We start from the raw sequence: 57,671 nt of genomic DNA on the forward strand, positions 1-57,671 counted from the left end.
CGGTGTTATCGGACGGTCTCGCCTTCTTCGAGCTACATTCATACCGTTCTTCAATCGTCTTCGCTCTGCAATAATGCCCTTTGATCTTTAACTGCTCTTCGATCTTCAACAGTCCTTTGATCTTTAATCGCTCTTCGATCTCCAACATGTTCTTTGATCTTTAATCACTCTTCGATCTTTCCCTTATTATCTAGGTTTTCAAAACCATTGCGAGTCTGTCCGATAACGTCTTTGTCTCTGTAATTCATTGATATACTTTCATCGTTTGTATCTCTGAATGTCGTTAATACACATGAACCCGCGTCTCTCCGCGCCCCTCCTCCACGCACCTCCAACTACCTTCATACTATTTTACTATATAATTCCATACTGGAGAAATCATTATCTTATCAATCACGCCCTCGGCTTCTCTCTGTGTTATCCCCATCTAGTAACGTACTACCATCTTGATGAGCAGCTAAAGCACGGTCTAGCGGGCTTTGGATGCGGCGGACGTCGCGGACGGTGACGTGGGTGTAGATTTGGGTTGTTTTGGGGCTGGCGTGGCCGAGCAGCTCTTGGATGTAGCGCAGGTCGGTGCCTTCTTCTAGTAGATGGGTGGCAAAAGAATGCCTCAACGTATGCAAAGTTGCCGAGGATCTGAGACCCAACTGATCCCGTGTACGCTCGAACACGTGCTGCATCGTGCGCTCGGTCAGATGTTTGGTTGGTTCGGCTCCTGGGAAGAGCCAGTGGACCGGCTTTTCCCGCACCATGTAGACTTTAAGTATCTCGTAAGCAGCTCCCGATAGAACCGTGTAGCGATCCTTGGCTCCTTTGGACTGTCGAATCTTGATTACTTTGCGTACTGGATCGATGTCCTGCGGCTTCAGTCGCACTGCCTCCCCGATTCGAAGGCCTGCGGAGTAAACGAGCGACAACAAGGTCCTGTGCTTCAGATTAGTGACCGTCCCGATCAACCGGAGCACTTCATCAGTTGATAGTACGTTTGGCAGTTTGCGCTGACGACGGGGCCGCTCCCATTTGTTCGGAAAATCCTTTCTCCCCTCAACCTCGCACAGCCAGAAGCGCAGCGCACTTATCGCCTGATTCACGTAAGCATGTGCTCTGCCCGCATCCATCAGCTTCAGCGTATAAGCTTTGATATGCTCATTATGAATGTCTTCCTCTCCTCCGCCATAGTCATTCAGGAAACGCTCGATATGTCCACGATACGCTTTTCGCGTCCGCACGCCATATCCACGTCTTCGCATATGCTCGTCAACCTTTGTGATAATGCCTCGAATATCCCGCTCCACATCATTTTTCAACATCCCTATCTCCATAAGCATCGCAAGCTGAGGAGTTCTGAACAGCAGATCGGGTGCAACTTCGCAGACAACAGATTTCCGCTTGCACATTGTGATCAATGCCTCGCGACTCATCGCGCTTGTCGGTATTGACCAAGCCAGCAAGTCCGGATGCCATGCCCGCCCTGGCAGCCGACGAATTTCATCCAGCAATATCGATTTATGCGCATATTCAAAAGCTAACAAAATCCGCTCCGGCAGTTGCTCAGAACTGAAAACCTTCAACATATTGTGCACCTCTCATTCTCTTTTTTGTAATCTTCATCCTGTCAAAATGTAATCCCCCAACGGGGCAAGCAACTCACACGCTCCCGAGTCCGTCACTCCACCAAACTTCCGGGGTCCAGGGATAAAGGTTTCCGTAAGGAAACCACATCGGAAGCATAACCTTAAACCCATGGGGTCCTCCCTAGCAGGGAGGATTTAGATGGGTAGAACCCAACAAAAAAGAGACCTCTCCCAAGAGAAGTCTCCGATGCTTTCGGACATATCCGCTGTATCCACTTATAATCGAAACTTTTCCACCGTATCCTGTCTGCCCAACTGCTCCAGTATCACCCGCTGCCTTGGCCCGATCAGGTCAAAATGCGGGAACTGCTCCCGCCGATGAATGTACTTCGGATCGAGGCCGTGCGTGCGGCACCAGTCCGCTAGTCGATCCAGGTCGATACATCCAACCTTCGTAATCGTCCGATTGTCTGGAAAACGTTCATCGTACCAGTAATGGGTCAGCAGAGCGATTTCGCCGCGCAGCACACGCTTTTTCCACTCCTGCAGCTCCTGTCTGCTTACGCCGAATGCCATGCCGTAATCACCTTCATTTTATCTAGACTATTAATGAAGCCACTAATCCGTTGTCTATCTGTGTTGGGCAATAGTATAGCATAGGCATCTTCGAAAGCAAACCCGATCATCCAGACTAGGAAAGGTGCACCAAAACGCGGTTACTGGTATACTGGATAGGATTAAGACGGTTATTGACAACCGTAACAAAGAGGAGTTTTTACGACAATGGCAACTACGTTCGCAACACTTGGCGTCTCGCAAGAGCTGACGAGTGTTCTCACATCATATGGGATTACGGTGCCTACGCCGGTTCAGACGAAAGCAATCCCGCTCGCGCTCAAAGGCGTGGACGTGATCGTACAAGCGCAGACCGGTACGGGCAAAACATTTGCGTTCGCGCTTCCGCTGCTTTCCCGCATCGACACGAGCAAGAACCAAACGCAAGCACTTGTGCTCACGCCAACGCGTGAGCTGGCGCTGCAGATTACAGCAGAGATGGCGAAGCTCGCCCCTGCTGCAGGTGCAAGCGTCCTCGCTGCCTACGGCGGGCAGGACGTGGAATCCCAAATCCGCAAGCTGGCTAACCGCCAGCCGCATATTATTGTAGCAACGCCTGGACGTCTGCTCGATCACCTGCGCCGTGAGACGGTATCGCTAGGCAAAGTCCGCATGCTCGTCCTCGACGAAGCGGATCAAATGCTGCACATGGGCTTCCTTACGGATGTTGAATCGATCATCTCGCAGATGCCTAGACAGAATCGTCAGACGATGCTGTTCTCCGCGACGATACCAGACCAGATCCGCAGGCTTGGTTCTGAATATATGAACAACCCGGAGGATGTACGCATCACGCCGGAACGTGTAACGGTTGATACGATCAAGCAGATCGCGATTGAGACGACGGATCGCCGCAAGGAAGATACGCTCATCGAGCTGATCGGACGCTACCGTCCGTACCTCGCGGTCGTATTCTGCCGGACGAAGGTTCGTGCAAAGAAGCTGAACGAAGCGCTGCAAGAACGTGGCATCGAGAGTGATGAATTGCATGGTGACCTGTCGCAGGCGAAGCGCGAGCAGGTTATGAAACGGTTCCGCGATGCTCGCCTCCAAGTCCTCGTTGCGACAGACGTTGCTGCGCGCGGTCTCGACGTCGAGGGCGTCACGCACGTATTCAACTACGATCTGCCGATGGATGCGGAATCGTATGTTCACCGTATTGGCCGGACGGGCCGTGCCGGCAACAACGGCATGTCCGTTACGCTTATGACGTCACGCGATGCAGCAGCTGTAGCTCACATCGAGCGCGCGCTCAACACAAGAATTGAACGCCGTGACGATTCGGCTGTTGCACGCGGCGATCTGCCGATTCGCGTTAAGCCCGACAAGCAAGGCCGCCGAGCTCAGGAAGAACGAGAATCGGCAAGCCGCGGCGGTCAATCCGGCGGTCCACGCGGCAGAGGCAGAGCGAACGGTGCAGACCAACGCTCCGGCGGTGCTGGCGGTCGTGGCGGTGCTGGCGGTCGTGGCGGCGCAGCAGGACGCGGCGAATCCGCGCCAGGTCGCGGTGGTCGTGGCGAATCCGCTAATGGCCGCGGTCGCGGCGCAGCGAAAGCCGGCTCTTGGAGCGCAGTACCCGCTAGTGGACGCGGCGGCGCTTCGCGCTCCGGCGGCTCAGCAGCTGGCGGCAAGCGCGGCTTCGACGCCGAGGCTTGGAACGAACCATCACCGACACTGGGCCGTGGCGGCTCCGCTCCGCGCGGCGGCAATGCGCCTGCAGGACGCGGTGGCGGTTCATCCGCACCACGCAGTGGTTCATACGCAGGTGGCAGTGTTCTTTCGAATAAGCGCGGTGCTGATGCGAATGCGAATCCATGGGAATCCGCTCCAGCGAGCGGCCGTGGCGGAGCAGGCGCAGCAGGCGGCAGGCGCGGCAATTCAGAGGGACGCGGCGGCAATGCCGGCGGTCGTGGACGTTCCGACGCACCACGCGGTGGCGGCGGTGGCCGCGGTCGTTCTGAAGGCGGCGGTCGCAGCGGCGGCCGATCCAATAACGGAGGCGGACGGCGCGGACGGTAATCGCCGGCTCCTGCCTTTCGTATAGCAGAACGCCAAGGCCCGATCGCGGATGCCTTGGCTTCTTCTGCTTTTGACCCTTATTCCATCATAATCGAACTTGTTCCAATACATCGAAGGAGTGCGTTACGTTGTCCGATACATCCGAACTACAATCCAACATTACGCTGCCAGATACTTACGTCCATCAGATGCGGGAGCTGCTCGGCGAGAAGGAAGCTGACGAGTTTCTCACCAGCTTCCACGCGCCGCGCGCATACGGCCTGCGTCTGAATCCGTTGAAACTGAGCAGCAGCGCAGATCAACCAGCCATTCAACATCTACAACAACAGTTCACGCTTCGGCCGATCCCTTGGTGCGAGACCGGCTACTACTATGATGAAGCGACACGTCCCGGCAAGCATCCTTACCATGCCGCAGGCATCTATTATATCCAGGAGCCTTCCGCTATGTCGGCTGCTCAGGCACTCGATCCACAGCCAGGCGAGACGATCCTTGATCTTGCAGCAGCACCCGGCGGCAAAACCACACAAATCGCCGGCCGTATGCAAGGCGAAGGCCTCCTGATCACCAATGAGATTCATCCAGCCCGTGCCCGCATCCTTAGCGAAAATGTCGAGCGCTGCGGCATTCGTAATGCCGTCGTCACCTGCGCATCGCCGGATGTGTTAACCGCACGTTTCCCGCTATTTTTCGATCGCATCATGCTTGATGCACCTTGCTCTGGCGAGGGGATGTTCCGCAAGGATCCTGATGCCATCGGCGAGTGGTCGCCGGATCATGTGCAAATGTGCGCGGATCGCCAGGCCGACATTCTCGAGCACGCGGCGATGATGCTGAAGCCCGGCGGGCGTCTCGTTTATTCAACCTGTACGTTCAATCGCTCGGAAAATGAAGACGCAATGGCAGCCTTCATCGCCGCACATCCCGAGTTCAGGTTAGAAATATCGGAACGGCTGTGGCCGCATCAATGCGAAGGCGAGGGGCATTTTGTAGCCGTGCTGACGAAGGATGCATCAATGGGTTACACCACCTTCGTCCCGATTGATCAAGCACGAAGCAGGGACAATCGAAACGCGCCACAGCGCAGCAAAGGCAAAACCAAACCCGGCAACAGCAGCTCGCTTGCTGTCGACATGGAATTGTTCAATGCATTCGCCGAAGAAGCATTGCCCGGCTTCAAGCTTGGTCCTGGTGAACCCGTTCGTTTCGGCGATGCGCTCTACTGGCTGCCTCACGACAAGGAAGGCCGATTCAACGCGTCTCTCATTGAAGGGCTAAAGGTCGTGCGGCCCGGCCTCCAGCTCGGTGAGCTCAAGACTAAGCGGATCGAGCCCGCTCATGCCCTTGCGCTCGCCGTTCGGGCTGAAGAGGCAGCTCGTATCGCCAGCTTCGAAGCGGATTCGCCTGAGACGGCAGCTTACCTTCGCGGCGAAGCCTTAACCGACATGAGCGGCAATCTTTCTGGCTGGACGATCGTCGCAACAGACAACTTCCCACTCGGCTGGGCCAAGGCAAGCGGCGGTCAGCTCAAGAACCATTTGCCTAAGGGCCTTCGCCGCCTGACATAATCATTGACGCATGTCCTAACCAACTGCCACAGCATCGGATAGCCGTCTCCGATGCTGCCGTCATGCACGGATGAACGTCCTTCATGTATCTGGCGCTTCGACTAGGTTCATCCCTTAGGTTTATGCCCAATCTTGCGGGATACAGGGCAAATGTCCAAACGTTACGGGCTGATCGACATATGATACTGTATACCGAGCAACGAGGAAGACGAAACAACAGACAAAGCAGCCTCGGGTGCCGGAATTTCGAGTCAGGGAGGAATATCGCATGTCCGGTGTATACGGCGGTGGAGGTTTCACGACGGCAGGTGTCATCCTGGTTCTGTTCATTCTGCTGGTAATTGTTACTCGCGGAATCTTGTACTAATCACCTGAGCATTGCGACACCAATACAGAAAACGCCAAGCAGCTTAGCTGCTTGGCGTTTTTTCCGTTCTAATCACCCTATACGTTTAACACGAACTTGTTCAGCGCGTGCATCACGCCGTCCTCTGCATTCGAGAGCGTCTGCTCGTCGGCTGCTTCCTTCACCTCTTCAGGCGAATTATCCATCGCAACGCCCAATCCTGCGAAATGCAGCATGCCGATGTCATTATAGTAGTTGCCGATCGCCATGACGCGCTCGCGCGGAATGTTTTGCTGCTTCGCATACTGCTCCAGCGCACTGCCTTTGTTAGCCGCAGGATGCTGAATATCGATGAAGTATTCCCCGCTCCGGATAATTTGCAGCTCCGTATCCCAATTGCGCCATTCGGCCTCGACCTTATCGAGCGTCTTGGGATCCGCGAATACCGTCATTTTGACCAGACCCGTTGGGATCTGATCCTTCGCAATGACGATTGGCACGATGCCGTACTTCGCATACATGTCGAGTCCCTCTTGATCAATCTGGTTGAACAGATACAGATCGAACGCCGTATTCAGGTCAAAATGGATTCCCTGCTCCCAGCAGTAGTTCATATAGCGAGTAGCCTGCTCCACTGTGAATTCATACTGATGGACAATGCGCTTGTCGTCGGCATCAATCGTAGCTGCGCCATTATGCGTAATAACGATCCCTTGCAGGCCAAGCTTGTCCATAATTTGAAAAGCACCGCCAGGACCTCGGCCCGTACATACCATAATCTCAGCACCGCGCAGGCCAGCCGCGCGTACCGCCTCGCGAGTGCCTTCCGTCAGCTCATGATCGTCCGTTAACAGCGTACCGTCTACATCCAATGCAATCAACTCGAATGGCAGCACTTCTCTTGTCACCATATTTCTCACTCTCCGCTCTTTGTTATTATGGTCGGTCACTATTCTTATGCGATCGCAGCAGCTCGACCTCTTCCTCGGTCAGCTCTCGATACGTACCAATAGGAAGCGTTTCGTCCAACACAAGCGGCCCCATCGATACCCGTTTCAAATAAACAACCTGCTTGCCAACCGCTTGGAACATCCGCTTGATCTGATGAAATTTGCCTTCATGGATCGTAATTGTAATCCAGCACTCATACATCTCGCCATGCAACTCGGCCGAGTCGACAACAAGCTGAGCGGGCAGCGTCACATAGCCGTCATCCAGCTCAACGCCCTCCTCGAACAACTTCTTATCATTGAGGCTCACCGGCTGGCTGCCATGAATCTTCGCGATATAAGTTTTGGGTACATGCTTTTTCGGCGACAACAGATCATGCGCGAGTTGACCATCATTCGTCAGCACCAGCAGTCCTTCTGTATCTTTATCCAATCGCCCTACAGGAAAAGGCGCCAGCACCCGATCATCCGGCTCCAGCAAGTCGATCACCGTCTCATCGCGCGTATCTTCCGTTGCCGAGACGACGCCCGGCGGCTTGTGCATCATGATATAGATAACGTCACGGTACACAACCGTTTCACCTGCATAAGCAACCTGCTGCTCGTTGGGCTGAATTTGCATGCCGCTGTCCTTGACGATTTTACCATCGACCGTGACGAGTCCCTGCTTCACTGCCCGCTTGATCTCGCTGCGCGTACCATAGCCCATATTCGACAGCAGCTTGTCCAGCCGAAGCCTTGCCCCTGCCGCTTTATCCTTTTTCGCCATCGTTACACCCATCTCCAACCCGCCGGCAGCTCGTTCTTGAGCATGCCTGACGCATATTTGCCCCATCCGATCGGATAGCCGTCGACACAGATTAACGTATACCCTTTAAGCGGTGTGTCATCACCGGTAATGGTCAGCTCCTCAGGCGCCAGATGAAGGGTTTCCCCTTTCAAAAATCGCACGATCGCCGCATCATCTGCTCCCGCACTCCATGACCGCTTGATCTCGCTTCGACGTAAGCCAAGGGCCAACGCCTGCGATGGCTCGAAGCGATGCGGCCCCGCATCGCCTAAGTACCAGCCTGCTCGAACTACTCGCAGCCCGTCCAGCAATGGCAGCCCTTCCGGCTGCCAATAAACGCGCGAGCCGAATGCGACGAGCCTGCCTGCCCATTCGTCCGCGCCGATCAAATGCTCTTCCGCGAAGCTGCGCCATGCTTCTGCTGAATCCACCACAGTTGCAGCCACACCACCGGCTTTACCGCCTTTCGCGGCGTGTTTGCCAGGCGCGCCTTTACCACTGCCGCCTCCGCGCGGCGAGCGATCGCCGCGTCCGCTGCGTCCTTCATCGCGGCGTTCAAGCCGATCGCGTTTCCCACGGCTCGCGGACTGCTCGCTAGCAGCGAGTGTCTCGCTACGACGGCTAACCGCGGCTGCCTCAGCCGCAGCATCCATATCGGCTTGTCCATCTATTGTACGCGGCTTCCGCCGTACAACGGCAACAAAGTGCCCTTCGCCGTCAAGCAAATGCGGCCACAAACGTGCCATGCCTGACTCCGCGACTCGATCTCCTGCATCAGTGCCTGCTTGACCAACATGCTTCTCCCCACTAGCATCCGCTTCTGTCTGAGCCGGTTGATCGTCTTGACTGTTGCCCTCTGGTGCATCACCCTCGGAACCAACTTCGCCAGCTTGTCCCCAATCCAGGCGACCCTCGACGAAGCCCGGCGCAAGCTGAATCGTCACCCGCTCCAGCTCAGGCTCGCCAGCGAGAAGCGCCGCAATTTGCACCTCGTTCTCCGCCGGAGAGAACGTGCAGGTCGAATAGACCAGAATGCCGCCCGGCGCCAGCATCTTCGCTGCATGACGTACAATATCTCGCTGCATGCCTGCGCATCGCTCGACCGAATGCCGCTCCCATGCGGCAATCATGGACTCGTCCTTACGGAACATGCCTTCGCCGGAGCATGGCGCATCGACGAGAATCCGATCGAACCAGCCTGCGAACACTGGCGCGAGCGACGAAGGCTCCTCATTCAACACGACAGCGTTGCGAACACCGGCGAGCTCTACATTTTTAGCCAAAGCTTTCGTTCGCTCTCCAGCGTTGTCATTCGTAACGAGTACGCCGCTGCCCTGCAGCTTCGCCGCAATTTGCGTCGATTTGCCGCCAGGCGCCGCGCACAGATCGAGCACGCGATGACCGGGCTGCACATCAAGGAGCTCAACAGGCGCCATCGCGCTTGGTTCTTGTATATAGTAGAGGCCCGCATGATAATACGGATGCTTGCCTGGTCGATCGTCGCCATCATAATAGCTGCCCGTCTCGCACCATGGGATCGGACGAAGCTGGAATGGCGACAGTTCCCGCCACTGCTTCGGATCAATCTTCAAGCTGTTGGAACGCAAGCCGTATAATCTTGGCGCATCGTAAGATGCCATAAAAGCATCGAATTGCTCGCCGAGCAGCGTTCTCATTCCTTCGACGAACGCTTCCGGCAACTGTTGTTTCATTGATTGTCCTCCTGAACAAATAGGGGGGCGCTGCCCCTATGACCCCGCTTATTTAAATAATATTCTTAAAGAGCTCTACCCACCTAGGGATTCTAACCACCTAAATCCTCAGGAGCTCTACCCACCTAAATCCTCAGGAGTTCTACCCACCTAAATCCTCCCTGCTAGGGAGGACCCCAGGGGACTCCCGTCCCCTGGACCCCGGAAGGAGAAACGTGGGATGAACAGAGGCGCGGATTCGTTACTGCGTGCTCGGAATCGCGTGCCCCGTTGGGGCAAGCTTACTTTTGTGCGGGATAGAATACTTTACAGTATCCTAACTGCCCGCCATTCATCGAACGTAGTGGATAGAGCACATAAATGTATTTTAACCATCCTCCAGCAGCTAGAAGAGTCGAATAGAGTACTTTTATGTATCCTAACTGCCTGCCATCTCCCGAATTCACTTCCATAATAGGCCTTTCACAAATGAAAAACCGGGCTCACCGCAAGGCCGGCCCGGTCTTCATGTGAATGGTGAAGGCTAATTGCCGCGCTTAGCTCGTACAATTGCCTGTTCAATATCGTCTGACAGCTGCTTCAAGCCGAATACATCCTCGTGCTCCCACAGCTCGTTGAACTTAAGCTGGAACTGCGCCGCTTCGCGGAAGCGGTTATAGAAGTACAGATGCTGAATGCCAGTCAGCACGCGCGATACAACGTTGGAGTTCTCCTCGAAATCGCGCTGTGCATCGATAATTTCCTGCCGGATGCTCGACATCTCCGTATCGAGCAGCGATGCGGCTTCCGCCGCTTTCTTCAGCCGCTCCTTGACCTCGTCCGGCAAGCTTTCCTTATATTTATAGTTCAGCGAATGCTCGATCGTCGCCCAGAAATTCATCGCGAGCGTCCGAATCTGAATCTCAGCCAGCACCTTCTTGAGACCGAGCGCCGTCTGAACCGGATACTCGATAATCATATGGTAGCTGCGATATCCGCTGTCCTTATAATTCGTTATATAGTCTTTCTCGTATACGAGCGCTAGATCGTGCCTCGAACGAATGAGTGACGCCACGCGATGAATATCATCGACGAATTGGCACATAATGCGGATGCCCGCAATATCTTCAATTCCTTGTTCCAGCTGATCGGGCGCAACGTTCAGCCTCTTCGCTTTCTCCAAGACACTTGATATTTTCTTAACCCTGCCGGTTACGAACTCGATCGGAGCGTATGCCTCACGCATCTTCAACTCGGCACGCATCGTCTTGAATTTGACTTTTAGCTCCTCTACCGTCTGTTCATAAGGTTGTAGAAATAATGTCCAGTTCCTTCCGTCCATCCGGCCGCCTCCTGATTCGATTAGTGGTGATTGGAGCCTACCGCTTCTTGGATCGATCGGAATCCGTCACGCTTCAGCCGTTCCTTCAATCCATCGGTCAGCTCGCGGAACAAATCCGGCCCTTTATAAATGAGAGCTGTATAAACCTCGACCAGACTCGCACCTGCGCAAATTTTATCGTATGCGTCATCAGCCGTAAAGATGCCTCCGGAGCCAATAATAGGCAGCTTGCCGCCCGTCTGGCGATAGACAGCCGATATGACTTCTGTCGAACGAGCACAGAGAAGCTTGCCGCTCATGCCGCCAGCTTCTTTCGCATTCGGATGCGTCAGTCCTTCGCGGGACAACGTCGTATTCGTCGCGATAATGCCAGACACGCCGCTAGAAGCAATCGTATCGACCGTATATTCGAGCTGCTCGTCTGTCATATCTGGCGCAATCTTCACCAGAATCGGCTTCACGGCTGCTTTACGCTTCGCCGCCTGCTTGCCCATCTCTTCGTTTACTGTGGACAGCAGGAGCTTCAGTTCATCGCCATGCTGCAAGGCGCGCAAATCCGGTGTATTCGGCGAGCTGATGTTGACGACGAAGAAATCGCCTTGATCGTACAACGTCTGAATGCAGCTCCGATAGTCCTCATGCGCAAGCTCGTTTGGCGTTACTTTGTTCTTGCCGATGTTAACCGCGAGCGGCACTTTGCGGCTGCGACGGCGCGACAGCTTGTCCGCCATTGCTTCGGCCCCTTTATTGTTGAAGCCCATTCGGTTGATCAGCGCCTCGTCAGATGGCAGACGGAACAACCGCGGCAGATCATTACCTGCCTGCCCCTTCGGCGTTACCGTACCTACCTCCATGAATGCAAGGCCGGTGTTTGAGAAGCCATCCGTCGCTTCGCCGTTCTTATCTAGACCGGCCGCCAAGCCGACAGGATGGTCAAAATGCAAGCCGAACAAATCAACCGCCAGCTCCGGTGAAGGTTTGACGCCGTACATCGCATTCAGAATCGACGTTGCGCCAGGTATACGTCCTGCGGCCGCCAAACTGTCGATTGTCAAATGATGCGCACGTTCAGCATCCAGCCGGAACATAAACGGCTTGAATATTTTGGAATACAGCACTGATGTGTTCACTCCGTTCTTTCCTCTATGTATGTCTCAATCCTCTACTCTTCAGTTTATCTGTTTCTAAACGAAAAGAAAAGGGCTGCAGCGTCAGATTGCAGCCCTTCAGTCATATGGAACAACACCATCGACAAGCCCAAGTATTGCAGCTATGGAAGTAAACGATTACAATAATAGCATTGGTAGATCATTACTTTGTTTCGATAGAAAGGGTGAAGTGCATGAGCGCACCGAAACGTAAAGCACCGGCGATGAAGGCCAAGCAACCTGAGTCCGTTAACAAAAAAATGTTAGTGTGGTGGGTTGCAATCTTTGGCGTAATTCTTATCGCCATGATTTTGCTGCTTATTTTCACCTAATTGAAATTCCATCAATTTAACCATGCATACGTACGACGGGGGTTTGTCTCGTCCTGCTTTGGCTCCAGGCGGAAACGTTCCGCCGGTACTGATACAGTGGCGGACAAGCCCCCTTGCTGTATCGTCACCTTCGTGCCCAATGGCACGAGATCGTACAGCTCCTCGAGATCCTCTTGGCTCATTCGGATACAGCCAAGCGAATCATCTACGCCAATGCTTTGCGGTTCATCCGTTCCATGGATCGCATACTTCGTATCCGACAGCGTCATTCCCCGGCTGCCATAAGGTCCGTCATCCCGGCCATTCGGGTTTTTCACCTTCTCGCTAATTAGGAACGATCCTTCCGGCGTCCGATCGCCTCCAAGCCCTACCTTGTAAGAACGGATTATAATATCGCCGCTAATAACGGCAAGTCGATGCGTCTTTTTGTCGACACGAATTTGAAGCGGTTCGTACATCCACGCTGCAGCGGCCTCTTGCGTCGCATCATCCTTTTGTCCCGCTCCCGCTTTCCCGTTTCCGACAGAGGCAGCCATCTGTGCGTCCTTCTCCTCTTTCGTACCCACAGCTCCCGACTCAACACTTTGCCCTTTACTCTTATCCTTCAGATCCGACAGCAGCGATTCGAACATCGCCTGCATTAGCGGTGTATCTCCAGCAATGTAGTTGTTCGGATAAGACTGGGCTAGATCGTCAACCGATGTCGGCCATTGACCTGTCCGGGTATAGTAATATCGAATCCCGCTTGCCAGCGTCCACCGCTGCTCCTGCTCTTGCGCCCACTGTCCATATGCGGCATACGACTTCGAAGCGTCAGCTGGCGAGCAGCTGCACAACCGCGACTCATACCAGCTGAGCTGCATGACACCACCTTGCGACTGCTGTTCAACGGCAAACAGCAGCTCTGTTGTGCCATTCCAGTTACGCCATTCTCCATCCTGCTGCAGTCGTGCCGCAATACCGAGCGCTGCACGGTCGTCTCCAACCATTAAACGCTGCATCGCTGTGCCAATCTCATCGGCAGTCGTTGCCTCGACGAGTTCTACACCAACTGCATTCCCCGAATACGGACCTGCCGCAGGCGCAGCTACATTATTAGTCTTCGATCGACTGAATGAGAATACGGCGATTAGCAGAAGTATCGCAGCCAGCACATATATGCCACGCCAACGAATTCGACGCAGCCGTTCTTTGCGCAGCCATTCCATCGCATGCTCCGCTTGGGCGCGCACCTGCTCCTGCGCCTCGGACAGTGGATCCGGCTTTTGCTCATAGGCTTCGTAAATATCACCTGCCTGGATGAAACAATAGTTAGCTTTCGCCGCTCTGCCCTGCTGCTCATATTGCTTGCCAAGCAAATACCAAGCCATTCGATTGTCAGGGTGCAGCTTCACATACTCCTTCAAATGCTCGGAATTCCGAATTGGCTCCATCTCTATCTCATCCCCCTCCGATCGCGTCACCTTTCCTCACTCTATATATCGGTCAGAAGGGCCGTTTCGTTGAACTTGTTTCGATACTTGAACGATCGGTGTTACTACCTATATAATAGGTACATTCTTCTGCATGGGGTGAAAGGGATATGTTCCAGAGCGTTCGAGGTAGCTAGTAGTCGGGCTGGGCACAACGCGTACCAGCTAACAAGGGGTTTTTCTGCCCTTTTGACCTGACTTCTTACCGCAAACCCTTCAATCTGGAACGAATCTCATGAGAGGATGAATGATATGAATCCAACGGAATACAAGCAATTCTATGAACAAGTAGGAAGACTGAACGGCTGGAATTTCAGCCATGTGAAATGCACAACGACGGGCGTACAGTGGAATTTTTACGAAGAGGTTGCTTCGCGATGCCGTCCATCTGACATTTTACTCGATATCGGAACTGGCGGCGGGGAAGCGCTGTTGTCGATCGCGGATGCAGCACTGCTGCTCATCGGCATTGATAATGCTTCCGGCATGCTGGAGACGGCAAACTTGAATATAACACGATCAGGAAAATCCAACGTGCGCATCCTGCCGATGGACGCTGACCAGCTGTTGAACTTTCCTGATTCGTTCTTCAACATCGTTTCGAACCGCCATTGCGGCTTCTTTGCTTCTGAAGTTTCGCGAGTATTGGCAGCCGGTGGCTTCTTCTTAACACAGCAGGTCAGTGAAGGCGACAAAATGAACCTAAAGCAGGCCTTCTCTCGTGGACAAGCCTTCGGCATTCCTGATGGCACCTTATTGAAGCAGTACCAGTCGGAGCTTCGCGAAGCAGGCTTTCGCTCAGTGCAATCATTCGAATACGATGCTGCGGAATACTACCACAGCGCCGAAGACTTGCTCTTCTTGCTCAAGCATACGCCGATCATTCCGAATTTCGGTCATGACGTGCATGATTTTGCCGTACTCGAGCAGTTCATCGCAGATAATCGGACGGAGCATGGAATAAGAACGAATGCCAAACGCTTCATGATCATCGCGACCAAATAAACTTTACGTTTGCGCCCGAATCCAGTCCAGGAACGAATACGATTCGTTGTTCTGCGGATGAAGGCGCACTCCATACTTCTTCTGCCTTCGACAACGGGCAGGTGACTGCATGCACTTGAAGCTTGCCATCCAGTATCGCTTCGATCAACGCTGGGAACTCAGCCAGATAACCCGCTGCCGTGACCGAGCCCTGCCCGCTGCCGAGCAGCTGGAAATTAGCAGAACGCAATGCGGCGGAAGGGATTGCAGCAGAAGCCCCTGCAACGGAGCCGATTTGAATCCAAGTTAATGACCGGCTGCGGTCCGATCGTTTCATCAGCATTGGAACCATCGCGAGCTCAGCCGGTTTTCCCCATAGATAGTCAATAACGACATCGACCTCTGCAGCCGCTTCACCTAATCGCGCAGCTGCTTCCCCAATATCGCCTGCCAGCGATACTAGAACATCAGCCCCTCGTGCACGTAACGATTCCAGCCGCTCCTGATCACGCCCAGCAGCAATAACCTCACTTGCTCCCATCAGCTTCGCAATCTGAACTGCCATTTGCCCCGAACTACCAGTTGCACCTAACACAAGCACCTTCTGCCCCTGTTCAAAATGAATGCGTCGTCGCAACGCCACCCAGGCGGACATCGCAGGGTTCATCGTTGCAGCGATACGAACAGCGTCTGCTCCTTCCGGCAGCGGCACGCTTCGGCGGAGGTCAATAACCGTCTTCTCTGCCATCGTCCCAAATGATGTGTCCGGAGCTACGAAATAGACCATTTTACCATCTGCCAGTCGACCGACGCCGTCGATGCCCGGAATTAACGGCAGTCCGCTGCTATCTTTGCTTGTATAATGCGAGCCATCAGCCTGTGCCCGTACATAATGGTGCAAGCCTGCGGCGAGCACTTCAACGACCGCTTCATGCGGCCCTTGCGGCTGCGGCTCCTCAACTTTCTCATATACCGGACCTTTATCGTATGAACGGACAACTACTGCATGCATCATCAGTCAAACCTCCATTGGAGCAACATCGCTCATTTAGTTTGTCACACAAACAATAATAGTTTGTGACGCGTACTAAGTCAATATGTTATATTCTGTGTTACAATAAGTGGATAACAATCTGTATGGAGTGATTGACCGTGACGAATCCCTTTACACCATCGCCGCATGAGCTTCCTCTTGTCGACAGCATGGTACAGTTCTCCTTCCTCATTCATAACGCTCTGAACAAAATCGGAGCCCAGCACGATCTATCGATCATTCAGATCAGGCTGCTTGGCATTCTTCGAGATCGTGAACCAAGCATGCAGCAGCTCGCTCAGCATCTGGGCTTGGACAAGTCGAGTATTACCGGACTCATCGATCGAGCCCAGCGTCGAGGTCTTGTTGAACGTGTCGCATCCCCTACCGACAAACGCGGCTTCAACGTTCGGTTGACGAGCGACGGCATGCGGCTGATTGAAGAAGGAGAGGCCATGATCGAGCAGCAACTAACGGATATGGCGGCCGTTCTAACCGAAGATCAGCGCAAGCAATTTGCCTCGCTTGCGACTGCGATGATATATGCCGCGCAGCCCTATTTGCGTTGAAGCATCCGCTCTTCGCAGTGAGACCGTCGGACATAATAAATAAGCCTTGCCCACGTAAATGGGCAAGGCTTATTGTTATCTCATATAAATTAAGCGTTGAATGGCACGTCTGCGATCTTGATGGAATCCGTCGGGCAGCCGTCAGCTGCATCTTGCAGATCGTCGTACAGATCTTCCGGAATTTCTTGGTTACCGGTGTTTCCGTCGCCATTATAGATCGTTTCAGCAAGACCTTCGTCGTCGTAATCATAAATGTCAGGAGCCGTTGCCCCGCAAGCGCCGCATGCGATGCAAGTATCTTTCTCGACCCACGTAAATTTGCCCATTTTGAACCCTCCTAAATTGATGCATTGACAAGCAGATATCTTATACAGATTAGAACGAATTCGCCATAATCCATGACTCTTACTCCTCACTATATAACATATGCTCGTCTGTTTGCAAGGATGTCCCCCTAATTCGTTTATTTCGAATTAAGGCTGACGGATCGTCGCCCAACATGCCCGCGGTAAGCACTGCAGCCTCTCCGAATTTGTCCCGAAGCGCGTCCATCACACGCGTCAGCGCCTCCTTCTTCGGCTGCTCCTCATAGCTGAACAGATCGAGCTGTACCGCCGTTTCTTCACGTGGCGACAGCTGTGCAAGCGTAATGCCAAGCAGCCGGACCGGCTCACCCTCCCGCCAATTCGCATCGAACAGCTTACACGCTTCCTTATAAAATAAATCCGCTGTCTCGCTCGGTACCTCGAGCGTCGCCGACCGCTGAATGGTCGACATATCTGGCCGCCGAATCGTCACCTGTACCGTCTTGGCCATCAGCTTCTGACGTCTAAGCCTTCGGCCCGTCTGATCCGCCAGGTTCAAGAGCACGCGGTGCGCATCCTCCCGCTTGATCACGTCCGCAGCCAGCGTCGTCGCATGGCCAATCGACTTATTCCGTTCTCGGCCTTCCTTCACCGGAGAATGGTCATGTCCATGTGCCGCTTCTTTCATCCAGTGGCCATAAACGCCGAAGTGACGAACGAGCAATGACTCCTCTGCTGCCGCCAGCTCGCCGATCGTCATAATGTTCAGCTTGCGAAGCTTCTCCGCTGACTTGCGCCCGACGCCAAACAACGTATCGCACGGCTTATTCCATAGCACCTCCGGCACATCCCGCAGCCGAAGCACGGTAAGACCGTTGGGTTTGTGCATATCAGAGGCCATCTTCGCCAGCAGCTTATTCGGCGCAACGCCAATTGAACATGGAAGCGACCATTCATTCCAGATCCGCTGCTGTATAGTACGCGCGATTTCGAGCGGTGTGCCGAATTGCTTCGATCCCGTAATATCGAGGTAACATTCATCGATTGATGTTGCCTCTACCTGCGGCGTATACTGCATCGCAATGTTCATGAAGCCACGCGAATATTTGCGATACATATCGAAGTCCGGCCGGATGAGGATAAGCTCCGGGCACAACCGCGTCGCCTGCCGAACCGTCATTCCCGTTCGAACGCCTTTGCGCCTTGCTGCATACGAGCAGGTAACGACTATGCCTTTGCGCAGTTCGACACTGCCAGCGACGGCAGTTGGCTTGTCCCGATACAGATGCGGTTCCTCCGCCTCATGCACAGAGCAGTAGAACGCATTCATGTCGAGATGCAGAATGACTCTGCCTTTCGTCGGGTAAAATCGATCTGTCTGCTCCATGCCTAACACCTCTTCGCACACGTTATTGTTACCCAAATAATAAGACGTTTCGACTCTCTTCCAGCATACAATCTTATGCCATATGGATCAATGCGAGGAGCTGAGCAAAAAAATAGCGCTTTCCTCTCTACTTTCGAACGTACAAGTGTTATAATAGGAAATTATGTTGACGAATCAATTCCCTAAAGCACGAGTGTTATAATGAGGGAAAGCACGAATGGTTTAAAATTATGACTTGCCGAACATTGTAGAAACAACGTAAACGGTTAATGAAGGAGGAGCGTCCTGACTATGACAAATGCCATCTCGATCTTTGACACGACGCTGCGTGACGGCACACAAGGTGAAGGGATCAGCTTGTCTGCGGAAGACAAAATCAAAATCGCCCTGAAACTCGACGCATTGGGCGTTCATTATATTGAAGGCGGCAATCCAGGCAGCAACGGGAAGGACATCGAGTTCTTCCAGCGTGCCAAATCCCTTGGACTGCGCGCCAAGCTGACTGCTTTCGGCAGCACACGTCGGAAGAACAGCCTTGCCGAGCAGGATTCAAGCCTCGTGCGCATTATTGAATCCGGTGTTCCTGCAGCGACGTTGGTCGGCAAATCGTGGGATTTCCACGTACATACCGCCCTGCAGACGACACTCGAAGAGAATCTTGCGATGATTTACGATTCGATTGGATTCTTGAAGCGTAACGGACTTGAAGCCATGTTCGACGCCGAGCATTTCTTCGATGGTTTCAAGAACAACCCCGAATACGCGCTGTCCGTATTGAAGAATGCTCATAACGCCGGCGCAGACTGGCTCGTTCTATGCGATACGAACGGCGGTACACTGCCAGGCGAGATCCATGACATCGTTACGCGCGTACGTCAAGAGATCAACGCACCGATCGGTATCCACACACACAATGACTGTGAGCTGGCAGTAGCCAACTCATTGGCAGCCGTACAAGCAGGTGCGCGTCAAGTTCAAGGTACGATTAATGGATATGGCGAGCGCTGCGGTAACGCGAACCTGTGCTCGATCATTCCGACGCTGCAGTTGAAAATGAACTACAACTGCGTAACGGATCAGCAGCTTCAGTCCCTTACAGGTACAGCTCGTTATGTAAGCGAAATTGCGAACGTGAATATGCCAGTGGGACAAGCCTACGTCGGCAACGCTGCGTTCGCGCATAAAGGCGGCATTCACGTCTCTGCGATCATGAAGGATTCGAAGACGTACGAGCACATCGCCCCTGAGCTCGTTGGCAACAAGCAGCGTATTCTCGTGTCCGAGCTTGCTGGCCAGAGCAACATTTTGTCCAAAGCACAAGAGCTTGGTCTTGATGTCAATGCGAACACGGAGAAGACGAAGGACATCATGAACCACATCAAAGACCTTGAGCATCAAGGCTACCAATTCGAAGGCGCTGACGCATCGCTTGAGCTGCTGCTCCGTGAAGCGTATGGCGAGACGACAGAACTGTTCAAAGTCGAGTCTTTCAAAATGCTCGTCGATAAAACGAATGGTCATATGGTATCCGAAGCAATCGTTAAGATTTCGGTCGATGGTCAAACGGTTTACACCGCTGCAGAAGGCAACGGCCCAGTAAACGCACTTGATAACGCACTCCGCAAAGCGCTTGTACAATTTTATCCAGAGATCGAGAACTTCCACCTATCGGACTACAAGGTTCGGGTTATCGATGAGAAGGATGCAACGGCTGCGAAAGTACGTGTACTCGTCGAGTCCTCCGACTTCAGCAGTACATGGAGCACGGTCGGCGTTTCAAGCAACGTCATTGAAGCAAGCTGGGAAGCACTCGTGGACAGCATTCGTTATGCGCTGCTCGGCATGTCGAAAATCGAGGTCATCAACGAATCGAAGGAACGCCTCGGGCTTGTGAATCACTAATCAACATACGACAAACCTCCAATCCCATCGCGGGTTGGAGGTTTTTTGATAACTGCTATTCGGCAGCAAAAAAACTGCAGCAACTGTTTGATCAACAGCTGCTGCAGCTTCAACAGGTTACGTATTCGCATACTCCTTCACAATGCGCGCCACATCTTCTTCCGTCATGACGCCCTCGATCCGTTCAACGATTGTACCATTCTTGTCCACGACAAATGTAGTCGGGTACGATTTAACCTTATATTCATCCGTTGCATCACCTTCGCGATCCATCAGAATCGGGAACGTCAGCTTCTGCTCGTCTACAAAATTACGTGCATCCCGCTCTCGGTCGTACTTTGTCGAGTTCACACCGCGGAAAGCGATTTGATCGCCATATTTCTCAAATGCGCTTTGAAGATCCGGCGCTTCCAGCTCACAAGGACCACACCAAGCCGCCCAAAAGTTGATGAGCTGAATCTGATCGCTTTTCCCGCCAACGGTAACCGTCTCATCCTGCAAGTTCGGCAGATCGATGACCGGCGCTGGATAACCCGCTTTCGGCTTCGAGGCTGAAGCAGCGGCCGTATCGGATTTGCTGTTCGTATATTGGACAATGGCAACGACAACTAACGCCGCAGCACATAGAAATACAAGTATTAATCTTCGTTTACGATCCATCTTGTGTACCTTCCTTCTCCTATGATGCCATTGTCTAACATGTTACCATGCCCCTGTCATTCGCTCAAGCCAATGCCGACGCAAGCCGGGCGGTCCATAACCGAAGTTCAAGAATATGCCACAAACTTAGGTACTTACACTTGCCAACGACCAATCGATTATGCCGACATCTTCATAATTCGATATACTTAGGTTTAAGTGAGTACTAACTAGACTAGGAGTCCTTTATGACACAAGATGACGGTTCGTTAACCTATACCTTATCCGCTAACGCTTATACAGAGCTGCTGGCACGCTGCCGCTCCGAACTTCCGAATGAAGCCTGCGGTCTGCTCATCGGCAGCAATACCAATCACGCGATCATCGATGGGGTACTTCCCATCAAAAATGTTCATCCGAACCCGCGCAGCGCTTTCGCATTCGAGCCTGCCGCATGGATTTCGGCCATGTATCAACTTCAGGTCAACAAGCAGCACCTAGTCGGATACTACCACAGCCATCCGAGAAGCATACCTATTCCGTCCACCTCTGACTCAGCAGGATCGCCGCCTCAGGCAGGTGCGATTACGCTTATTGTGTCCTTCTTCACCCACGAACCAGTCATACGTGCGTACTGGAAACCTTCGGATGAGTGGCTGCCAGTTGAACTATGTATCGAACATGTACAACCAGACAACAAACAGGCAGACTGACTTTGGCAATTGTTCGCCGAAACCAGTCTGCCTGTCATTTTCAATCGACCTATCTACTCAAGTACGCATACAGATCACCGAGCGTAATAATATTCCGATCCTTCATCCGCCTCAAATATTGCACCCAGAGCTTAGCCGTCATGATCGAGTCATGGAGCGCATGATGCCGATTCTCGATCGGTATGCCTGCACTCATTAACAGCTCATCAAGTCCATATCCATCGCTTCGACGCGGCTCCAGCCACTTGGCTACCATCATCGTATCGATAACACGATGAGTGAGATGAACCTTCGATGTACGCCACAGCGCCGCGTTAAGAAACTGCTTGTCATGCCCAGACCCATGTGCAATCAGCATCCGTCTTCCGATGAATTCCATAAAGTCGTGCAGCGCTTGCATTAATTCCGGCGCTGACCCTGCCATTTCGTTCGTTATGCCTGTCAACTCCGTAATATGCAGCGGTATGCGACGCTTTGGATTAACGAGACTGTAGAAGGTGTTCTGCTCATCGATCTCTTCTCCTTGAACAGCTACGCCGCCAAACGAAATAATTTCATCATCATTATTCGGATAAAATCCCGTCGTCTCCAGATCGAATACAACGATCGGAAGCTCGCGGAGCGGCATATCTAACGTAGAATGATTGCGCTGATCCTTCGCCATAGAACGAATAAATGCCATTTGCTGTGCATTCGGAGAGCCGAACATGGAAGCGATAGCAGGCGTAATGCCGCCCATTTTGTACAAATGCCACATACGCCCGGCGCTCTTCTGATCCTTCATCGCACTTCCCCTCCGAATTACCTAAGCCTGACTGATGCCTGTTTGAAGACGCGACGCTGCAGCCTTTTGCCGATTCGAAGACCTCTCTTCAATTGTTCAATCGTGTCACGCGTTAACGTTCGGACTGCCAGCTTGCCGTTATTCGCATACATCCCCATTTCCTGCTTCTCCGTCGTCATTAGACGAAGCTGCAGGAACAACAGAAACGCTTCGCTGTACGATCTTGCATCCTCATCCGATAACACACCTGCTTTCTGCAGCGCTTTCATCCGCTCCAGCGTGGATGTATTTCGAATCTCCTGCTGAATCGCCATCAGCCGTATCGCATTCACCATCGGAATATAGGCTCCATATTTCATATCAATACTGCCTGTATCTTCACCGTAACGTTCCTTGAGCAGCTGGCCAAATATACCGACAAGCACCTTATGACGCATCGTATTCTCGAGCATTCGTCCAATGATAATCGGATGCTTCCCCATATTCGCGAAGAAATGGTCCTGCATTCGATCCAACAACAACGAATCTCCATACACACAACGTCCGTCTGCTACGATGAGCAAATAACGAACCGACTCCCAGGCCGGATGTTCGAACCATTCATCCAGCTGCTTGTTCCAGCTCGATAAGGACATACTCCAAGCGGGATTATCGCTAAGAACATTGCCCTCACAGCGAGGAAATCCAAGCCGCTCTAAGACAAGGACAACCTGTCTCGATAACTTTGCAAAATAATTACGATTCGCCTCTGCCTTCTCCACATCAGGCTCATCCTCATAGACGAGTCCGCTATCTTGATCACTGGACAGCGTCTGCTCGCATCTTCCTCCGCTGCCGAACAACAAATACGCATAAGGCACGGGGGGAAAACCCATCCCGACCCGTGCCATATGTGCTTCTGCGAGGCTTATCGCGCGTCTGATCATTGCATCGTAAGCCTCGTTCAGCTCCGTATAAAATTGATCGATCGGCAGTTCGGACCGCTTGCTCGCCATGCGATCGTTCGCATGATCCCGCAGGCTGCGAAGCAGCTCTGCATCGGCTGCTTCATTGATGGATCGCAGAAGCTGCAACCGCTGCGGATCGCTCATGCGCTGTCCTCTCCCCTCCGTCAATTTACGAACAGGAAGCATTATGCTTGAAGATTGTTATTTTGTGCTTTTTTCATTTGCTCTGGATAGCCATACGTACCATGCTCGCTCAAATCCAGACCAACGATTTCTTGCTCTTCCGTAACACGAAGACCCATGACAAGTTTCATCACACCAAGGATAATGAACGATGCGATAAGCACATACAAGCCGCACACAACTACCGATTCAAGCTGTACGCCGAATTGATGCCAGCTGCCTGTATCGAACAACCCACCTTGACCAACGCCAACCTTTGTTGCCAACTCATCCGTTGCGAACAAACCGTTCGCCAGCGTACCCCAGACACCTGCTGCACCATGAACCGACATTGCGTAGATTGGATCGTCAATACGCAATTTCTCGAACAGCTTCGCGCTGAAGAATACAAGCACACCTGCTACGAGACCAATGACGACTGCTGCCCAAGGATCAACGAATGCACAAGAAGCTGTAATGGCAACGAGACCTGCGAGTGCGCCGTTCAGCGTCGTCGAAATGTCTGCTTTACCTGTAATCGCCCACGAGATGAGCAATGCTGACACCGTACCTGCACCTGCACCAAGCATCGTGTTGAATGCAACGAAACCGAAGAAGCCATCGCCTACGCTCAATGCGCTGCCTGCGTTGAAACCGAACCAGCCAACCCACAGAAGAAGGACAGACAATGCGCTGAACACTTGGTTGTGACCGAGAATTTCGTTCGCGGAGCCATCTTTATTGTATTTGCCAATACGAGGTTTGAGCAAGATCGTAGCTGCCATTGCTGCAAGTGCACCTGTTAAGTGAACAACCGTCGAACCTGCGTAGTCTTGCGCACCATCTGCAGCGAGCCAGCCGCCGCCCCAGATCCAGTGTGCGATAACCGGATATACCACTGCTGTGAAGAAGATCGTGAACACGAGGTACACCGACAATTTCGCACGTTCGGCGAAGCCGCCCCATGCGATCGACAGCGAGATTGTTGCGAATGCCAATTGGAACAAGAAGAATGCCGTAACCGGGAAGCTATCGCCTTCTCCAGCTGACGTTACAGGACTATAGAAGAAATCGCCCCAACCGATGAATTTCCTCAAGCCTTCACTAATGTCAGCACCACCGTTGAAAATACCGTAACCGAAAGCCCAGTATATCAGGGTACATAAACCAATCGTGAAGATCGTCTTGCCGGCTACGTGACCTGCGTTTTTCATTCGAGTAGAACCCGTCTCGAGAAGTATAAATCCACCTTGCATGAGGAGGACGAGTACGAATGCGACGACGATCCACACCGAGTTCAGTCCCATGTTTAGCAAACTTGTCGACGGACCTTCATCTGCTGCGAAGGCCATTGCCGGGAACAGCATAAGTAAAGCTACTACTGAAAGCATCAACTTTTTGACCACAACAACCACTCCCTTAATGTCATATTACATAACATCTAACGAAAGACTTAATGTCATTATAGTTAGGATTATGTGGTTTGACAATACGTTTTTTCCAAAATACCTGACATAAGATAGCAGACGTTATTCTCGGACGATCGAATGTGAGGTTTTCATACATGTGAATAAGGAGTGACGAGATTGTTACAAATTCGTCAACATTAAAGCATGACGTTTGACTGTATGGTTCGTTACCTATTATCATGAATATAGAAGAATTGAAAGAAAGCAGGTGCGAACTGTGGCAGATCAATCACTGTACCGTATCGGCGAACTAGCCAAGAAGACGAATATCAGTCCACGAACAATCGACTACTACACTTCCATGGGACTAATTGAAGCTGCAAGCCGTTCAGACAAAAACTACAGACTATATAATGACGAAACGATTCGACGGCTCAAACGTATTGAACAAATGAAGCACGACAAATATTCGCTAGACGAAATCAAACGCACCTTAACCGATTGGGATCGCGTGTCGTCTGAAGAAGAGGTTTCTCATAAGCTAAGTGAGCTGCAGCATCAGCTTGCCAAGCTGGAACGTGAAGTGAAGGAGCTTGAGCCTGTCATTGAGCAGCTTAAGCCACGGCAAGCCAATCGTCTTTACACGAGACTGCTGCCGCAAACAGCGGCTTGTATCGAAGCCTTGATGCTGATTATGAACAAGAGCAACCTTATGTAATGAGCTAGCGAATTTGCGTGCAGACTACATTTAGCCAAATTCATACATGGAGGGGTTGCAGCTATGTTTTTTCATCCGATGGATTTCTTAATCCTGATCGCCTTCGTCATCTCAATTTGGGCTCAATTCCGTGTACGCGGCACCTTCAACCGATGGGCCGGAGTACCGGTCTCCAGTGGAATGACGGGGTATGACGCCGCTCGCCGTATGCTTGACGCCAATGGACTGCACAACATACCAATTGAAGCTGTACGCGGAACATTGTCTGACCATTACGATCCGATCCATCGTGTCGTTCGACTATCGGAATCGGTATACTTCGAACGTTCGATCTCAGCAATTTCTGTCGCGTGCCACGAGGTTGGCCATGCGATTCAACACCAGAAGCATTACCCCATGCTTGTGTTGCGGCATAAAATATTCCCTGTCGTCAATTCCGCCTCTGGGCTTGCGCCATTTTTGCTGTTAGCAGGTTTCCTGTTCCATGCGACAGGCCTGATCGGTGTAGGCATCATCTTCTTCTCGGTAGCCGTCGCGTTCCAGCTTGTCACGCTGCCAGTCGAATTCAACGCCAGCAATCGCGCGCGCGACATCATGGTCGCCGAAGGCTTCATTCGCAATGAGGAAGAGCGCGGCGTAGCCAAGGTACTCAATGCGGCGGCACTCACTTACGTCGCAGCGGCGCTTATCTCCTTGCTGGAGCTCATTAAATATATAATGATCTTCACTTCGTCCAATAACGACGATTAAAGAGTTTCTACCCACCTAAATCCTCCCTGCTAGGGAGGACCCCAGGGGACTCCCGGAAGGGGGCGGTGGCGTGACAGAGACGGGTGTGAGATGCTACGTGCTAGGTGTCGTATGCCCCTTTGGGCCATAACTTTCGTTCGAGATTATAAAAAAGAAGCGCTGCTGAGCAGCGCTTCTTTTTGTTTGCTTGTTTGTGAGATGTATCGTCCATAGGAGAATTAAGTGATGTAATTGTTGTATTTCAGTATCAAGACCTTTCAAAGCTGGATTTTAACATAAACTGGGGAAGCTACGCGCATAGATAAGACAAAACACGAGTCAGAAGAAACAAAAAAGCTGACATTGGACAATCCGCGTCAGCTTGATGTTAATATAATGTTAAGTTATTGGCAGATACCGTCCTGAATACCCTATTTCTCAAGCTTCTTGTCTTGAATTTCCTTCTGGAAATACTCGATTAAGAAGGTCCGGAATACATTGGCAACTTTCGGCAGCTTTTCATTCGACCGACGGATCAAACCGATCGTGCGCGTAACCGCTGGCGACTTCAGCTTCACCTTCGCCGGCTGCAGCGGCCCCGTCTGGCTGAGCGCCATATCAGGAAGCAAGCTGACGCCCATACCTGCCGCTACGAGACCACGGATCGTATCCGTTTCTTCTCCCTCAAAGCCAACCTTCGGCGTAAAGCCAGCCTCTAAGCACGCCTCCAGGACGATTGGACGCAGTGAGTACCCTTCACTGAACATAACGAATGTTTCATCCTTAAGCTGCGCCAGGTCAATCTCCTCACTGCCTGCAAGCGGATGGCTCGGCGGCAGAATAGCCAACAGCTGCTCTGTCAACAGCACCTCTCCGCATACCGATTGATGATCGTCCGGGAATGGTGAAATGAACGCCAGGTCAATGTCACCTTGCATCATATCCCTTAGCAAACTCGGGAACATCCCCTGCTTGAAGCGAAATTGCACCTTCGGATGCTGTTTGCGGAATGCGGCAACGACTTGCGGCACGAGCGACATGCCAAGGCTATGCGGGAAGCCCAGACGGATCTCTCCGCGTTCCGGGTCCATAAACTCATGAATTTCTACTACAGCCTTCTCTAGATCGTCCAGAATGACCTCTGCACGCTTCAAGAACAGCTGTCCAGCTGGTGTCAGCTGCAAGTTGCGGCCTTTCTGTAAGAACAGCTTGACCCCAAGCTCTTCTTCCAGTTGATGAATTTGTCGACTCACTGCCGACTGTGCGACGTGAAGCTCCTCTGCTGCCTGCGTAACATGCTCTTTCTTTGCTACTTTTACAAAATAATGTAACTGACGAAGTTCCATATTAAATCAATTTGCTCCCTCTCACTGATCGCTCGTATCCGCGTGCACATTCCTCATCCTATTAGCGGCGGCGCAGCTTCTTCCAAGTGAATAACCCGAACAGAATAAAGCCTGCAATCGCACCGCCAATATGGGCCGATGCATTCACATTCGTATTCATAAACGAATATAACAGTCCAATTGCAATAATACCGTACACCGTTTTGCGAGAAGCCTCATCAAGCAGATGCTTGCCGAAAATGGCAAAGAACAGAAAAGCTCCATCAATACCATAAATCGCACCCGATGCACCAACAGACAATATGTTCCCATGGTGCATGATCGCCGAGAACAGATTGCCAACAATACCTGCAACCATGTACAACAGGAAATACCGCACATGTCCTAACAATCGTTCCAGTGGCGGCGCGAAAATGAGCAGCGAGGTCATATTGAAGAAAAGATGCATGAAACTCGCATGCAGGAACATCGAAGTCACATAGCGCCACCATTCTGTCGTCACATACGGATCTGTTTCCATCTGCAGGAACCCATAGCGGAGTAAAATATCACTCTCATATGGGCCACCATCGAGTTCCACAATCCCGTACAGAACAAGGTTAATCGCAATGAGCGCAGCCGTGACAGGATACATACGCAGATAAGCGCGAAACGATTCATATCGAAAAAAGATCATGTACATTCCACCTTGGTATGAATTGGACAAGTCCAAATCAAAACGTATATAATAATGGATGTTAATCCACCAAAATCAATTAAGGAGGACGAATCCATTATGTCTCAAGCACGCAATGGTGCAGCCACTTTCAAAGGTAACCCGATCACGCTGATCGGACCAGAACTTAAAGTTGGAGATCAAGCTCCAGACTTCCAAATCAACAAGAACCTGCTCGAAAATGCATCGCTGAGCGACTTTGCCGGTAAAGTAAAACTGATTAGCGTTGTTCCTTCGATCGATACGGGCGTATGCGACGCGCAAACTCGCCGTTTCAACGAAGCAGCAAGCAACCTTGGCGACAATGTTGTCATTATTACGGTCAGTGTTGACCTTCCATTCGCGCAATCCCGCTGGTGCGGTGCAGCCGGCGTAGATCGCGTCGTACTGCTCTCCGATTACAAATCGCACAGCTTCGGCGATGCATACGGCGTATACATCCAAGAGCTCGGTCTCGACATGCGCTCCATCTTCGTTCTTGATGCCAACAACACGATCAAGTACGTGGAGTACCTGGGCGAAATGACAGAGCATCCGAACTACGAAGCAGCAATCGACGCTGTTAAAGCGCTCGCCTAATAACCCATCTCATAGACAAAGCGAGAGAAGGAGCTTCCTTCCTCGCTTTTTTTCATGTCCATTAATCTAATTCAAACCCTTATCTTTGAGCCGTCGTCTTATAGGCAGATAGCTTCTTGTCCAATACACGATATAGTTCGATGATCACGCGATAATTGGAGCCAAGATCGCCGAGCGAGCCGCGAGAAGCCGAGTAAATGTCGACAGCACTCGTCAACGGGTTAACACCAATGACCGACACTGTAATATCCATCGTACGCCCTGTAACAGTACGCTTCTCAAGAACGATCTCACCTACGGATGGCACTTCATGAATAACCCGAAAGCCTTGAATTTTCTTAAGCGTAGACAGAACTTCTTCCCAAGACTTATCTTTCGATAGTTTGTAATAATGGGATTTCAACAACGGATCCTTTGCCTTGTCCCCCGTTTGCTCATGACTGCGCAGTAGCCCCATCAAGGTCCGCTTCAACAACGAGATCTCCCCCTCCAACATCTATGAACGCTATTTCTTATCATAACACGTTTTAGCCGTTTCCGACAATTTTAACACACAATCAAACAAAAAATCCCGATCCGTTAGGATCGGGATTCATTTGCTGCTAGTACCCGCTAATGCCGTCCGACTCGCTTGTTTCTGAACCCGCTCTCGCAGGTGGGTGTCCGCAGAAGCATTTTTGAGGTCCTTCATAAAATGAAGGCGTGTCAGCCGCGCTTCGATTTAGGTCTCCCGTAAAACAGCCATTGGTTCAAAACAATTATGAACCGTAACGAACATCGCAGGATGTATTTGTATTATAGACGGATCGTAAGCAAATGTAAACGATTCAACCGAATCTATTTTTTGCCTGTGACGTGAACGAGATCATCTGAATCCACATCATCCTCGGAAGCCTCGTCATTCTTCTCCGCCGCCTCACGCTGTTTCTCCATCTGCGCTTGCATCTTCTGATAGATGAAGTTGAAGTTCCAGAAAGAGATGTAACCGATGATGCTTGCGGTGAAGAACGGGAACAAGAACGTAAAGCGCAAGCTGATGTAGAACACAACGCACGCCATAATAAGTGTACTAATAGAACGGAATGGTCGTCCGATCGAGATGAGCAGCGCATTCTTGATAAGCTGCATCGTCTTCATATGGTAATGTACCAACATGGAGAAGAAGTTAAACATCGATACGAGCAGGACGAACAGGAATCCGACGAACAAGTACGAGATAAGCTGCATGTTTGGCTGATTCCAATACACCTTGAAATCGACGAAAATAATCGTGTACAGCGCTGCATACAACAGGCCGCCCAGCATGCTTTGCTTGTAGTTCTCTTTATAGCCGCGGAAGAATGTCTTAAGCAGCGGAACGTCAACCTCGCCCATGACCCACTTGCGTGTCAGCGTGAACAGCGCAGCCGTTGCAGGGAATAGCGTGAACGGTGCCAGCACAGCCGCTACAATCAGCATCGATGTCTGCGTCGCCGCATCCGTCGTAACAAAGACAGCTGACAAGATCATAAACAAGAACGGGATCGAACAAATAGCCCACAGCACGTTTGTTACCGCAAGGCGCATAATCCATTCGGAGATTCGATAGAACCCACCCATGAGGCCTCTCATTTCCATAGACGTTTCCTCCAATTTTGCATCGGCTATTGTGTAGGTAAGCGGTGTCAATTCATTGCAACAAATAAGTCCTAGATGTCCAGTATAACAATATAAAGAAAATCCGGGAGGCGGCTGCGCCAGAAGCGCAGCCTAGACACCCGGATGAACCTTTTCTTACTTGTTTACGAAGTCATCCGAAGAAGAATACTTACGGCGCGACTCGCCGGAACGCTCGCTGCGTCCTTTGCCGCCTTCGCTATTGCTGCTGCTGCGGTTGCCGCCATAGCTGCGTCCGCCGCCGCCATAACCGCCGCGACCACCTTCACTGCGATTGCCGCCACGGTATCCGCCGCCGCCTTCGCCACGGTTAGAAGAGCTGCCACCGCTGCGGTTGCCGCCAAACGAGTTGCCCGTGTAACGACGACCGCTTGCGCGAACGTCTGGACGACGCTTCTTCGCACGAATCGGATCTTCAGGCGTCAATTCAATGTTAACGTCCTTCTTCTCGCCCGTCAGCAGCTTAATCGCTGCTGCCAGCAGGTTGACGGAGTCGTACTGCTCAAGCAGATGAATTGCGATGCCTTTGTATTCTTGCGTATCATCATTCTGAACATTCTCGATGAGACGCTCAGCCGTTACGCGTTGCTTGCCCTCGATCGCTTCCGCGATGCTTGGGAGCGGCTTGCGCGTAATTTTGTGGCGAGTAACTTTCTCGATAAAGTGCAGATGATCAATCTCGCGTGGTGTCACGAACGACCAAGCTGTACCCTCTTTACCAGCACGACCTGTACGGCCGATACGGTGAACGTAGCTCTCAGGGTCTTGTGGAAGGTCGAAGTTAATAACGTGTGTTACGCCCGATACGTCAAGACCACGAGCTGCAACGTCCGTTGCTACGAGAACGTCAATGCTTCCGTCGCGGAACTTGCGCATGACGTTATCGCGTTGGTTCTGTGAAAGGTCGCCATGGAGACCTTCTGCCGAATAGCCACGCTTCTGGAGCGCTTCGGAGAGCTCATCAACACGGCGCTTCGTACGACCGAAGATGATGGCAAGCTCTGGCGATTCCATATCGATCAGACGGCTAAGTGCTTCGAACTTCTGACGCTCATGCACTTCGATATATGCTTGATCGATCAGCGGAGCGCTGACTTGTTTCGGGATAACCGATACATGCTCTGGGTTGCTCAGGAATTGCTGAGCAAGACGTTGAATGTTCGGAGGCATCGTTGCCGAGAACAGCATCGTCTGGCGTTCTTCTGGTACCATGCTCAGGATGGAAGTAATGTCTTCCATGAAGCCCATATCGAGCATTTCGTCTGCTTCGTCCAGGACAACCGTTTGTACGTCAGCAAGCTTGATCGTCTTACGGTTGATATGGTCGAGCAAGCGGCCCGGCGTACCAATGATGATTTGCGGGTGTTTCTTAAGTGCACGGATTTGACGTCCGATCTCTTGGCCGCCGTAGATTGGCAGCGTGCGAAGACCCTTGTAACGCGTCAATTTTCCGATCTCTTCAGCTACTTGGATCGCAAGCTCACGAGTTGGCGTCATAATTAGTGCGACAATCCGATCTTCGCTTGTCGGGATTTTGTTAATCAGTGGGATACCGAATGCAGCTGTTTTCCCTGTGCCCGTTTGCGCTTGGCCGATCAGGTCGCTGCCCGTCAACGCAATTGGAATCGATTTGGACTGGATCGGGGTTGCTTCCTCGAATCCAAGCTCCGTAATGGCCTGAAGCACTTTAGGCTCCAGTCCGAATTCAGCAAATGTACTCAAACTTCTTCAAACTCCTTCTATCTTCAGCCTACTTAAAAATATCCAGTTCATTATAACACACCTTGAACGATGAATACCAGCAAACGAAGATTGGAAGGATTTGCGCCGAGGCCGTCGCGACGGCCTTTTTCAAGATGTCATTCGATGGAAAATGCAGTAACGGCGGGGCCTTTCACCGTCTTCTCAACATGCATACCCAAACATTCCGCTACAAAAATAAGTGGAATGTTCAACTTATTGTCAACTAATTGAGCAGGTGACGACGCTTCCATTTGCGTACCGTTCACTACTGCAACCGCTTTCCCGGTAGAAAGCGTCATTCGAATGCTGCCGCGTCTCATCGATACGGATTTCGAACCCGCATCCCAAGCCATCGTTGCTCCGATTGCCGCCGCTGCTTCTTTGGCAGGAACAAGCACCTCGCCTTCCCCTGCGGATACCCGATTCGAGAAGCTCACTTCGCTTCCATCGATCGTGATCGGATAAGCAGCAACTGTATTATTCTTCTCGTCGATCACGAGCGAGTCGACCTGTTCCTTCAACATTGCATTGAGCGTATCCACATTATCAGACGTTACTCGATAAGCCGCGTCGTCTCGTCCAATCGCCTCGGCAATCGCAGTATTAAGGGCCTCCGTATGATGAGACAAATCTTTGTATCGGTCCAAATCGAACGTCCAGCGGCTCTCCGCTTGAAAATCATAGAGCCGCGTGTTCGCGAATGTTTGCAGTTGCTCGAACATCCATTTGCGCATAATCAGCTGATTTTCATATCGAACCGGATTCGTCTGCTGCCACACCGCCTGCCGCAAGATCGAGTAAGGCGGATAATAGAAAGTAAACTTGACTTCCGGATGGGCTTGTACGAGCGCTAATACGTAGGTGTTGAAGGTTTGCTGTACGCTCGATAGCGGATCCTCATTTGCACCAAAATAGTACTCCGACTGCTGAGCATTCCGATAGTCGTTCATGACCAGCTTGCTGCTGAATTTGACAGCGTTATTCCAGTTGTCGAGCTTCTCCAGGCTCTGATCCCCGTGGCGCATCGCCTTCTTCGTCCATCCTTCCACGAGCTGCTCATAAGGTGTGATGCTGAACCAATAGGAATAATCATTCCACCAATTATCGTCGTACAAATAAGACGGAAACGCTTCGCCTTCCTCATCGGGCTGCCGCAGGGCAAAATAGTCAATTCCCCACAGCACCTGCTTCACTTTGCCGGTGGATAACGCAAGCTTCGCCGTCTCGTACTGCTCTGGCATTAATGAGCCGCGAAGCGACAGCTTCATGACTTGCCCGCCCAGCTCCTTGCCGACAACAGAAGGCAGGAAATTCTCCGTCATCGAGGTACCCAGAATGATCGTATCGTAGTCATAGTTGCGGGCAAGTCCAGCGTTCTGATACCGCTCTTCAGTGGAGAATACCGGATTAAACCACGCTTTATGATAATGCTGCAGCGGATCTATTGCCCACGATAGCCATATAGCTAAGCCTGCGAAACCGATAGCGAACGTTCCAGACAGCAGGACCATCTGCTTCGCCGTACGTCTTCGTTTGGGCAACGGACGTTGTACCGTTACAGTTGGCATTGTTGCTGCTGATATAGATGCCGTTTGTAGATCCCGCGGCGAAGATTGAGTCATATTCGGAATACCTCCATATACGCAAGCATTAGAAGTTGAAATAAAGGAAGGTACTGATCTGATTAAAGTACAGCAGCGAATAGATGAATATAAACCCGATCAGAGCAGCTGCCTGCCAGCTGGGACGGAAGCTCAATTCCCGCTCCCCGCTGTTGCGCAGCAGCAGGACACATGGCAATAGAACCATTATCAACAATATCGGAAAGGCGACAAGCTCCAAACGATAGGACGTCAACGCAATGCCGGACAAGCCCAGCATCCCGCGGATGATTCGAATGGCTTCCGTCCACGAGTCTGCACGGAAGAAGATCCAAGCGAAGTTGACGAACTGGAACGTAATGAACCAAGAGAGCCACTTCGGCATGCCCGACCCATAACGCGACCATAGCCGCTGAACGATCTGAGCGCCTCCATGCAGGAAGCCCCAGAACAAGAACGTCCATCCCGCTCCATGCCATAAACCGCCCAGCAGGAACGTAATCATCAGGTTCATCAGCATTCGGATTTCGCCCTTCCGATTGCCGCCGAGTGGAATGTAAATATATTCCCTCAAGAACCGGCTCAGCGTCATATGCCAGCGACGCCAGAAGTCTTGAATATTGAGTGCCTTGTAGGGCGAATTAAAGTTCTGAGGCAGTCGAATGTTGAAAATGAGCGCAAGTCCAATAGCCATATCGGTATAGCCGCTAAAGTCAAAATACAGCTGGAACGTATAGGCAAGCGAAGCGGTCCAGCTCTCAACGAACTGCGTTGCTGTCGCGAACCCGTCGTTCGCATATCCCGCGAGCGTATCGGCCACGACAACCTTTTTGAACAAACCAAGCACGAATAGGTAAAGCCCAGACGCGGCATTGCGCCAATTCCACAGCTTGCTGCGAAGACGATCGAACTGAGGCATCATCTCGCTGTGATGTAGAATCGGACCCGCTATAAGATGTGGGAAGAATGTAACGAACAAGATGTACTGAATCAAATTCGCTTCGCGTGCTTTCTCCTTATAAACGTCTACAAGGTACGCGATTTGGGTGAAGGTAAAAAAGCTAATGCCCAGCGGAAGCGTAATGTGGAGTAATGAGATATGTGCCCCTGTTGCGTCGGCGAAGTTCTGAAGGAAGAAGTCGGCGTACTTATAGTAAGCCAGTAACAGAAGATTGATAGCTAGGCCTGCAGTAAGAACCGCTAGCCTGCGCGTGCCTGCTATGCGAACGGTATCATCGGCGCTGCGAGCCCCGAGCAGGCGTCCAATCGTATAGTTAAAGGCGATCGATGCGATAATAAGCGGTACATAGCGGTAATCCCAGTAACCATAGAAGAAGATGGACGCTGCTGCCAGCCAGCACTTTGCGGCGATTGTTAAGCGCAGCCTGCCCAGTACGAAATAGACGATCGCCGTAATCGGCAAAAATACGAAAATAAACGAATACGTATTGAACAACATCTTGTTGCCCCTCCATCGCCTGTTTGGTAACAGCCTTTAAAGCATTCGACAAGAAAAGAACTAAATCCTGTTCATCTGCTGACGCTCGACAGTAAATTTATTCTACAATCTGTTGCACGGAAGGAGCTGACTATCTCATGCCTTTCAATGCGCGAAATGCTGCAAGACAGCTTCCGAGCATTCTGCTGACACTTGTCAGCGCTACTCTCGTTGCGATCGGCTTCAATCTTCTGCTCATTCCGCATCAACTGCTCAGCGGAGGTATCTCCGGTATCTCGATGATGATCGGCTATATATTCGGCGGCAACATTAGCTGGCTGTACTTCGTCCTTAACCTGCCTGTTCTGATCTGGGGGTGGATGATACTCGGACGGCGCTTTGTTCTGCTCAGCATGCTGTCGGTTATCGGCACTACGATCGCTCTTCAATTCGTTCCCGTGAAACAGCTCGCCGATGACATTGTGTTAGCATCCGTATTCGGCGGACTCACCGTTGGCTTCGGAAGCGGACTTGCGCTCCGTTATGGAGGTTCAACTGGCGGCTTTGATATTATAGCGTCCATCGTGTCCCGTAAACGAGATCTGCCGATTGGCATGATCATCTTCGTCTTGAACGGGGGCGTGATTGCTGCGCTTGCGATTTTCACGGGCGATCCGGATATTGCACTCTACTCGCTGATCTCGATTTTTACAGCGGGCAAGGTCGTCGATCTCATTCATGTCCGGCACATTAAAATCACCGCGTTCATCGTCACGAAGGAAAGCGATCGTATTCTGACCAAAATGTTGGAGCATAAGCGCGGCATCACCATCATCCGTACCCGAGGTGCCTTCACCGCCAATGAACAGGACATGCTTATGACCGTTACAACGCGGTATGAGCTTTCCGAGCTTCGCAAAACCGTCTTATCCATTGACCCGAAAGCGTTCGTTAACATTGTCGAAACGGTAGGCGTCATCGGACAGTTTCATAAACCGCTTCCATAATACGGGCATGAATGGATTTTCATGGAATCGACTATCCATTTACATTCCACACTGCTATAATAAAGCTATCCCGTAGTTTTTTGCGTTTCTAGCCTGATGTTTTGCCCTGAACATGATAATGAAAGGGTGATGCCAGATGGATATGGAAACAGTCAAATTGTCGAGGATAGTGGAAAAGCTGGCACCTGAACTCGAACCTTTCCTTACAGAACGAGAACGTCAACTGAACATCGTGCTGCGGGATGGTCTGGGTGTGTTAGAACCGGAAGATGCAATGGAGATTGTGCAGCTGAGCATTTGTGAACAGCAAAGAGACACAAGTCTGCATTGATGGATGAAGGATTGCAATTGCAAGCAAGAAGCGGTGATCCGCTTCCTACAGCCTGTCGCCTAATCGGCGGCGGGCTTTTCTTCTTTATACGCCTTGCGTAACGTGTGTAATAACACAATCTTCCTCTCACGACGTCTATCTTCAATTTTCATTAATTTTCATCAAAAATCGATCTTTAGATGTCTGTTGCTCGTCCTCTTTCTGCTTTATAATCAGATAGATTACATACGGGGAGAGAACACAATGGACATCTTGCTCACAGTTTTACTCTTATTTAACCACCTGTTAACGGGTACTAACGAACAAAGTACTGCCGCTAACACCGTCGTCAAAGCCGTCACCCTGGCGAATTCTGGCGGACAGACGACAACCCCTACTACCACCGCTGATGATAGCGGAGACCAGGCCAACCCGTCGTCCAATGTGTTCGTAAAAAAAGATCCTCAGCCTGATGCGCCGAAAGTGAAGGGCATCTATGTAACCGCTCACAGCGCGGGGGGCGCACGTATGACCAAGCTGCTAGATTTGCTGGATCGCACCGAATTGAACAGCATGGTTATCGACATCAAGGATGACAATGGGTACATTACATACCCGACCGACAATCAAGAGCTGCTGAAGCTCGGAACGTCGCAGAAGTACATCAAGGACATCTCTGCAACGATGCAGCTGCTGGAGAAGCACCAAGTTTATCCGATCGCGCGTATCGTTGTGTTCAAGGACACTGTACTTGCCCGCAATCATCCTGAGTTGTCCTATCGCAAGTCGGACGGAACGGTATGGGAGAATGGCAAGGGCGACAGCTTCGTCAACCCGTATCGCCGTGAGGTGTGGGAGTATAACGTTGCGATTGCCAAGGAAGCCGCGAAGCTGGGCTTCAAAGAAATCCAGTTCGACTATGTACGATTCCCGGAAGGCTTCGAGAAGAAGGAAGCGTCTCTGACGTTCGATAAAACCGATGAGAAACGTACCGACGTCATCGCCGACTTCGTCCAATACGCACGCGAGCAGCTCGAGCCGCTTGGTGTCCGCGTCTCGGTTGATATTTTTGGCTATGCAGCATCTGTTCCAGCCGCAGAGGGCATCGGCCAAGACTTCGTCAAGATTTCGAAGCAGGTCAACGTTATCAGCCCGATGGTTTATCCGAGCCATTACAGCACCGGTTGGTTCAAAGTGAAGGAACCCGATACGAATCCATATGCCGTAATCAAAGGCGCGATGGAAGATACGCATAAGAAGCTGCAGCCGCTCGGCTCGTATACCCCAGCTATCCGGCCATGGATTCAAGATTTCACGGCAAGCTGGCTTGGCAAAGGGCATTACATCAAGTACGGCAAAGCGGAAGTTGATGCGCAGCTGAAGGCGCTCAAGGATACGAACATCGATGAATATTTGCTCTGGAATGCGAATAACAACTATACCGGAGATGCGAATTTCTAAGCTAGACTAGTACCGCTATCATATCTTTATTACGAAGGCCCGTGGAGCATTAGGCAATCTGCCTGTGATCCACGGGCTTTATTATTACAGCGACATTCATTTTCATTTGTTTCCTCGAATTAAATAGTATACAATACAATTGTATACAATAAAGATAAGGAGGAGTATGAGCATGCTGTCAGTTGGTACAAAAGCCCCCCTATTCGAAGCGGAGAGCACCCAGGGCACGATTAACCTCGCACACTATGTTGGCAAACAGCCGATCGTACTGATCTTCTACCCGATGGACGAAACACCAGGCTGCACGAAGCAGCTGTGCGCGGTACGCGACTCGCGTGCGCTCTACGCACGTCATAATGCCGTAGTTCTTGGCGTCAATCCCGGAACACTCGAAGGCCACCGTCAATTCGCAGAGAAGCATAACTATGACTTCCCGCTCGTCGTTGACAATGGCGGAGAAATCCGCAAGTCGTATGACGTTGGCAAATTCCTCGGTCTCATCGCGCAGCAGCGCGTCGTCTTCATTATCGATCAGGAAGGCAAGATCGTCTTCGCAGAGAAGGGTCTTCGTCCGACCGAAGAAATTCTAGGCGTACTCCAATCGCTATCAACCAAAGCCTAAACATACAGAAAGAGCCTTATGTCTGCTTATCGTCCCTCGGGACAATTGGCCGTACATAAGGCTCTCTATGTTTATGTTGCGTATTCGCTTATTGCGACAGGCGGAGCGCCAGTTCGTACAGATCCATGTTGAACGATTTCTTCGTGCTTACAACCAAATCGATATCCGTAGCGACAAGTTCGCCTTTGATAATACCGCACGACTTAGCCGAGTCGCCCTCGATCAGCTTACGAACCGCGAAGTCGCCCAAGCGGCTTGCGAGAATCCGGTCATTATGCGTCGGTGTGCCACCACGCTGAATGTGGCCAAGCACCGTAACGCGTGGCTCGATGCCATTGCTCTTCGTAATCGCTTCTGCAATATCATCGCCCTTCGCTGCACCCTCTGCAACGACGATAATACTGTGACGCTTGCCTGCGCGGAAGTTGTCCGCCATCCGATTCGATACTTCCGTCAGATCAAATGGTACCTCTGGTACGAGAATCGTCTCAGCGCCACTTGCAAGACCCGCGTACAACGCGATATCGCCACAATGGCGGCCCATAACTTCTACGATCGACGAACGCTCGTGCGACGTCATCGTATCGCGAAGCTTGTTGATTGCGTCAACTACGATGCTGACAGCCGTATCGAAGCCGATCGTGAAGTCCGTGAACGGAATATCGTTGTCGATCGTTCCCGGCAGACCCATCGTTTTGATACCGAGCTTACTCAGTTTATTCGCACCTTGGTACGAGCCGTCGCCGCCGATAACGACGAGACCGTCGATACCGCGCTCACGCAAAATTTCTGCTCCGCGCTGTTGGCCTTCCGCTGTCATGAACTCTTTGCAGCGAGCCGTCTGCAGCACCGTACCTCCGCGTTGAATAATATCGCCCACGCTGCGCAGATCCATTGGACGCAGGTCATTGTTCAGCAGGCCTTGGTAACCGCGCTGAACGCCATATACATCGATTCCATGGAAGATTGCGCTACGGACTACTGCACGCACTGCGGCGTTCATCCCTTGCGAATCGCCTCCACTCGTAAGGACGGCAATCGATTTAACAGCTGACATATTCGTCTCCCCCTATCACTCTTATGCTTGTCTTGTTCTAATCCATATACTATTCATATAAAAAAACAATCGGGTCCATGGACTGTTCCGCATTAGCCTACGCGCAACAAGTCGCACATCCCGTTGGTTTCTAACCTTCGGATCGGACAAGTACAGTGCCAGCAGCCCTTCAATAATGAGGCGATGAAAGCTGGCATCCGGCAGCTGCCCTACATCCTCTCGTGCGCGTTCCACGATGAGGCCAATACGGGACAACAGCGTCTCCTGGTCCGGATAATACGTACAGAAATTCAGGTCGCCGCCATGTCGGTCTTCTTCTTGATCGATCAAGTAATCGAGCATAATGTGAAGGCCGCATACATGCGGAAAATAACAATTGCGAATGAGCAGCGCATCCTCCGGCTTCAAATCTTCCATCGAAGCAGCGAGGAACAGCATGAACATTCCAAGCGTAGACCCTGTTGCAGCCGCGAATTCATTCCATTGCAGATGCGGACTAAGCGTTCCGTTCCGATCCCGCCAAGCGACAAGCTCAAACTCTCGGAGATCGATCCGAATATGCTTGTAGACTTGCAAGTCTGCATACAATCCGACGAGCTCCGTTACATAAGGCTGTACACTTGGATAGGAAGGCAGCTGTTTAATTGCCTGCTGGCATGTTCGAACAAGCGCTTGCAAATAGCCACCATCTTCGCGCTCTGCTCGATTGGCATAATAATCACGAATAGGCTCACTTGGGTCTATCGCATCCAACATGGATTGATGCAGCAGTCGAAAATCATCTGGATCAAGCGACGTGCTTCGATCGCACAAGTTGTCCAAATAATCGCTGATCGTCTGCAGTGCTACAATTAACGGAATCAGAATCGGCCGATAAGCAGCGTTAGCAGCAGCATAGATCGCACCGCCCTCGCAGTGGAACTGCTTGGTTGCAATACTGGCAACCGCCTGCTCCCGCAGCTCTCGATCAGGTATCGATGCCGCATGCTGCTTCCAGCCTGCGAGCTCTTTACGAACGTCAGGCAGTACATATTTGTACACCTGATACATCATACGAAGCGCACCGCCCGGCTTGGCAGCACGTTTGCGTGTAGCCGGCATGTCCTTGCTTGGCGCCCCCTTTATGTCGATCCGTCAGGAATGACGCCGCGATTCAATCTCTTGATTGATGCGGTACCAAATATGTAAATCGTTAATCCGGCTGGCGAGCTCGGCAATATCGTAATTAAGCGAACAGCTGACTTCGAAATCGTCTTCTTCGTACAGCTGGGCTTGCCGGGTTTGAATTTGCTGCTCAAGTGCGATAATCCGGTCTGGAATCGTGCCTCGTATCGTCTCCCATTGTTCGACGATGTGTACACGCTCCGACTCGGCGTAATCATCCCAGTCGTGGTCGAGAACCGGCAGCGAGATGCCTAAGCGATTATTCCATACAAATCGATATTTCTCCATCTCCTGCAATCCTCCGCCCTCAATTTTATCATTTTGAAAGACATAAATCTAGCCTTGCACCTTTCAACCCTATTCCCCCGTCGGCTTCATGCTGTGGTATACTGATGGACGAACAGAAGACCCTACATGCAGACTCCGAGGAGTGAGCTTTTCAACATGTCATTCACATCGTCACCACCGTCATCGCCGCAGCGAGTCGTAATCCGACCCCGCTCAGCAGCAAAGGAAACGACCGCTCTCCGGTCCTTCACATTCGCTGCCTATTCGACGCAAGCACTTATCACCTCTTATTTCCCGCTCTACTTTCTTGACCATGGATTCTCCAGCCAACAGATTGGCGTCATTTATTCGACTGGCCCATTCATTTCGATCTTCGCCAATCTATTAATGGGCATAGCCAGCGATAAATATCGTACGATCAAGAAGCTGCTTCATATATTGGTATTCGGACAGCTGGTCATGATTTCGCTGCTCTTCCCGATCAACACCTTTGCGCTCACGTGTCTGGTCATGATCTGCTTTTATTTCTTCCAGACGCCTATTAACCCGCTAACCGACAGCCTGTCTCTGCTATCCAGCACCTACACAGGTACACCTTATGCGTTGATACGCATCTTTGGTTCGCTAGGCTTTGCCGTATCTGCCTATCTATTCGGATTAATATTAAGGCATACCGGCTCTGAATATACGCTTCCATTAACAATAGCAACCGTCAGCATCACGCTGCTGCTTACGTTTCTACTGCGAGATTATCAAGGCTCGATGCGTAAAATGGAGTTTTCCGGTTTCCTCAAGCTGCTGCGGAAGCCAAACGTCGTCGCTTTCTTCACAATACTGCTCGTGATCTCGACGGCTCATCGAATGTATGATGGATTTCTAGCCGTTACGCTGCGCCAGATGGGCGCGTCGGATTCACTCGTGGGCCTTGGCTGGATGTTCTCGGCCTTCAGCGAAATACCGGTTTTCTTCCTGCTCGGCAAGTACGGACATAAGTTCAAAGAGCTGCCTCTGCTATTTATAGCGAGCCTGCTCTACGGCGTACGGCTGCTGCTCATTGCCGAGCTGTCCGAGCCTTGGATGGTCGTCGCTACACAACTTATGCACAGCATTACGTTCGGCATCTTCTTCTCTACTGCGCTGCGATACATTACGCAAATGATCCCAGATGAGTACCGTTCCTCCGGGCAGGCCGTATTCGCTATCGTATGGAATGGCGTATCCGGCGTACTGAGCGGTTTGTTCGGCGGCATCATCTATGAAATGTTCGGACGCGAGACGTTCTATATAATCGCAGCTGGCCTTGCGGGCCTTGCTGCACTTGGATTTATCTCGAAACATTACGTCGAGACCCGAAATTCCGTTTAAGCGCATGACAAAGGGTAGTTTCCAGATCGCTACGAGCGACTTGAAAACTACCCTTTTTATTGTTTATAGATGATAGCTAGAACCCTTGCTTAATCAGCCATTCGCCACAAAGCGGCATCCATGTGCGCGCCGAAGGTTCCCACTCTGCCAATCCCATGCCATGGCCGTGACGCTCATACACATGAAGCTCAAACGGTACTTTGTTGCGGCGCAGCGCCGTCGCGAACAGCAGAGCGTTCTCAACTGGTACCAGGTCATCCTCCATCGTGTGCCAGATAAACGTAGGCGGCGTCTGCGGCGTTACTTGCAGCTCGTTAGACATAAGATCAATGTCCGCTTGCGAAGGGTTCTCGCCTAGCAGGTTACGGCGCGAACCATCATGTCGGAATTCGCCCATGGAGATAACCGGATAGCAGACAATTGCGGCATCCGGACGGCAGGACATCCGATCAATCGGATCATTCGCATCGGCTTGACCATGGTCAAAATGCGTTGCTGCCGACGATGCGAGGTGTCCGCCCGCTGAGAAGCCGAGAATGCCGATATGCTCTGGATCGATGTTCCACTCTTGCGCACGCAAGCGAACGAGACGAATGGCACGCTGCACGTCGGTGAGCGGCACAGGGTGACTGTATGGTGCAAAACGGTAACGAAGCACAAACGCGGAGAACCCAAGCTCATTAAGACGCTTCGCGATAGGTTCACCTTCATGATCAGCTAGAAATTCATAGCCACCACCCGGGCATACAATGACAGCCCCTCGCGGACGGTCGGATTCAACCAAATAAGAAGTCAATGTCGGCTGATCGCTGTCCTCGTTGCCCTTCGCAAACGGCGCGCCTTCAGGCCATAAATAAATCGTATTGCTCATCGGATATGTACAACTCCTTCATGTGCTAATAATGCTAGTGTACACCTGCTTGTTTGGCTGGTCAAAAGCATGAATTCAGCTGAGTAGAAATTCATCAAAAAAAGCCCCCTGCATGGCAGGGAGCTTCTTGTTCGTGCTAGGGCATCTATTATAAGAAGCTTTGATCTTATAATTTAATGACGTTAGCTGCTTGTGGACCGCGGTTACCGTCGGTGATGTCGAATTCTACTGCTTGGCCTTCGTCGAGGGTTTTGAAACCGTCGCCCGTGATAGCGGAGAAGTGAACGAATACGTCTTCACCGTTCTCAACTTGGATGAAGCCATAGCCTTTTTCTGCGTTAAACCACTTAACTGTTCCTTTCAATTGAACAACCTCCTAAACTTAATCGCCGTATACGACGAATAACCCCATTATACATGTACCGATGGTAAATTGCAATTAAACATTAACGACCAACATTTTGGAGGATTTCGGGATAAATGGAAGCAGCGAATCCTCAATAGATGGGACAGCTCCAGTGTTGCAAATGGCAGCGAGCAATCTGTTCATATGGGGGTATGGCTCCCACCGAAGAGACAGCAGCGGATAGATGCGAACCTGGCCGCCAGGGCGGCATATCCGAATCATATCAAGCACAGCGCGCTCGTGAAAATCAGCATCGAATTGATCGGCATATAGGAATAAAAAATGACTGCACAATACCAAATCAAACGATCGATCTGCAAAAGGAAGCGCTGGAAGCGATCCCGCAATGTAACGCTGCTTCGCATCCGGTGCCGAGTAGTCCGCAGCGAAACGATGGAACGATTCCAATCGGCCGGTACGATGTTGATCGATACCGCCATAATAGCTCCAGTCGAAGCGATGAGCGAGCGACCGCAGCTTCTCCGTTGACGTCTCGATTTCCTCTCTTGCATCCGCCAGGACAATCTCAGGGTCATAAGCATACCGTGGGTCAACCGCTTGTGCATAAATCCCTCTGCCGCTGCAATCCGCCGTGAATGACGAAGCGCCGCCAGCAATGTCGAGAACATGCTTGCCTTCCAATTGATCGGGCAAGTCGAACATTCTCTGGTACTCTTCATAGCCTCTGCATGTAGCGGCTACCCCTGCTTGCTCATACACATCTTGTCGATTCATACTCATCTCTTCTCGTCTCCTCTATCTTCATCTGGTCCAGCGCCGGACGATCAAGCCGCCGCACGTGATCTGGGTACCTTATATTACCATTAGATTAGATTGATTTCCACCCTAAACTTTGGCTATGATGAATGCAAACCTGTGAGAGGGGTCAAGCACCCATGATTAAGAAACATCAGATTTATAAGACCGATAATTACAACATGTTAACCGTTGAGGTTCAAGGCAAAACATTGGTTGTAAGAGAAATATCCGATCAATGGGGCGAGGAGTGCCACACATTCGTAAGTCGTCCAGAGATGCTTCACTGGGCTCAGAACCGGTTCCGCGCTGACGATTTCGCTGGCCGCGAAGAAGAACGCGAAGCAATTCTGACGGCATTCCGGGAAGTGTAGCCGCGATCCTGCTGTCAAGGAAGGAATTTCCTTGTACAGCGGCGAACATATCGGATACAGCCTGTGCATACAAGTCACTACGAGAGGATCCGTTTGAACGATGAACACTGAAGCATCCATTATTTTCATCATCGCGGCTTTTGTGCTCGGCGGAGTTATTCTTATGTATCGCAATTCGTTATCTGCCCCGCTCCGTCGTCCGCTGGCCATAACAGCAATCGTGTTTATTTTGTTTGCTTTCTTTCTCATTGTGTACAGTTTGACCACGATGGGCAGCTAACAGAATTGTCACATGCAGGATGGATAGGAAGCAAGCTCATACGGCATACTAGCGGCAAAATATGCCGTGAGGTGAAAGCCGATGAGATGGCTTCCTGCTCTACTGTCTGTGGTGCTGCCAGCAGCGCTAATTGGCGGCTCTGCTCCGCAAGCCAAGGCTGGCACATCCTATGAAACGCCGCATCAAGCAGCAACCGAGCTGCTGTGGAGGCCTTATTCTCAAATTAGGAGGAATACAATGACAAGCGTACCGAAGCGTGCTGAATCTGCTGTTGAAACCCGTTGGAAACTGGAGGATCTATTCGCCGACCAGCCTTCCTGGGACCGTGAATATGCACTTGCGAAGGAGCAAATCGGCAAGCTGGCTGGCTTTGAAGGCAAGCTCGCTGATCCTGCTCAGCTAAAAGCGTGCTTCGAGCTCGAAGACGAGCTTTCGCTGCATGTAGAACGCCTCTATGTTTATGCGAATATGAAGCATCATGAAGATACAGCTGAGCCGACGTTCCAGTCCCTCTCCGAGAAATCGAAGAAGCTGAGCGTTGAATCCGGCGAAGCGATGTCCTATATCACGCCAGAGGTGCTAAGCCTAGCGGATGCTGAATTGGACGCACTCATCAACAATCAAGACCTTGCGATTTATCGCAAAACGCTCGAAGAAATGCGTCGGCAGAAAGCGCACATTTTGTCCAAGACAGAAGAAGCGCTGCTCGCTCAAGTCGGCAATATCAGCCAATCCGCGAATACGATCTACAGCATGCTGAACAATGCGGATCTGAAGTTCCCGAAAGTGAAGAACGAGGAAGGCGAAGAAGTCGAGCTGACACAAGGCCGTTATATCCAGTTCCTCGAGAGCAAGGACCGCGAAGTTCGCAAAAACGGATTCAAAGCGATGTACGATACATATGGCAAGCTGCGCAACACGATTGGGGCAACGCTGAACGCAAACGTTTCGAAGAACGTCTTCTACTCCCGCGCTCGCAAGTATCCTTCCGTTCTGGAAATGTCGCTGTTCGGCGATAACATTCCGAAGGAAGTGTACACGAACCTGATCGATACGATCCACAAGCATCTGCCGCTCATGTACCGCTATATGGAGCTTCGCAAGAAGCTGCTTGGCGTCGATGAACTGCACATGTACGATCTGTTCGCACCGCTCGTTGACGAGTTTAAGCTCGACATTACGTATGAGCAAGCGAAAACGACGGTTAAGGAAAGCCTTCAGCCGCTTGGCAGCGACTATCTGGACGTCCTGCAGGACGGCTTCGACAACGGCTGGATCGACGTCTATGAGAACGAAGGCAAGCGTAATGGCGCTTACAGCTGGGGTGCATACGGCACTCACCCTTACGTCCTGCTCAACCATAAAGATAACCTGAACAGCATGTTCACGCTCACCCATGAGATGGGCCATGCGCTTCATTCCTATTATTCGGACAGCACGCAAAATTACCGCGACGCACAGTATACGATCTTCCTCGCTGAGGTTGCTTCGACGCTGAACGAAGCACTTCTTATGGACTATCTCTTGAAGAAATCGACGGATCCGAAGGAGAAAATGTACCTGCTCACGTACTACGCGGACCAATTCCGTACGACGGTATTCCGTCAGACGATGTTCGCGGAGTTCGAGAAGATCGTTCACGAGCGTACCGAAGCAGGCGAATCGCTGACACCGGCGGATCTGTCCAAAATCTACTACGACCTCAACGTGCTGTACTACGGCAGCGGCATGGTCGTTGACAAGGACATCGAGATCGAATGGGCGCGCATTCCACACTTCTACACGAGCTTCTATGTGTACAAATACGCAACAGGCTTCTCGGCCGCAACAAGCTTCGCGAAACAAATCCTTGACGAAGGTAAGCCGGCTGTTGATCGTTACCTCGGCTTCCTGAAGAGCGGCGGCAGCGACTATTCGATCAACATCCTGAAGCGTGCTGGCGTTGACATGTCGACGCCAGAACCAATCGAACAAGCGATGGCGGTGTTCGAGGATCTGATCAGTCAAATGGAACAGTTGACCAAGTAATCTCGTAATCGGGATCAATAAGGAAAGCCCGAGCCAGTTGATGGCTCGGGCTTTTCTTTTCTATTTGCTTGATTGAATAGGAATTGTAAGGGTCTGGTTATAGGTTTTGATGTAATGGTATCCGCCTAGCAATAAGCTCTCTGGCTTCACATCCGTCTTAAAGGAAAACGTCTGCTCCCACATGATGTTGCCGTTCTTCAAATCCCAAGGACGTGCTTGGGAAATTGATGCTGCTGGAACGACAGTCCCCCCCGCTTGAACGGCGATCGTGTCGTTATCAAGGATCGTGAATTGTTTTCTAGCGATTACGATATCGTAGCCGGAAGTGGTTTTGGTTACACTTCGAATCCACAGCTTCTCATTGCCAATTAGAATGGAACGATCGGATGGCGAAGCTAGCGAGATCGGCTGATCTACCTTCTGGTAGCCGTCGAAATTATCGAGAACAAGGGACATCGACTCTACTTTGTCGGTAGGAAGCACATCATATTCGAGAATAAATCCCTTCGTATCGCCGGATATATTCGATTCCCCACCCCATGCCTTCAATTCGGTACCATTGACGTAGAGCCTTGTATTCCCCATAAACCTCGGATATTCCCCATTTGACATTTCATAATGTCCTTTAATGACAGTTGACGTAGGCGAGGCTGTTATAGAATCATAGACTACCTTCCCTCGGTCAACTGCAACGGATGCCGTTAGCTTCTCTTTAATGATGCTGTTCATCGCTTTATTCGCTTCATAGTTGAAGCTGATCGGATAAGATGCCCGTTCCTTGTCACTGATCCACTCACTGAAGGTAACCGTTAGCTTTCTAGCAAATGGGCTAACCGGCTCGAATTTATATACGCCTTCGAAGTGGGTCGCGTCTGGGCTATGGTTACCATAACCTTCTTTCATCCTCGAGTTCTTCAGAAAGCTATGTAAGTCGCCAACGTTGAAACGTAGATCGTATTCATTCTTCAATACGGAGCCTCCCGGTGCATCAATCGTGTAGTACATTAACAAGGCATTATCGTCCGCAATGACCCCTTCAATCATAATGACCGTTCCATCGTCCAGCGTTTTGCTTTTGTTGACGGTCTGGCCATAGCCTTGGTCCGCTACTTCAGAGAAGCTTAACGAGGAAAGCTCAATCTTGCTCAGCAGCTTGCCTCCCAAATAAGCAAATGCCGGATACTGGTAAGTCCCAACGATTAGTAGAAATGCGGCAGCCATTGCAGCGCCCCATACCATCGCTCTAGGTTTATGTTTTGTCTTAGCAGGAACTTGCTCCAGTGCATGCCGAAGCCTGTTTTCAAGTTCTGACGGCGCCTGGATGACACTCCGATTCTGCTTGTGCTCCTGCAACCTCTCTTCGATCGTTCTCACGACGATCACCTCCGATCACGGCTTTTAGTTTTTGAATCCCTTGCGAAATTCTTGATTTGATCGTCCCGATCGGCGAATCTGTCATATCTGCTATCACCTGATAGGGAAGATCATGTATGTAGCGAAGCTCGATCGCTTCACGCTGTCTCGTATTCAGATGCGAGAGCAGCACTTCCATGTCCATTTCTGATTCCGTTTCACGATATGGATTGTCATCTGTTAATTCAACATAATCTGGTGCTTCCTCGTCCCCTAGTGGATGAAATCGATCCTTGGAACGAAGCATCGCTTTGCAACGATTGACCAGAATCGTTTTGCTCCAGCTGTAGAATGCCTCTCCCTTCTGCAGCTGGTCCAGCTTCTCATACAGCTTGACGATCATATCTTCCATCGCATCCATCGCGTCATGCTCGTTCTTCATGTAGCTATAGGCAAGACGATAGTAAGCGTCTTGTTCGGCTATGATGAGCTGTAGCAATGCTTCCTTGTTGCCTCTCTGTGCTTGTTTGACAAGACGGCTGATGTTCATGTTCTCCCCCCCTTTACCTAGATAAGAGATCGCAGAGGCCAATAAAGTTCATTATGAAATAAAAAAACTCCACAACCAAGCACTAAAGGAATTGTTACATTCCCTAAGCGGTTGCGGAGTAATCATTATCGTTCGATCTTAGCCGTCTCCGGAGGAGACAAAATGATGCGGCCGTCTTCCCATTCGACTTTCACGCGTGTATGATCCTTGAACGCTTCATTATCGAGATAAGCAGCTGGAATTTGCAGGCGGCCAGCCTTATCGATGACGGCATATTCCACATGCGTTTCAGCCTGTTCAACATGGCCATACACATCTGCAATGTTATCTTCTTCCTCGATATCGGCTTGTGTTCGGATCATCTCCGACGACGTACGTCCGTCACGGATCGAAACGACACGATCGACCTTACGTGCTAGCTGCGGATCGTGCGTTACGATAACAATCGTTAATCCCATCTCTCGGTTCAAACGGCGGAATAGGTCCAGCACTTGACTTGCGGTCTTCGAGTCCAGTGAGCCTGTTGGCTCATCGGCCAGCAGCAAACGCGGCTGATTCGCCAATGCGATCGCAATCGCAACACGCTGCTGTTCACCACCGGACAGCTCGCTAAGTCGATTATGACGGCGGTGCTGAAGGCCAACTGCATCAAGCAGTTCAAGCGCTCTCTCCTTCTTGCGGCGACCCTTCAGGAGAACCGGAAGCTCCACATTTTCTTGCGCGGTCAAGTACGGAATCAAGTTGCGTGCGTTGTTCTGCCAGACGAAGCCGACCGATTCCCGTTTATAACGGATAAGCTGCCGTTCAGACATCGTCAGCATGTCCTTGCCATCGACGAATAGCTTCCCTGCCGATGGGCGATCAAGCCCGCCGAGCATATTCAAGAGTGTGGACTTGCCGCTGCCGCTCGAGCCGATGATCGCCATCAGCTCGCCGTCCTCCACTCGCAAGTCCAAACCTTGAAGCGCTACGACTTCAAGATCTGCTGTTTTATAAATTTTGACAAGCCCATCGCAATGAATCATGCAGTTACTCCTCTCCCAGCTTCAGAGCTTGATGGACACGGATGCGGAACAGTCGAATGCCGAGTACGACCAATCCAATCGCAAGCATGAACAAGACGACCGTAAGCAGCTGGATATAATCCGACGTACTGTGCGCGATGCGGAACGGAAGCATCTGTACCTTCGTGTCGAACGACATTCTAAACAGTGGAACGAACCATTCACTCGTTACACGACCGGAGATTAACCCGATTACAACGGCAACCCCGGATGTTAACAGCTGTTCACTGATGAGCATGCCAATTAATTGGCCGAAAGGAATACCCATTGCACGTAGAATACCGTATTGCAGCGTTCTGCCTGACAAGGTCAGAATCCAGAACAGCAGGAAACCGCTCAAGCTAATAAGCATAGATATGACGAAGCCCAACGTCATAACACCGTTGATCGCAAGCCGGAACGGATCGTTACGCGATTCGATTAGCGCAGACTTGCGGTCCGCGACTTTGACAATTTGAATCTTCTTATCTTGGAGTTCCTGATACACGTCGCTGGCTGTCTTGCCGTCCTTAAGCTTCAGCCATACTTCATATGGCTCTACAGCAAGACGGTTCTTGATCGTGTCCAGGTGCCCGATAATGAGCTTCGGAAGCTCCCCTGTCTTGCCGTCCGTTGTTAAATCCGCTGTTGGATTCCATGAAGACCAATAATCCACAATGCCATACACAACGAATGGTGAGGAACTAAGCTTTTGCCATCCAACATTGATTGTGTCACCAACATTGATTCCATCTGCCTCCGCTAATGTTCTCGAGATGAGGACCGCTGTCGGCTCTGGCGCGATTAGATTCAAGTATAGATTCATATGATGATCAAGCAAGTCGCTGCGCAGGCTCGCTACTTTGCCGAAATCATCCGTTTTGATGCCCATCAGCTCCGTATCGATCGTACCTTTGCCTACCGAAACCGTTGCATCCTCCTTAATGAACACCTGTGCCGCAGCCTCAACACTCGTCAGCTTCTGATAGCTGCCGAAGTCCGGCTCTGTGTATTGAACGCGCTTATTCGGATCTACCGTCACTTGAGCCTGTGTAGGAGCTCCCGTCTGCGGAGGCGGCGCATCGTTCTGCCAATATTCCGTGAGCGTCACATCGGCGCCCATCGCATAATTGATCTTGTCCTCTAAGTTGTTGTTAATCGTTCGTGCCGAGTGGGCGCTGAACAGACCTGTTGCAACGGTCAGGACGAGGAATAGCTGAATCGTAAGAAACTGCTTCGATGAACGGCTCGTCTGAGTGAGTACCGCGTATAGCGCTGGCGGCCACCATCTCCTGCCGATTCGATATATAAGGCGAAGCAGCCAGGGATACACACGCAGCAGCAGCAAGCCGCCACCAAAGGCGAACATAGCCGGCGTCAGGAACAGCATCGGGTCAATCTGCAAGGAGCCGCTGTCGATCCCAAGCTTATCGAAGTTATCCATCTGCTTGCGGAAACCGTTCAACAGGTAGATAGAGACGCCGAGCAGAATGACGTCGAGGACAAGCTTATGCCAGACGGATGTCCCTTCTCCACGTGACAAGTTGCGCTTGCGGTCAACGATCGAGACATTCGCAGCGTGAATGACAGGAATAAGGACAAGCAGAATAGCGCCGCCCATCGCATAAGCAGCAAGCCGAATCGCATCTTCTGTCAAATGCACCTCAAGTGCCGAACGATCAACGAATTGCAAGAAACCGTTCGCAGAACCAAGCACCTTCGTAAACATAAGTCCGCCGAAAACACCAATAGTAAGTGCGGGGATCGCTAATAATATCGCCTCTATGGCATATATACCGACAATTTGGATTTTGCTGGCTCCACGGCTTCGAAGGACGGATATTTCGGTCTTCTGCCCTTCTATCATTTTGTTCGAGATAAGAAGCAGGTAGAATACGAGCATCAACATCAGTGGAGCATACAACGCCCAGAGCAATCGGGTGAGTCGTTCCTTCGTATCCCCGTAACCTTTGAGTGTACGGAGTGCAGGGAATTCGAGCTGGTGGGTGCCAAGACGATTATCGAAGTACTTATCGATACGTCCCGCTTCACCCATGAAGGTCGTAAGATTCGCTGCTTTCAAATCAGGGTAATGAAGTGCAACTTGATATTGCAGTGAGGATAGCTCAAGTCTAGATGAGCCGACGATCTCTCGGTCGAACCATTCGAATGGAACAAACATGAGATTGCCGACGCCTTCGAGCTTGAACCGTAAGTATGTACCGTTCTCATCCTCCTGCTGTTCGATCAGACCAACAGGCTTGAAGCGGAGAGTCTCGCCTGTTTTGCTATTGTTGATCTCGAGGATGCTGTTTAGATCGCGCTTGAATTCAATGAGGAACTTCTGGGTAACGAGCGTCTCGATGACGCCGTCAACCGGTTCTGCCGCCGGCATTCTGCCGTCCAGCAGCTTGATATGTTTATCCAAGTCCGATACCGCAACGACTGCAGCTAATCGATTTATCTTCTTCTCTGCGTCGGTTGCGTCAGCAGCAAATGTCGTATAGGTTCGAGTTGCCCGATATTTCTGATAAGCAAGGACACCCATGTTGAAGCGCCCGAATTCCCTGTTCATGAATGCATCGGCGGCCACGACCCGCTGCGGAATTTGCGTGACGTCTGGTGATACCGACGTCGATGCACGGAACCAGCCTGGATATTGTCCGGACGTTTTCTGCAAGTTCTGAAGCTGTTTCTGCATCGTCTGCTGTAGAATCGCATCCGTATACATTGGCATTGAACTGAACAATGCTGCGCATATGAGCAAGCCGATCAGCAGGTTCAACTGCAGCCAGCTGTTCTTGCGCATTTTGCGAATGATCATTGTCAAGATCGCCACACTTATCACCCCCTAACATCAGGATCTTTTCGCGGGGCAAAAAGTCACTCCGCTTCTAGCTGGCTAGCAGCTTGTTAGTTGTTAAGAACGATTTGGTCGCCTTCTGCTAGGCCGCGCCGAATTTCAACCTCTGTTGGCGTGGACATCCCCACCTCGACGTCCACTTCCTTGCGACGATCGCCATCAAGCACTTGTACATACTTCCGATCGAGATAAGTACGAAGGCCGGATTTCGGGATGATAAGTACATTTTGCTGACGCTGTTTAAAAATTTTGAGTTCTGCCATTTCGCCGATTTCGCCCTTTAGGCTATCTCCGTCAACAATAAGCAGCTTGGCGTTCTTTTCGTTCACAGATTGGTCGCTGGAGTAAGGTGCTGAGCTTGGGGTCTGTACGACTTTACCTGTCAGTTCTTTGTCATCGATCTTAATTTCAACTGGCATGTTCGGTTGTAGAGAAGAAAGTTCTGAGGGGTCATCCGCTGTATATACCAACTGAATACGCGACGGATCTGCGATTGTGACGATCGTATCGTACGCGTTCATAATTTGTCCGGGGGAAACATCTGCCAAATAGGTGACGACACCATCAATCGGTGCGACAAGGCTCAAGCTGTCCCATTGCTGCTGAAGCGCTTCCAATTGTAGTTTGACAGATTTCAAATCCAGCTTCGCGTCTGCGATGTCATCCTCATTGCCGCTTTTAATTGCTCGCTGGAGATCAAGCTGTGCCCGTTCATACGAAATATGCTGAAGATCCAGCCTCAGCTTCAAATCATCGCTTCCAAGCTCCGCGATAAGTTGTCCTTTCTTAACCTTATCCCCCTGCGATACATGTATAGCGGAGAGTCTGCCGCCGCCTTGCTTGAAGAATACATCTTCCTGCGATTTGGAGACTACTGTAGCGAAACCTTTAAAATATATAGATAGTTCGCCTTTCTTCACATCTACTACATCAAATTTCTGTTCTGCTGGCTTCACAAGCGGCGGAGGAATTGGCTCTTCTTCCTTAGGAAGCAAGGAGCAGCCTGACAACGCTGCGATGACCAGAGTTGCGACACCGACACTTGTTGCAACCGTTTTCAACTTATTCTTCACTGGCCTTACCAATATGCCCATCCTCCAATGCGATCGTCTGATCCATCATACTGAGCACGCTAAGATCATGCGTTGTCATAATAATTGTCATGCCAAGCCGATCTACAAGCTCACGAAATAGCCGGATAACGGACCGTCCTGTTTTTGAATCCAACTCAGCTGTCGGTTCATCTGCCAATAGTAAAACAGGATGATGGGCGATCGCCCTTGCAATCGCGACTCGCTGCTGTTCACCACCTGACAATTCACCCGGACGATGCTTCATTCGTTCTTTCATTCCGACTTGTTCAAGCGCCTCTTCAGCCATTCGCCGTGTCTGAGATGAAGAAATTCCTGCAATGCGCAAACCAAATTCAACATTCTCGTACGCAGACATTAACGGCATCAAAGCGTAAGATTGAAAAATAAGACCGATTCGCTTCCGACGCAGCTGATTGCGCTGCTTCTCCGATAATACGGTCAAATCCTCACCTTGCAGCAAAAGCCTTCCTTCAGAAGGCCGATCCAGCGCACCGATTATGTTCAAAAGTGTTGTCTTCCCCGAGCCCGAACGCCCTCGGAGCGCTGTAATCGTCCCTTGCTCTGCTGTAAAGCTTATTTCATTCAATGCTTTGACTGCACCGTCGCCTCTGCCGAAAACGCGCGTTACTTGATCTGCGATGACCATAGCTGTACGCGCCTGCTCGACTGTCATCAGCTTGTCCTCCTTTCATGTTCCTAGCAAAGCATTATCGAGGAGCTGATGTCGACTCACGTATAATTAACTCGACAGGCTCAACGAGAACAGGCGGCGAATAGTCCGGGTTCTCTACCAGCTCTATCAACTGATGAATAACCCTTTCGCCGATTGAGAATATGTTCTGGCTCACTGTCGTTAGACCTGGTTTGACGATCGATGCAAAAGCTGTATTATCGAATCCGACTACAGAAATATCGCCGGGTACACCCAGACCTGCGTCTGTAACCGCATTCATGACACCAAGCGCCATGACGTCGGACGTACAAACTACAGCTGTCGGTCGATCGGGAAGCTTCAACAAATTTTGCATCGCATTATAGCCGCCGGCCATATCAAAGTTACTAATCTCAACATAATTAGAATAATACGGAAGCTGGAATTGGCGCAAGCCCTGTTGATATCCCTCGAAACGTGTCCGTCCAGCTACATATCCTAAGTAACCCGAAACAAACGCAATTTTGCGATGTCCAAGGTTATACAGATGCTCCATAACAGTCAGAATACCATTGCGGTTATCAGCCGTTATATATCCCGCGCGACGTCCAATCAAGTCGGTGTCGACGAACATAGTCGGCAGCTCAGCCTTAACCAGATCCATTGGAATCTTGTTATCTCTGCCGATACCAAATACGACCATCCCGTCTACGTTGCGGCTTGAACAATGACGAATAACCGAGTAATCCGGGTCGTTGAAATTAGCTGACAAGTGAAGTAAATCGTAGCCACTTGAAGCCAATGCCTTCTGCATCCCTGACATCATCTCAGAGACGAAAGGGTTCGTCATAATGTTATGCAGCAAAATACCAATCGTCCACGAGCGCTTCTTTACAAGTCCTCTTGCTACAACGTTAGGTTCATATCGGAGCAGCCGAATGGATTCATTTACTTTCTTCCTCGTCTTTTCACTTACATCCGTATAGTTATTGATCACTTTGGATACGGTCGTAACGGAAACTCCCGCATGCTTGGCCACATCCGTAATCGAAGCCACCGCTATCACCTCATCAAGTCGGAATGAATCCTATTTTAGAGTCTATTATACATCATATACTACACTGTGACCTATAGCTTTGCGCAGCATAGCAGCTACGTAAGCATAAGGTAGCATGAAGTGGTATTAGAAAAGGGTCGTCAGTGGGACGACCCTTTATCCACTAGTTAAAATAGAGTATTGAATGCCGAGTATTGCTTTCAACTCATCTAGTTTAACGTTTATTGTTTTACTGAACGTCCTTGCCTGTGAACAGCTTAACTCTGTTCTTAACGAGTGCCGTGTACATTTCGCCCATCTTCTTCGCGCCAGCATTGTCGAGATCGGCGATGAACTCGTCGTAAACTTTGTCGAAGTCTTCCGTCTTAGCCAGAACTACCTTCGGAACATCTTTGTCGACGATAGCCTGCGTTTTCGTATAGATGACTTGGTACTCTCCGTCCGTCGGAACTTGCATGTTGTACAGAGCGCCCCATTCCTTGACCGGAAGATCCTTCGGCCACAGGTCTTTCCACGTCGTCGCGTTGTAGCCTGCCAACGCTTCCTTCTCTGCGTCCGAATAGCTCGCAATAATTTGTTCTGGGAAATTCGTCGTGTAGTAGTTGCCCGTCGAATCCTTCACGCCGTCGCCGTAGTGCGGAGCGAAGGCCGTATACAGACCAATACCAGTGGACTTAGAGAAGTTGGCGTTGTCGTTTACTTTCGCATTGTTCACATCATCTGGAATAACGCGTTTGCCGCTCGCATCAAGTGTATATTGCTTGCCTTCCACACCCCAGTTGTTGAGGACTTGGCCTTCATCGGAAGCCAGCCAATCCAGGAACTGAATGGCGCGAACCGGATCCTTGCACGCCTTCGTGATGCTGATGCCGTAGAAATCTACGCCTGCAGATACCAGTTCATGATCTTGGTATTGGTCGCTCAGCGTTACCGGGAAGTGGCCGTACGTCGCATCATTCTTTCCAGCCGACTTGAGCGAGTTCTCGGCATTGCCGTATTCCCACTCTTGCGAAATCAGACCCAAAACAGCGCCGCTCGCGATCTTAGCTTGATACTGGTCATCCTTCTGAACGAAGGAATTTTTGTCGAGCAGACCTTCATTATACATGTGATTCAGCCATCTGAAATATTCCTTTTCTTCCGGACGATAATAATGCAGCTGCGCTTCGTACGTCTCCGGATTGACGTAATATTCGCCGTCGTCCGGTGCTCCGGTCGCGATAAAGGCAGGGTTCGTTACCGTGATCATTCTCTTCCAGCCATCGCCGTTGAGCAGAAGCGGAATTGTTGGTTGGCCGTCCGTCGTCGGATGCTTCGCCACATATTCCTTGAGCACGTTCTCATAATCTTGAACGGTCTTGATTTGCGGATAGCCGAGCTCCTTCAGAACGCGAAGCTGAACTTGGAATCCGCCGGTCGCGTCGAAGCTTTCGTTATTAACGCCGCCGTTCGTCGGGATCGCATAGATCGCTTGGTCGTCCAGGCTATATTTCATGCGATTCATGCTGTCTTTCATAATTTCTTTAATGTGCGGAGCATATTTATCAATCAGATCGGTCAAGTCGATGATGGCGCCGGCGTCAACCAATTTGCCAAGATTGCCCTTAGAAAAGATGATATCTGGATATTGGTCACTAGCAGCCATCAAAGAGATTTTATCTTCGCCGCCGCCGCCGCCGACGTCGAATTCCGCGTTGATCGTAACGCCTGTTGCCGCGGTGATTGCCTTGCCTACGTCATCCTGCATATTGTTCCAGTTCGGGCTTATATCTGCTCCAAAGAACGAGAACGCAATCGGAGACGTGTCCATTTTCGTGGAGTCGGCCGAATCAGAAGGACTGCTTGTGTTGTCGCTAGAGCT

At 51.0% G+C, this 57,671-nt stretch carries 55 protein-coding genes and 1 other RNA gene (1 of these 56 running past the window's edge); 19 read left to right on the forward strand and 37 right to left on the reverse strand.

All coding sequences use genetic code 11. The annotated features are described in order from the left end of the window. Window positions 1–389: 389 nt before the first annotated feature. Window positions 390–1,577 carry a tyrosine-type recombinase/integrase gene (locus DFQ01_RS16635; RefSeq protein ID WP_245946753.1) on the reverse strand — a complete coding sequence of 396 codons (1,188 nt, stop codon included), beginning with the start codon at window positions 1,575–1,577 and terminating at the stop codon, window positions 390–392. 276 nt (window positions 1,578–1,853) lie between these two features. Continuing rightward, window positions 1,854–2,153: a hypothetical protein gene (locus tag DFQ01_RS16640; protein ID WP_110045028.1), complete on the reverse strand. Its 300-nt coding sequence runs from the start codon at window positions 2,151–2,153 to the stop codon at window positions 1,854–1,856. Between the two features lie 207 nt (window positions 2,154–2,360). Between DFQ01_RS16640 and DFQ01_RS16645 the strand changes: the two genes are divergently transcribed. From DFQ01_RS16645 to DFQ01_RS16655, 3 genes are all read left to right on the forward strand, one after another. After that, window positions 2,361–4,211 (forward strand): DEAD/DEAH box helicase, encoded by a 1,851-nt coding sequence (locus DFQ01_RS16645; protein WP_110045029.1) that lies wholly within the window; start codon window positions 2,361–2,363, stop codon window positions 4,209–4,211. A 128-nt stretch (window positions 4,212–4,339) separates the two neighbouring features. Then, window positions 4,340–5,779 (forward strand): RsmB/NOP family class I SAM-dependent RNA methyltransferase, encoded by a 1,440-nt coding sequence (locus DFQ01_RS16650; protein ID WP_281272016.1) that lies wholly within the window; start codon window positions 4,340–4,342, stop codon window positions 5,777–5,779. 268 nt (window positions 5,780–6,047) lie between these two features. Further along, window positions 6,048–6,146 (forward strand): hypothetical protein, encoded by a 99-nt coding sequence (locus DFQ01_RS16655; protein WP_006036210.1) that lies wholly within the window; start codon window positions 6,048–6,050, stop codon window positions 6,144–6,146. Window positions 6,147–6,223: 77 nt separating this feature from the next. Here DFQ01_RS16655 and DFQ01_RS16660 read toward each other — a convergent pair whose 3' ends face one another. The 5 genes from DFQ01_RS16660 to DFQ01_RS16680 all read right to left on the reverse strand — a co-directional run bounded on the left by DFQ01_RS16660 (window position 6,224) and on the right by DFQ01_RS16680 (window position 12,016). Next, window positions 6,224–7,036 carry a Cof-type HAD-IIB family hydrolase gene (locus DFQ01_RS16660; RefSeq protein WP_174812599.1) on the reverse strand — a complete coding sequence of 271 codons (813 nt, stop codon included), beginning with the start codon at window positions 7,034–7,036 and terminating at the stop codon, window positions 6,224–6,226. Window positions 7,037–7,061: 25 nt separating this feature from the next. Beyond that, window positions 7,062–7,844 carry a pseudouridine synthase gene (locus DFQ01_RS16665; RefSeq protein WP_110045030.1) on the reverse strand — a complete coding sequence of 261 codons (783 nt, stop codon included), beginning with the start codon at window positions 7,842–7,844 and terminating at the stop codon, window positions 7,062–7,064. Between the two features lie 2 nt (window positions 7,845–7,846). After that, complete coding sequence (locus DFQ01_RS16670; RefSeq protein WP_110045031.1) at window positions 7,847–9,577, reverse strand: RsmB/NOP family class I SAM-dependent RNA methyltransferase; 1,731 nt, start codon at window positions 9,575–9,577, stop codon at window positions 7,847–7,849. Between the two features lie 523 nt (window positions 9,578–10,100). After that, complete coding sequence (gene yjbM, locus DFQ01_RS16675) at window positions 10,101–10,898, reverse strand: GTP diphosphokinase (RefSeq protein ID WP_110045032.1); 798 nt, start codon at window positions 10,896–10,898, stop codon at window positions 10,101–10,103. 20 nt (window positions 10,899–10,918) lie between these two features. After that, window positions 10,919–12,016, reverse strand: coding sequence for a quinone-dependent dihydroorotate dehydrogenase (locus tag DFQ01_RS16680; protein ID WP_110045158.1), 1,098 nt, complete (start codon window positions 12,014–12,016; stop codon window positions 10,919–10,921). A 224-nt stretch (window positions 12,017–12,240) separates the two neighbouring features. On the opposite strand from DFQ01_RS16680, the gene DFQ01_RS31160 reads away from it, so the two are divergent. After that, window positions 12,241–12,378: a hypothetical protein gene (locus DFQ01_RS31160; protein ID WP_174812598.1), complete on the forward strand. Its 138-nt coding sequence runs from the start codon at window positions 12,241–12,243 to the stop codon at window positions 12,376–12,378. An 11-nt stretch (window positions 12,379–12,389) separates the two neighbouring features. On the opposite strand, the gene DFQ01_RS16685 is transcribed toward DFQ01_RS31160, so the two are convergent. After that, window positions 12,390–13,811: a L,D-transpeptidase gene (locus DFQ01_RS16685; RefSeq protein WP_110045033.1), complete on the reverse strand. Its 1,422-nt coding sequence runs from the start codon at window positions 13,809–13,811 to the stop codon at window positions 12,390–12,392. A gap of 291 nt (window positions 13,812–14,102) precedes the next feature. Here DFQ01_RS16685 and DFQ01_RS16690 point away from each other — a divergent pair, with 291 nt between their 5' ends. Next, the gene (locus tag DFQ01_RS16690) at window positions 14,103–14,855 is read left to right on the forward strand and encodes a class I SAM-dependent methyltransferase (protein ID WP_110045034.1); all 753 of its coding nucleotides are present in this window, start codon (window positions 14,103–14,105) and stop codon (window positions 14,853–14,855) included. On the opposite strand, the gene DFQ01_RS16695 is transcribed toward DFQ01_RS16690, so the two are convergent. Beyond that, window positions 14,839–15,849 (reverse strand): quinone oxidoreductase family protein, encoded by a 1,011-nt coding sequence (locus DFQ01_RS16695; protein WP_217490332.1) that lies wholly within the window; start codon window positions 15,847–15,849, stop codon window positions 14,839–14,841. The genes DFQ01_RS16690 and DFQ01_RS16695 overlap by 17 nt on opposite strands. A gap of 137 nt (window positions 15,850–15,986) precedes the next feature. Here DFQ01_RS16695 and DFQ01_RS16700 point away from each other — a divergent pair, with 137 nt between their 5' ends. Then, window positions 15,987–16,436, forward strand: coding sequence for a MarR family winged helix-turn-helix transcriptional regulator (locus DFQ01_RS16700; RefSeq protein ID WP_245946754.1), 450 nt, complete (start codon window positions 15,987–15,989; stop codon window positions 16,434–16,436). 89 nt (window positions 16,437–16,525) lie between these two features. Here the strand turns inward: DFQ01_RS16700 and DFQ01_RS16705 are convergent, their stop codons facing one another. After that, a complete protein-coding gene (locus DFQ01_RS16705; protein WP_110045035.1) occupies window positions 16,526–16,762 on the reverse strand; it encodes a ferredoxin in 237 nt (78 codons plus the stop codon). Window positions 16,763–16,841: 79 nt separating this feature from the next. Next, on the reverse strand, window positions 16,842–18,128 hold the full coding sequence (locus DFQ01_RS16710; protein WP_110045036.1) for a DNA polymerase IV: 1,287 nt from the start codon (window positions 18,126–18,128) through the stop codon (window positions 16,842–16,844). 291 nt (window positions 18,129–18,419) lie between these two features. Between DFQ01_RS16710 and cimA the strand changes: the two genes are divergently transcribed. Then, window positions 18,420–20,030, forward strand: coding sequence for a citramalate synthase (cimA, locus tag DFQ01_RS16715; RefSeq protein ID WP_110045037.1), 1,611 nt, complete (start codon window positions 18,420–18,422; stop codon window positions 20,028–20,030). 117 nt (window positions 20,031–20,147) lie between these two features. Here cimA and DFQ01_RS16720 read toward each other — a convergent pair whose 3' ends face one another. Then, window positions 20,148–20,690 (reverse strand): TlpA family protein disulfide reductase, encoded by a 543-nt coding sequence (locus DFQ01_RS16720; RefSeq protein ID WP_110045038.1) that lies wholly within the window; start codon window positions 20,688–20,690, stop codon window positions 20,148–20,150. 227 nt (window positions 20,691–20,917) lie between these two features. Between DFQ01_RS16720 and DFQ01_RS16725 the strand changes: the two genes are divergently transcribed. Then, the gene (locus DFQ01_RS16725; protein WP_110045039.1) at window positions 20,918–21,382 is read left to right on the forward strand and encodes a M67 family metallopeptidase; all 465 of its coding nucleotides are present in this window, start codon (window positions 20,918–20,920) and stop codon (window positions 21,380–21,382) included. 49 nt (window positions 21,383–21,431) lie between these two features. Here the strand turns inward: DFQ01_RS16725 and DFQ01_RS16730 are convergent, their stop codons facing one another. From DFQ01_RS16730 to DFQ01_RS16740, 3 genes are read right to left on the reverse strand one after another with little or no spacing between them, the layout of a single operon-like run. Continuing rightward, on the reverse strand, window positions 21,432–22,166 hold the full coding sequence (locus DFQ01_RS16730) for an exonuclease domain-containing protein (protein WP_110045040.1): 735 nt from the start codon (window positions 22,164–22,166) through the stop codon (window positions 21,432–21,434). A 17-nt stretch (window positions 22,167–22,183) separates the two neighbouring features. Then, the gene (locus tag DFQ01_RS16735) at window positions 22,184–23,257 is read right to left on the reverse strand and encodes a DUF294 nucleotidyltransferase-like domain-containing protein (protein WP_110045041.1); all 1,074 of its coding nucleotides are present in this window, start codon (window positions 23,255–23,257) and stop codon (window positions 22,184–22,186) included. 41 nt (window positions 23,258–23,298) lie between these two features. Then, window positions 23,299–24,666 carry an ammonium transporter gene (locus tag DFQ01_RS16740; protein ID WP_425452416.1) on the reverse strand — a complete coding sequence of 456 codons (1,368 nt, stop codon included), beginning with the start codon at window positions 24,664–24,666 and terminating at the stop codon, window positions 23,299–23,301. Between the two features lie 295 nt (window positions 24,667–24,961). Between DFQ01_RS16740 and DFQ01_RS16745 the strand changes: the two genes are divergently transcribed. Together DFQ01_RS16745 and DFQ01_RS16750 are read left to right on the forward strand one after the other, a co-directional pair. Continuing rightward, complete coding sequence (locus DFQ01_RS16745) at window positions 24,962–25,402, forward strand: MerR family transcriptional regulator (protein WP_110045042.1); 441 nt, start codon at window positions 24,962–24,964, stop codon at window positions 25,400–25,402. A 63-nt stretch (window positions 25,403–25,465) separates the two neighbouring features. Next, window positions 25,466–26,152 (forward strand): zinc metallopeptidase, encoded by a 687-nt coding sequence (locus tag DFQ01_RS16750; protein WP_110045043.1) that lies wholly within the window; start codon window positions 25,466–25,468, stop codon window positions 26,150–26,152. Between the two features lie 410 nt (window positions 26,153–26,562). Here the strand turns inward: DFQ01_RS16750 and gltC are convergent, their stop codons facing one another. After that, complete coding sequence (gene gltC, locus DFQ01_RS16755) at window positions 26,563–27,477, reverse strand: glutamate biosynthesis transcriptional regulator GltC (protein WP_110045044.1); 915 nt, start codon at window positions 27,475–27,477, stop codon at window positions 26,563–26,565. 61 nt (window positions 27,478–27,538) lie between these two features. Then, window positions 27,539–28,153, reverse strand: coding sequence for a rhomboid family intramembrane serine protease (locus DFQ01_RS16760; RefSeq protein ID WP_110045045.1), 615 nt, complete (start codon window positions 28,151–28,153; stop codon window positions 27,539–27,541). A gap of 99 nt (window positions 28,154–28,252) precedes the next feature. On the opposite strand from DFQ01_RS16760, the gene tpx reads away from it, so the two are divergent. Continuing rightward, entirely contained in the window at window positions 28,253–28,771 is a 519-nt protein-coding gene (tpx, locus tag DFQ01_RS16765) for a thiol peroxidase (RefSeq protein ID WP_110045046.1), read from the forward strand. Between the two features lie 79 nt (window positions 28,772–28,850). Here tpx and DFQ01_RS16770 read toward each other — a convergent pair whose 3' ends face one another. The 6 genes from DFQ01_RS16770 to DFQ01_RS16795 form a co-directional block, all read right to left on the reverse strand. Then, window positions 28,851–29,246 carry a DUF1499 domain-containing protein gene (locus DFQ01_RS16770; RefSeq protein WP_110045047.1) on the reverse strand — a complete coding sequence of 132 codons (396 nt, stop codon included), beginning with the start codon at window positions 29,244–29,246 and terminating at the stop codon, window positions 28,851–28,853. A 127-nt stretch (window positions 29,247–29,373) separates the two neighbouring features. After that, a non-coding RNA gene (gene ssrS, locus DFQ01_RS16775) (6S RNA) lies at window positions 29,374–29,560 on the reverse strand. Between the two features lie 48 nt (window positions 29,561–29,608). Beyond that, window positions 29,609–30,388 (reverse strand): YesL family protein, encoded by a 780-nt coding sequence (locus DFQ01_RS16780; RefSeq protein WP_110045048.1) that lies wholly within the window; start codon window positions 30,386–30,388, stop codon window positions 29,609–29,611. A 156-nt stretch (window positions 30,389–30,544) separates the two neighbouring features. Further along, window positions 30,545–32,149, reverse strand: coding sequence for a degradosome RNA helicase CshA (gene cshA, locus DFQ01_RS16785; RefSeq protein WP_110045049.1), 1,605 nt, complete (start codon window positions 32,147–32,149; stop codon window positions 30,545–30,547). A 137-nt stretch (window positions 32,150–32,286) separates the two neighbouring features. After that, window positions 32,287–33,792, reverse strand: a complete 1,506-nt coding sequence (locus DFQ01_RS16790; protein WP_110045050.1) for a stalk domain-containing protein — start codon at window positions 33,790–33,792, stop codon at window positions 32,287–32,289. A 28-nt stretch (window positions 33,793–33,820) separates the two neighbouring features. Beyond that, window positions 33,821–35,230 (reverse strand): MBOAT family O-acyltransferase, encoded by a 1,410-nt coding sequence (locus tag DFQ01_RS16795; RefSeq protein WP_110045051.1) that lies wholly within the window; start codon window positions 35,228–35,230, stop codon window positions 33,821–33,823. Window positions 35,231–35,367: 137 nt separating this feature from the next. On the opposite strand from DFQ01_RS16795, the gene DFQ01_RS16800 reads away from it, so the two are divergent. From DFQ01_RS16800 to DFQ01_RS16815, 4 genes are all read left to right on the forward strand, one after another. Next, window positions 35,368–36,216 (forward strand): YitT family protein, encoded by an 849-nt coding sequence (locus tag DFQ01_RS16800; protein WP_110045052.1) that lies wholly within the window; start codon window positions 35,368–35,370, stop codon window positions 36,214–36,216. Between the two features lie 136 nt (window positions 36,217–36,352). Next, window positions 36,353–36,547 (forward strand): hypothetical protein, encoded by a 195-nt coding sequence (locus tag DFQ01_RS16805; RefSeq protein ID WP_110045053.1) that lies wholly within the window; start codon window positions 36,353–36,355, stop codon window positions 36,545–36,547. Window positions 36,548–36,790: 243 nt separating this feature from the next. Then, entirely contained in the window at window positions 36,791–37,987 is a 1,197-nt protein-coding gene (locus DFQ01_RS16810; RefSeq protein ID WP_110045054.1) for a putative glycoside hydrolase, read from the forward strand. A 172-nt stretch (window positions 37,988–38,159) separates the two neighbouring features. After that, complete coding sequence (locus DFQ01_RS16815) at window positions 38,160–38,609, forward strand: peroxiredoxin (RefSeq protein ID WP_110045055.1); 450 nt, start codon at window positions 38,160–38,162, stop codon at window positions 38,607–38,609. Window positions 38,610–38,697: 88 nt separating this feature from the next. On the opposite strand, the gene pfkA is transcribed toward DFQ01_RS16815, so the two are convergent. The 3 genes from pfkA to DFQ01_RS16830 are packed head-to-tail and all read right to left on the reverse strand — an operon-like array spanning window position 38,698 to window position 41,118. After that, window positions 38,698–39,666, reverse strand: coding sequence for a 6-phosphofructokinase (gene pfkA / locus DFQ01_RS16820; RefSeq protein WP_110045056.1), 969 nt, complete (start codon window positions 39,664–39,666; stop codon window positions 38,698–38,700). Window positions 39,667–39,687: 21 nt separating this feature from the next. After that, window positions 39,688–40,767, reverse strand: coding sequence for a tetraprenyl-beta-curcumene synthase family protein (locus tag DFQ01_RS16825; RefSeq protein WP_245946756.1), 1,080 nt, complete (start codon window positions 40,765–40,767; stop codon window positions 39,688–39,690). Between the two features lie 33 nt (window positions 40,768–40,800). Then, window positions 40,801–41,118, reverse strand: coding sequence for a hypothetical protein (locus DFQ01_RS16830; protein WP_110045057.1), 318 nt, complete (start codon window positions 41,116–41,118; stop codon window positions 40,801–40,803). 156 nt (window positions 41,119–41,274) lie between these two features. On the opposite strand from DFQ01_RS16830, the gene DFQ01_RS16835 reads away from it, so the two are divergent. Further along, on the forward strand, window positions 41,275–42,483 hold the full coding sequence (locus DFQ01_RS16835) for an MFS transporter (protein WP_110045058.1): 1,209 nt from the start codon (window positions 41,275–41,277) through the stop codon (window positions 42,481–42,483). A gap of 76 nt (window positions 42,484–42,559) precedes the next feature. Here the strand turns inward: DFQ01_RS16835 and DFQ01_RS16840 are convergent, their stop codons facing one another. From DFQ01_RS16840 to DFQ01_RS16850, 3 genes are all read right to left on the reverse strand, one after another. Then, the gene (locus tag DFQ01_RS16840) at window positions 42,560–43,354 is read right to left on the reverse strand and encodes an alpha/beta hydrolase (protein ID WP_110045059.1); all 795 of its coding nucleotides are present in this window, start codon (window positions 43,352–43,354) and stop codon (window positions 42,560–42,562) included. A 166-nt stretch (window positions 43,355–43,520) separates the two neighbouring features. Next, window positions 43,521–43,718: a cold shock domain-containing protein gene (locus DFQ01_RS16845; protein ID WP_110045060.1), complete on the reverse strand. Its 198-nt coding sequence runs from the start codon at window positions 43,716–43,718 to the stop codon at window positions 43,521–43,523. A 75-nt stretch (window positions 43,719–43,793) separates the two neighbouring features. Beyond that, a complete protein-coding gene (locus DFQ01_RS16850; protein ID WP_110045061.1) occupies window positions 43,794–44,501 on the reverse strand; it encodes a class I SAM-dependent methyltransferase in 708 nt (235 codons plus the stop codon). 155 nt (window positions 44,502–44,656) lie between these two features. Here DFQ01_RS16850 and DFQ01_RS16855 point away from each other — a divergent pair, with 155 nt between their 5' ends. The 3 genes from DFQ01_RS16855 to pepF all read left to right on the forward strand — a co-directional run bounded on the left by DFQ01_RS16855 (window position 44,657) and on the right by pepF (window position 47,198). Continuing rightward, entirely contained in the window at window positions 44,657–44,890 is a 234-nt protein-coding gene (locus DFQ01_RS16855; RefSeq protein WP_110045062.1) for a hypothetical protein, read from the forward strand. 100 nt (window positions 44,891–44,990) lie between these two features. Beyond that, a complete protein-coding gene (locus DFQ01_RS16860; protein ID WP_110045063.1) occupies window positions 44,991–45,170 on the forward strand; it encodes a hypothetical protein in 180 nt (59 codons plus the stop codon). 237 nt (window positions 45,171–45,407) lie between these two features. Continuing rightward, window positions 45,408–47,198 carry an oligoendopeptidase F gene (pepF, locus tag DFQ01_RS16865; RefSeq protein ID WP_110045163.1) on the forward strand — a complete coding sequence of 597 codons (1,791 nt, stop codon included), beginning with the start codon at window positions 45,408–45,410 and terminating at the stop codon, window positions 47,196–47,198. 60 nt (window positions 47,199–47,258) lie between these two features. On the opposite strand, the gene DFQ01_RS16870 is transcribed toward pepF, so the two are convergent. The 8 genes from DFQ01_RS16870 to DFQ01_RS16905 all read right to left on the reverse strand — a co-directional run. Then, entirely contained in the window at window positions 47,259–48,572 is a 1,314-nt protein-coding gene (locus DFQ01_RS16870) for a DUF4179 domain-containing protein (protein WP_110045064.1), read from the reverse strand. Beyond that, window positions 48,499–49,101, reverse strand: a complete 603-nt coding sequence (locus DFQ01_RS16875) for a sigma-70 family RNA polymerase sigma factor (protein ID WP_110045065.1) — start codon at window positions 49,099–49,101, stop codon at window positions 48,499–48,501. Before DFQ01_RS16875 ends, DFQ01_RS16870 begins: the two co-directional genes overlap by 74 nt. Window positions 49,102–49,226: 125 nt before the next feature. After that, the gene (locus DFQ01_RS16880; RefSeq protein WP_110045066.1) at window positions 49,227–50,126 is read right to left on the reverse strand and encodes an ABC transporter ATP-binding protein; all 900 of its coding nucleotides are present in this window, start codon (window positions 50,124–50,126) and stop codon (window positions 49,227–49,229) included. 4 nt (window positions 50,127–50,130) lie between these two features. Beyond that, on the reverse strand, window positions 50,131–52,983 hold the full coding sequence (locus DFQ01_RS16885) for an ABC transporter permease (protein WP_110045067.1): 2,853 nt from the start codon (window positions 52,981–52,983) through the stop codon (window positions 50,131–50,133). A 74-nt stretch (window positions 52,984–53,057) separates the two neighbouring features. Further along, window positions 53,058–54,092, reverse strand: coding sequence for an efflux RND transporter periplasmic adaptor subunit (locus tag DFQ01_RS16890; RefSeq protein ID WP_174812597.1), 1,035 nt, complete (start codon window positions 54,090–54,092; stop codon window positions 53,058–53,060). Continuing rightward, window positions 54,070–54,774 carry an ABC transporter ATP-binding protein gene (locus tag DFQ01_RS16895; protein WP_110045069.1) on the reverse strand — a complete coding sequence of 235 codons (705 nt, stop codon included), beginning with the start codon at window positions 54,772–54,774 and terminating at the stop codon, window positions 54,070–54,072. The genes DFQ01_RS16890 and DFQ01_RS16895 overlap by 23 nt, the downstream gene beginning before the upstream one ends. Window positions 54,775–54,808: 34 nt before the next feature. Then, on the reverse strand, window positions 54,809–55,810 hold the full coding sequence (locus DFQ01_RS16900; protein ID WP_110045070.1) for a LacI family DNA-binding transcriptional regulator: 1,002 nt from the start codon (window positions 55,808–55,810) through the stop codon (window positions 54,809–54,811). Window positions 55,811–56,039: 229 nt separating this feature from the next. Further along, window positions 56,040–57,671: the 3' portion of an ABC transporter substrate-binding protein gene (locus DFQ01_RS16905; RefSeq protein WP_110045071.1), read on the reverse strand. Its footprint extends 177 nt past the window's final position; the window shows 1,632 of its 1,809 coding nt (coding positions 178–1,809); its start codon lies off the right edge, out of view; its stop codon occupies window positions 56,040–56,042.

It is taken from the genome of Paenibacillus cellulosilyticus (assembly GCF_003182255.1).
In the GTDB taxonomy this organism is placed as follows: Bacteria; Bacillota; Bacilli; order Paenibacillales; family Paenibacillaceae; genus Paenibacillus_T; species Paenibacillus_T cellulosilyticus.

Bases quoted from the DNA above. Each gene is read 5' to 3' on its own strand.
- DFQ01_RS16635 (WP_245946753.1), bottom strand. From the start codon at position 1,577: ATGTTGAAGGTTTTCAGTTCTGAGCAACTGCCGGAGCGGATTTTGTTA.
- DFQ01_RS16640 (WP_110045028.1), bottom strand. From the start codon at position 2,153: ATGGCATTCGGCGTAAGCAGACAGGAGCTGCAGGAGTGGAAAAAGCGT.
- DFQ01_RS16645 (WP_110045029.1), top strand. From the start codon at position 2,361: ATGGCAACTACGTTCGCAACACTTGGCGTCTCGCAAGAGCTGACGAGT.
- DFQ01_RS16655 (WP_006036210.1), top strand. From the start codon at position 6,048: ATGTCCGGTGTATACGGCGGTGGAGGTTTCACGACGGCAGGTGTCATC.
- DFQ01_RS16660 (WP_174812599.1), bottom strand. From the start codon at position 7,036: ATGGTGACAAGAGAAGTGCTGCCATTCGAGTTGATTGCATTGGATGTA.
- DFQ01_RS16665 (WP_110045030.1), bottom strand. From the start codon at position 7,844: ATGGCGAAAAAGGATAAAGCGGCAGGGGCAAGGCTTCGGCTGGACAAG.
- DFQ01_RS16670 (WP_110045031.1), bottom strand. From the start codon at position 9,577: ATGAAACAACAGTTGCCGGAAGCGTTCGTCGAAGGAATGAGAACGCTG.
- yjbM (WP_110045032.1), bottom strand. From the start codon at position 10,898: ATGGACGGAAGGAACTGGACATTATTTCTACAACCTTATGAACAGACG.
- DFQ01_RS31160 (WP_174812598.1), top strand. From the start codon at position 12,241: ATGAGCGCACCGAAACGTAAAGCACCGGCGATGAAGGCCAAGCAACCT.
- DFQ01_RS16685 (WP_110045033.1), bottom strand. From the start codon at position 13,811: ATGGAGCCAATTCGGAATTCCGAGCATTTGAAGGAGTATGTGAAGCTG.
- DFQ01_RS16690 (WP_110045034.1), top strand. From the start codon at position 14,103: ATGAATCCAACGGAATACAAGCAATTCTATGAACAAGTAGGAAGACTG.
- DFQ01_RS16695 (WP_217490332.1), bottom strand. From the start codon at position 15,849: ATGATGCATGCAGTAGTTGTCCGTTCATACGATAAAGGTCCGGTATAT.
- DFQ01_RS16705 (WP_110045035.1), bottom strand. From the start codon at position 16,762: ATGGGCAAATTTACGTGGGTCGAGAAAGATACTTGCATCGCATGCGGC.
- DFQ01_RS16710 (WP_110045036.1), bottom strand. From the start codon at position 18,128: ATGGAGCAGACAGATCGATTTTACCCGACGAAAGGCAGAGTCATTCTG.
- cimA (WP_110045037.1), top strand. From the start codon at position 18,420: ATGACAAATGCCATCTCGATCTTTGACACGACGCTGCGTGACGGCACA.
- DFQ01_RS16720 (WP_110045038.1), bottom strand. From the start codon at position 20,690: ATGGATCGTAAACGAAGATTAATACTTGTATTTCTATGTGCTGCGGCG.
- DFQ01_RS16725 (WP_110045039.1), top strand. From the start codon at position 20,918: ATGACACAAGATGACGGTTCGTTAACCTATACCTTATCCGCTAACGCT.
- DFQ01_RS16730 (WP_110045040.1), bottom strand. From the start codon at position 22,166: ATGAAGGATCAGAAGAGCGCCGGGCGTATGTGGCATTTGTACAAAATG.
- DFQ01_RS16735 (WP_110045041.1), bottom strand. From the start codon at position 23,257: ATGAGCGATCCGCAGCGGTTGCAGCTTCTGCGATCCATCAATGAAGCA.
- DFQ01_RS16740 (WP_425452416.1), bottom strand. From the start codon at position 24,666: ATGCTTTCAGTAGTAGCTTTACTTATGCTGTTCCCGGCAATGGCCTTC.
- DFQ01_RS16750 (WP_110045043.1), top strand. From the start codon at position 25,466: ATGTTTTTTCATCCGATGGATTTCTTAATCCTGATCGCCTTCGTCATC.
- gltC (WP_110045044.1), bottom strand. From the start codon at position 27,477: ATGGAACTTCGTCAGTTACATTATTTTGTAAAAGTAGCAAAGAAAGAG.
- DFQ01_RS16760 (WP_110045045.1), bottom strand. From the start codon at position 28,153: ATGATCTTTTTTCGATATGAATCGTTTCGCGCTTATCTGCGTATGTAT.
- tpx (WP_110045046.1), top strand. From the start codon at position 28,253: ATGTCTCAAGCACGCAATGGTGCAGCCACTTTCAAAGGTAACCCGATC.
- DFQ01_RS16780 (WP_110045048.1), bottom strand. From the start codon at position 30,388: ATGGAAATGAGAGGCCTCATGGGTGGGTTCTATCGAATCTCCGAATGG.
- DFQ01_RS16790 (WP_110045050.1), bottom strand. From the start codon at position 33,792: ATGACTCAATCTTCGCCGCGGGATCTACAAACGGCATCTATATCAGCA.
- DFQ01_RS16795 (WP_110045051.1), bottom strand. From the start codon at position 35,230: ATGTTGTTCAATACGTATTCGTTTATTTTCGTATTTTTGCCGATTACG.
- DFQ01_RS16800 (WP_110045052.1), top strand. From the start codon at position 35,368: ATGCCTTTCAATGCGCGAAATGCTGCAAGACAGCTTCCGAGCATTCTG.
- DFQ01_RS16805 (WP_110045053.1), top strand. From the start codon at position 36,353: ATGGATATGGAAACAGTCAAATTGTCGAGGATAGTGGAAAAGCTGGCA.
- DFQ01_RS16810 (WP_110045054.1), top strand. From the start codon at position 36,791: ATGGACATCTTGCTCACAGTTTTACTCTTATTTAACCACCTGTTAACG.
- DFQ01_RS16815 (WP_110045055.1), top strand. From the start codon at position 38,160: ATGCTGTCAGTTGGTACAAAAGCCCCCCTATTCGAAGCGGAGAGCACC.
- pfkA (WP_110045056.1), bottom strand. From the start codon at position 39,666: ATGTCAGCTGTTAAATCGATTGCCGTCCTTACGAGTGGAGGCGATTCG.
- DFQ01_RS16825 (WP_245946756.1), bottom strand. From the start codon at position 40,767: ATGCCGGCTACACGCAAACGTGCTGCCAAGCCGGGCGGTGCGCTTCGT.
- DFQ01_RS16830 (WP_110045057.1), bottom strand. From the start codon at position 41,118: ATGGAGAAATATCGATTTGTATGGAATAATCGCTTAGGCATCTCGCTG.
- DFQ01_RS16835 (WP_110045058.1), top strand. From the start codon at position 41,275: ATGTCATTCACATCGTCACCACCGTCATCGCCGCAGCGAGTCGTAATC.
- DFQ01_RS16840 (WP_110045059.1), bottom strand. From the start codon at position 43,354: ATGAGCAATACGATTTATTTATGGCCTGAAGGCGCGCCGTTTGCGAAG.
- DFQ01_RS16850 (WP_110045061.1), bottom strand. From the start codon at position 44,501: ATGAGTATGAATCGACAAGATGTGTATGAGCAAGCAGGGGTAGCCGCT.
- DFQ01_RS16855 (WP_110045062.1), top strand. From the start codon at position 44,657: ATGATTAAGAAACATCAGATTTATAAGACCGATAATTACAACATGTTA.
- DFQ01_RS16860 (WP_110045063.1), top strand. From the start codon at position 44,991: ATGAACACTGAAGCATCCATTATTTTCATCATCGCGGCTTTTGTGCTC.
- pepF (WP_110045163.1), top strand. From the start codon at position 45,408: ATGACAAGCGTACCGAAGCGTGCTGAATCTGCTGTTGAAACCCGTTGG.
- DFQ01_RS16875 (WP_110045065.1), bottom strand. From the start codon at position 49,101: ATGAACATCAGCCGTCTTGTCAAACAAGCACAGAGAGGCAACAAGGAA.
- DFQ01_RS16880 (WP_110045066.1), bottom strand. From the start codon at position 50,126: ATGATTCATTGCGATGGGCTTGTCAAAATTTATAAAACAGCAGATCTT.
- DFQ01_RS16895 (WP_110045069.1), bottom strand. From the start codon at position 54,774: ATGACAGTCGAGCAGGCGCGTACAGCTATGGTCATCGCAGATCAAGTA.